The organism is Methylobacterium sp. Leaf117 (assembly GCF_001422985.1).
GTDB lineage: Bacteria > Pseudomonadota > Alphaproteobacteria > Rhizobiales > Beijerinckiaceae > Methylobacterium.
Window position 1 is genome coordinate 7,501 of the sequence record NZ_LMNL01000036.1, and the last position, 54,007, is coordinate 61,507.

At 69.3% G+C, this 54,007-nt stretch carries 57 protein-coding genes and 4 tRNA genes (2 of these 61 running past the window's edge); 28 read left to right on the top strand and 33 right to left on the bottom strand.

The genetic code is table 11. From position 1 onward, the window contains the following. From ASF57_RS19090 to ASF57_RS19115, 6 genes are all read right to left on the bottom strand, one after another. Positions 1-392 carry the 5' portion of an NUDIX domain-containing protein gene (locus ASF57_RS19090; RefSeq protein WP_056486253.1) on the bottom strand. Its footprint begins 364 nt before the window's first position, so 392 of the gene's 756 nt are visible here — the first part of the coding sequence; its start codon is at positions 390-392; its stop codon lies beyond the left edge, outside the window. Then, positions 337-828, bottom strand: a complete 492-nt coding sequence (locus ASF57_RS19095) for a DUF983 domain-containing protein (protein WP_056486256.1) — start codon at positions 826-828, stop codon at positions 337-339. The genes ASF57_RS19090 and ASF57_RS19095 overlap by 56 nt, the downstream gene beginning before the upstream one ends. Positions 829-868: 40 nt before the next feature. Continuing rightward, the gene (gene rnr / locus ASF57_RS19100) at positions 869-3,178 is read right to left on the bottom strand and encodes a ribonuclease R (protein ID WP_056486679.1); all 2,310 of its coding nucleotides are present in this window, start codon (positions 3,176-3,178) and stop codon (positions 869-871) included. Positions 3,179-3,333: 155 nt separating this feature from the next. After that, positions 3,334-3,729: a hypothetical protein gene (locus ASF57_RS19105; protein WP_348528139.1), complete on the bottom strand. Its 396-nt coding sequence runs from the start codon at positions 3,727-3,729 to the stop codon at positions 3,334-3,336. Between the two features lie 122 nt (positions 3,730-3,851). Continuing rightward, the gene (locus ASF57_RS19110; RefSeq protein ID WP_056486259.1) at positions 3,852-4,430 is read right to left on the bottom strand and encodes an NAD(P)H-dependent oxidoreductase; all 579 of its coding nucleotides are present in this window, start codon (positions 4,428-4,430) and stop codon (positions 3,852-3,854) included. A gap of 130 nt (positions 4,431-4,560) precedes the next feature. Then, a complete protein-coding gene (locus tag ASF57_RS19115) occupies positions 4,561-5,463 on the bottom strand; it encodes a LysR family transcriptional regulator (protein WP_056486262.1) in 903 nt (300 codons plus the stop codon). A gap of 120 nt (positions 5,464-5,583) precedes the next feature. Between ASF57_RS19115 and ASF57_RS19120 the strand changes: the two genes are divergently transcribed. Next, positions 5,584-6,354, top strand: a complete 771-nt coding sequence (locus ASF57_RS19120; protein WP_056486265.1) for an SDR family oxidoreductase — start codon at positions 5,584-5,586, stop codon at positions 6,352-6,354. A gap of 59 nt (positions 6,355-6,413) precedes the next feature. Here the strand turns inward: ASF57_RS19120 and ASF57_RS19125 are convergent, their stop codons facing one another. The 12 genes from ASF57_RS19125 to ASF57_RS19180 form a co-directional block, all read right to left on the bottom strand. Beyond that, positions 6,414-7,133, bottom strand: a complete 720-nt coding sequence (locus tag ASF57_RS19125; protein ID WP_056486268.1) for a cytochrome c biogenesis protein CcdA — start codon at positions 7,131-7,133, stop codon at positions 6,414-6,416. Positions 7,134-7,142: 9 nt separating this feature from the next. Then, positions 7,143-7,550 carry a thioredoxin family protein gene (locus ASF57_RS19130; protein ID WP_056486271.1) on the bottom strand — a complete coding sequence of 136 codons (408 nt, stop codon included), beginning with the start codon at positions 7,548-7,550 and terminating at the stop codon, positions 7,143-7,145. Positions 7,551-7,586: 36 nt separating this feature from the next. Then, the gene (locus ASF57_RS19135) at positions 7,587-8,192 is read right to left on the bottom strand and encodes a rhodanese-like domain-containing protein (RefSeq protein ID WP_082504176.1); all 606 of its coding nucleotides are present in this window, start codon (positions 8,190-8,192) and stop codon (positions 7,587-7,589) included. Further along, positions 8,170-9,006 (bottom strand): quinoprotein dehydrogenase-associated SoxYZ-like carrier, encoded by an 837-nt coding sequence (locus tag ASF57_RS19140; protein ID WP_056486273.1) that lies wholly within the window; start codon positions 9,004-9,006, stop codon positions 8,170-8,172. The genes ASF57_RS19135 and ASF57_RS19140 overlap by 23 nt, the downstream gene beginning before the upstream one ends. Positions 9,007-9,171: 165 nt before the next feature. Then, positions 9,172-10,071 carry an MBL fold metallo-hydrolase gene (locus ASF57_RS19145; protein ID WP_056486277.1) on the bottom strand — a complete coding sequence of 300 codons (900 nt, stop codon included), beginning with the start codon at positions 10,069-10,071 and terminating at the stop codon, positions 9,172-9,174. Between the two features lie 71 nt (positions 10,072-10,142). Continuing rightward, on the bottom strand, positions 10,143-11,090 hold the full coding sequence (gene egtD / locus ASF57_RS19150) for an L-histidine N(alpha)-methyltransferase (RefSeq protein ID WP_056486279.1): 948 nt from the start codon (positions 11,088-11,090) through the stop codon (positions 10,143-10,145). Between the two features lie 2 nt (positions 11,091-11,092). After that, a complete protein-coding gene (locus ASF57_RS19155; protein ID WP_056486281.1) occupies positions 11,093-12,058 on the bottom strand; it encodes a class I SAM-dependent methyltransferase in 966 nt (321 codons plus the stop codon). Positions 12,059-12,061: 3 nt separating this feature from the next. Continuing rightward, positions 12,062-12,817 (bottom strand): guanitoxin biosynthesis heme-dependent pre-guanitoxin N-hydroxylase GntA, encoded by a 756-nt coding sequence (gene gntA / locus ASF57_RS19160; RefSeq protein WP_056486283.1) that lies wholly within the window; start codon positions 12,815-12,817, stop codon positions 12,062-12,064. Positions 12,818-13,056: 239 nt separating this feature from the next. Further along, on the bottom strand, positions 13,057-13,755 hold the full coding sequence (locus ASF57_RS19165) for a hypothetical protein (protein WP_056486286.1): 699 nt from the start codon (positions 13,753-13,755) through the stop codon (positions 13,057-13,059). 236 nt (positions 13,756-13,991) lie between these two features. Then, complete coding sequence (gene glnA, locus ASF57_RS19170) at positions 13,992-15,404, bottom strand: type I glutamate--ammonia ligase (protein WP_056188895.1); 1,413 nt, start codon at positions 15,402-15,404, stop codon at positions 13,992-13,994. A 247-nt stretch (positions 15,405-15,651) separates the two neighbouring features. Beyond that, positions 15,652-16,113: a GNAT family N-acetyltransferase gene (locus ASF57_RS19175; RefSeq protein WP_056486288.1), complete on the bottom strand. Its 462-nt coding sequence runs from the start codon at positions 16,111-16,113 to the stop codon at positions 15,652-15,654. A 19-nt stretch (positions 16,114-16,132) separates the two neighbouring features. Beyond that, positions 16,133-16,471, bottom strand: coding sequence for a P-II family nitrogen regulator (locus tag ASF57_RS19180; RefSeq protein WP_056486292.1), 339 nt, complete (start codon positions 16,469-16,471; stop codon positions 16,133-16,135). 194 nt (positions 16,472-16,665) lie between these two features. Here ASF57_RS19180 and ASF57_RS19185 point away from each other — a divergent pair, with 194 nt between their 5' ends. Beyond that, positions 16,666-18,171 carry a bifunctional ADP-dependent NAD(P)H-hydrate dehydratase/NAD(P)H-hydrate epimerase gene (locus ASF57_RS19185; RefSeq protein WP_056486295.1) on the top strand — a complete coding sequence of 502 codons (1,506 nt, stop codon included), beginning with the start codon at positions 16,666-16,668 and terminating at the stop codon, positions 18,169-18,171. Here the strand turns inward: ASF57_RS19185 and ASF57_RS19190 are convergent. Next, the gene (locus ASF57_RS19190; protein WP_056486299.1) at positions 18,168-19,655 is read right to left on the bottom strand and encodes a multicopper oxidase family protein; all 1,488 of its coding nucleotides are present in this window, start codon (positions 19,653-19,655) and stop codon (positions 18,168-18,170) included. The two genes, ASF57_RS19185 and ASF57_RS19190, sit on opposite strands and share 4 nt — an antisense overlap. A gap of 248 nt (positions 19,656-19,903) precedes the next feature. Here ASF57_RS19190 and ASF57_RS19195 point away from each other — a divergent pair. The 7 genes from ASF57_RS19195 (at position 19,904) to ASF57_RS19225 (ending at position 27,174) form a co-directional block, all read left to right on the top strand. Continuing rightward, positions 19,904-19,988, top strand: a tRNA-Leu gene (locus ASF57_RS19195). A 174-nt stretch (positions 19,989-20,162) separates the two neighbouring features. Beyond that, positions 20,163-21,599 (top strand): trigger factor, encoded by a 1,437-nt coding sequence (gene tig, locus ASF57_RS19200; RefSeq protein WP_056188885.1) that lies wholly within the window; start codon positions 20,163-20,165, stop codon positions 21,597-21,599. A gap of 132 nt (positions 21,600-21,731) precedes the next feature. Next, positions 21,732-22,358: an ATP-dependent Clp protease proteolytic subunit gene (locus ASF57_RS19205; RefSeq protein ID WP_026176059.1), complete on the top strand. Its 627-nt coding sequence runs from the start codon at positions 21,732-21,734 to the stop codon at positions 22,356-22,358. A gap of 235 nt (positions 22,359-22,593) precedes the next feature. After that, positions 22,594-23,865 carry an ATP-dependent Clp protease ATP-binding subunit ClpX gene (clpX, locus tag ASF57_RS19210; protein ID WP_055955375.1) on the top strand — a complete coding sequence of 424 codons (1,272 nt, stop codon included), beginning with the start codon at positions 22,594-22,596 and terminating at the stop codon, positions 23,863-23,865. 275 nt (positions 23,866-24,140) lie between these two features. After that, positions 24,141-26,567 (top strand): endopeptidase La, encoded by a 2,427-nt coding sequence (gene lon / locus ASF57_RS19215; RefSeq protein WP_056188882.1) that lies wholly within the window; start codon positions 24,141-24,143, stop codon positions 26,565-26,567. 152 nt (positions 26,568-26,719) lie between these two features. Next, positions 26,720-26,795 (top strand) — tRNA-Val (locus ASF57_RS19220). A gap of 97 nt (positions 26,796-26,892) precedes the next feature. After that, positions 26,893-27,174 carry a hypothetical protein gene (locus ASF57_RS19225; protein WP_244477029.1) on the top strand — a complete coding sequence of 94 codons (282 nt, stop codon included), beginning with the start codon at positions 26,893-26,895 and terminating at the stop codon, positions 27,172-27,174. On the opposite strand, the gene ASF57_RS19230 is transcribed toward ASF57_RS19225, so the two are convergent. The 4 genes from ASF57_RS19230 to ASF57_RS19245 all read right to left on the bottom strand — a co-directional run bounded on the left by ASF57_RS19230 (position 27,175) and on the right by ASF57_RS19245 (position 28,357). Next, complete coding sequence (locus tag ASF57_RS19230) at positions 27,175-27,747, bottom strand: CAP domain-containing protein (protein ID WP_082504178.1); 573 nt, start codon at positions 27,745-27,747, stop codon at positions 27,175-27,177. It abuts the gene before it with no gap. Positions 27,748-27,881: 134 nt separating this feature from the next. Then, complete coding sequence (locus ASF57_RS19235; RefSeq protein ID WP_056188881.1) at positions 27,882-28,097, bottom strand: hypothetical protein; 216 nt, start codon at positions 28,095-28,097, stop codon at positions 27,882-27,884. An 80-nt stretch (positions 28,098-28,177) separates the two neighbouring features. Then, positions 28,178-28,254 (bottom strand) — tRNA-Asp (locus tag ASF57_RS19240). Between the two features lie 26 nt (positions 28,255-28,280). Beyond that, a tRNA-Asp gene (locus ASF57_RS19245) sits at positions 28,281-28,357 on the bottom strand. A gap of 365 nt (positions 28,358-28,722) precedes the next feature. Between ASF57_RS19245 and rpmI the strand changes: the two genes are divergently transcribed. The 8 genes from rpmI (at position 28,723) to ASF57_RS19285 (ending at position 35,800) form a co-directional block, all read left to right on the top strand. Then, a complete protein-coding gene (gene rpmI, locus ASF57_RS19250) occupies positions 28,723-28,926 on the top strand; it encodes a 50S ribosomal protein L35 (RefSeq protein ID WP_018044555.1) in 204 nt (67 codons plus the stop codon). Positions 28,927-28,974: 48 nt separating this feature from the next. Continuing rightward, on the top strand, positions 28,975-29,346 hold the full coding sequence (rplT, locus tag ASF57_RS19255) for a 50S ribosomal protein L20 (protein WP_056188878.1): 372 nt from the start codon (positions 28,975-28,977) through the stop codon (positions 29,344-29,346). Between the two features lie 214 nt (positions 29,347-29,560). After that, the gene (gene pheS, locus ASF57_RS19260; RefSeq protein ID WP_056486301.1) at positions 29,561-30,643 is read left to right on the top strand and encodes a phenylalanine--tRNA ligase subunit alpha; all 1,083 of its coding nucleotides are present in this window, start codon (positions 29,561-29,563) and stop codon (positions 30,641-30,643) included. A gap of 21 nt (positions 30,644-30,664) precedes the next feature. Then, entirely contained in the window at positions 30,665-30,961 is a 297-nt protein-coding gene (locus ASF57_RS19265; protein ID WP_056188872.1) for a hypothetical protein, read from the top strand. After that, positions 30,958-31,443, top strand: coding sequence for a hypothetical protein (locus tag ASF57_RS25975; RefSeq protein WP_156376245.1), 486 nt, complete (start codon positions 30,958-30,960; stop codon positions 31,441-31,443). The genes ASF57_RS19265 and ASF57_RS25975 overlap by 4 nt, the downstream gene beginning before the upstream one ends. A 17-nt stretch (positions 31,444-31,460) precedes the next feature. Continuing rightward, on the top strand, positions 31,461-33,884 hold the full coding sequence (gene pheT, locus ASF57_RS19275) for a phenylalanine--tRNA ligase subunit beta (protein ID WP_056486307.1): 2,424 nt from the start codon (positions 31,461-31,463) through the stop codon (positions 33,882-33,884). A gap of 15 nt (positions 33,885-33,899) precedes the next feature. Then, positions 33,900-34,742: a DUF1186 domain-containing protein gene (locus ASF57_RS19280; protein ID WP_056188863.1), complete on the top strand. Its 843-nt coding sequence runs from the start codon at positions 33,900-33,902 to the stop codon at positions 34,740-34,742. Positions 34,743-35,032: 290 nt separating this feature from the next. Continuing rightward, positions 35,033-35,800, top strand: a complete 768-nt coding sequence (locus ASF57_RS19285; RefSeq protein WP_056486310.1) for a Bax inhibitor-1/YccA family protein — start codon at positions 35,033-35,035, stop codon at positions 35,798-35,800. Between the two features lie 132 nt (positions 35,801-35,932). On the opposite strand, the gene ASF57_RS19290 is transcribed toward ASF57_RS19285, so the two are convergent. Beyond that, positions 35,933-36,307, bottom strand: a complete 375-nt coding sequence (locus ASF57_RS19290; protein ID WP_056188858.1) for a DUF2794 domain-containing protein — start codon at positions 36,305-36,307, stop codon at positions 35,933-35,935. A 399-nt stretch (positions 36,308-36,706) separates the two neighbouring features. Here ASF57_RS19290 and bluB point away from each other — a divergent pair, with 399 nt between their 5' ends. The 7 genes from bluB (at position 36,707) to ASF57_RS19325 (ending at position 43,870) form a co-directional block, all read left to right on the top strand. Then, on the top strand, positions 36,707-37,339 hold the full coding sequence (bluB, locus tag ASF57_RS19295; protein ID WP_244477030.1) for a 5,6-dimethylbenzimidazole synthase: 633 nt from the start codon (positions 36,707-36,709) through the stop codon (positions 37,337-37,339). Positions 37,340-37,536: 197 nt separating this feature from the next. Then, a complete protein-coding gene (locus ASF57_RS19300) occupies positions 37,537-38,067 on the top strand; it encodes a L,D-transpeptidase (RefSeq protein ID WP_056188852.1) in 531 nt (176 codons plus the stop codon). A 575-nt stretch (positions 38,068-38,642) separates the two neighbouring features. Then, positions 38,643-39,671, top strand: coding sequence for a 2-keto-3-deoxygluconate permease (locus tag ASF57_RS19305; RefSeq protein WP_056486313.1), 1,029 nt, complete (start codon positions 38,643-38,645; stop codon positions 39,669-39,671). A gap of 2 nt (positions 39,672-39,673) precedes the next feature. Beyond that, positions 39,674-40,939 (top strand): four-carbon acid sugar kinase family protein, encoded by a 1,266-nt coding sequence (locus ASF57_RS19310; protein WP_056486317.1) that lies wholly within the window; start codon positions 39,674-39,676, stop codon positions 40,937-40,939. Further along, positions 40,936-41,937: a 4-hydroxythreonine-4-phosphate dehydrogenase PdxA gene (pdxA, locus tag ASF57_RS19315; RefSeq protein ID WP_056188845.1), complete on the top strand. Its 1,002-nt coding sequence runs from the start codon at positions 40,936-40,938 to the stop codon at positions 41,935-41,937. Before ASF57_RS19310 ends, pdxA begins: the two co-directional genes overlap by 4 nt. 94 nt (positions 41,938-42,031) lie before the next feature. Beyond that, the gene (locus ASF57_RS19320) at positions 42,032-42,805 is read left to right on the top strand and encodes a DeoR/GlpR family DNA-binding transcription regulator (RefSeq protein ID WP_082504180.1); all 774 of its coding nucleotides are present in this window, start codon (positions 42,032-42,034) and stop codon (positions 42,803-42,805) included. Positions 42,806-42,886: 81 nt separating this feature from the next. Next, positions 42,887-43,870 carry a Gfo/Idh/MocA family oxidoreductase gene (locus ASF57_RS19325; RefSeq protein ID WP_056486320.1) on the top strand — a complete coding sequence of 328 codons (984 nt, stop codon included), beginning with the start codon at positions 42,887-42,889 and terminating at the stop codon, positions 43,868-43,870. A 68-nt stretch (positions 43,871-43,938) separates the two neighbouring features. On the opposite strand, the gene ASF57_RS19330 is transcribed toward ASF57_RS19325, so the two are convergent. The 5 genes from ASF57_RS19330 to ASF57_RS19350 form a co-directional block, all read right to left on the bottom strand. Then, on the bottom strand, positions 43,939-45,096 hold the full coding sequence (locus tag ASF57_RS19330) for an FAD-dependent monooxygenase (RefSeq protein WP_056486324.1): 1,158 nt from the start codon (positions 45,094-45,096) through the stop codon (positions 43,939-43,941). Between the two features lie 76 nt (positions 45,097-45,172). After that, positions 45,173-45,721, bottom strand: a complete 549-nt coding sequence (locus ASF57_RS19335) for a cytochrome b/b6 domain-containing protein (protein ID WP_056486327.1) — start codon at positions 45,719-45,721, stop codon at positions 45,173-45,175. Then, on the bottom strand, positions 45,718-46,830 hold the full coding sequence (locus ASF57_RS19340) for a catalase family peroxidase (RefSeq protein WP_056486330.1): 1,113 nt from the start codon (positions 46,828-46,830) through the stop codon (positions 45,718-45,720). The genes ASF57_RS19335 and ASF57_RS19340 overlap by 4 nt, the downstream gene beginning before the upstream one ends. Before the next feature lie 9 nt (positions 46,831-46,839). Continuing rightward, complete coding sequence (locus ASF57_RS19345; RefSeq protein WP_244477031.1) at positions 46,840-47,613, bottom strand: anti-sigma factor; 774 nt, start codon at positions 47,611-47,613, stop codon at positions 46,840-46,842. Further along, positions 47,610-48,140 carry a sigma-70 family RNA polymerase sigma factor gene (locus ASF57_RS19350; protein WP_056486336.1) on the bottom strand — a complete coding sequence of 177 codons (531 nt, stop codon included), beginning with the start codon at positions 48,138-48,140 and terminating at the stop codon, positions 47,610-47,612. Before ASF57_RS19350 ends, ASF57_RS19345 begins: the two co-directional genes overlap by 4 nt. A gap of 281 nt (positions 48,141-48,421) precedes the next feature. On the opposite strand from ASF57_RS19350, the gene ASF57_RS19355 reads away from it, so the two are divergent. Continuing rightward, the gene (locus ASF57_RS19355) at positions 48,422-48,685 is read left to right on the top strand and encodes a hypothetical protein (protein WP_082504215.1); all 264 of its coding nucleotides are present in this window, start codon (positions 48,422-48,424) and stop codon (positions 48,683-48,685) included. Between the two features lie 65 nt (positions 48,686-48,750). Beyond that, complete coding sequence (locus tag ASF57_RS19360) at positions 48,751-49,881, top strand: FAD-binding domain-containing protein (protein ID WP_056486342.1); 1,131 nt, start codon at positions 48,751-48,753, stop codon at positions 49,879-49,881. 60 nt (positions 49,882-49,941) lie between these two features. Here ASF57_RS19360 and ASF57_RS19365 read toward each other — a convergent pair whose 3' ends face one another. The 4 genes from ASF57_RS19365 to ASF57_RS19380 form a co-directional block, all read right to left on the bottom strand. Next, positions 49,942-50,838 carry a 3'-5' exonuclease gene (locus ASF57_RS19365; RefSeq protein WP_056486345.1) on the bottom strand — a complete coding sequence of 299 codons (897 nt, stop codon included), beginning with the start codon at positions 50,836-50,838 and terminating at the stop codon, positions 49,942-49,944. 184 nt (positions 50,839-51,022) lie between these two features. Further along, complete coding sequence (locus ASF57_RS19370; RefSeq protein WP_056188817.1) at positions 51,023-51,289, bottom strand: hypothetical protein; 267 nt, start codon at positions 51,287-51,289, stop codon at positions 51,023-51,025. 200 nt (positions 51,290-51,489) lie between these two features. Further along, positions 51,490-51,798 carry a cupin domain-containing protein gene (locus ASF57_RS19375; RefSeq protein WP_056188814.1) on the bottom strand — a complete coding sequence of 103 codons (309 nt, stop codon included), beginning with the start codon at positions 51,796-51,798 and terminating at the stop codon, positions 51,490-51,492. Between the two features lie 76 nt (positions 51,799-51,874). Further along, complete coding sequence (locus ASF57_RS19380; protein WP_056188810.1) at positions 51,875-52,105, bottom strand: DUF1674 domain-containing protein; 231 nt, start codon at positions 52,103-52,105, stop codon at positions 51,875-51,877. 84 nt (positions 52,106-52,189) lie between these two features. On the opposite strand from ASF57_RS19380, the gene ASF57_RS19385 reads away from it, so the two are divergent. Further along, positions 52,190-53,560, top strand: a complete 1,371-nt coding sequence (locus tag ASF57_RS19385; protein ID WP_056486347.1) for an RsmB/NOP family class I SAM-dependent RNA methyltransferase — start codon at positions 52,190-52,192, stop codon at positions 53,558-53,560. Between the two features lie 2 nt (positions 53,561-53,562). After that, positions 53,563-54,007, top strand: partial view of a hypothetical protein gene (locus tag ASF57_RS19390; RefSeq protein ID WP_056486350.1) — the beginning only. It continues 728 nt past the right edge of the window; the window shows 445 of its 1,173 coding nt (coding positions 1-445); its start codon is at positions 53,563-53,565; its stop codon lies off the right edge, out of view.

The following is a 54,007-nucleotide window of genomic DNA, read 5'->3' on the forward strand; positions in this document are numbered from 1 at the left end:
TCCGGCGGTCCGTATTCCCGAGTTCCGAGCAGCAGGCCGGTCTCCTCGTAGGTCTCGCGGATGGCCGCCAGGGCGAGGGCGCGCCCCAACCCGTTGCCCCCGCGCGGGACGCGGACCGCCAGCGCGTCGGACGCCCGCGCCGAGAGGGCACCGGCCACCGTCATGTGGCGATCGCACGGCTCGATCCGGCCGCCCGGGAACACGAACTTGCCCGGCATGAAGGCAAGCCCGGGATGGCGCCGGCCCATCAGAATTCTGGGAATGCGCCGGGTACGGTCGAGGATGATCAGAGTCGCGGCATTGCGGGGCCGGAGCGCTGGCTTGCGGGCGGGCGCCTCAGGCGGGGCCGAAGCCGGCAGCTCGGTCGGCACTGCGCCCGTCACCTGATCCATGCCGTGTCTCCTCGCCCTGCGGTTCGGTGCCCGCGCGCGGCACCGGTAGCTTGGCGAAGCCGTGCATGCCAAGCGCATATTGCAGGCCGACCACGGCGCCCTTCACAGGCTGCAGCAGCGCCAACGACCCAAACAGCGTCACCAGGGGCCAGAAGCTGAGCTGAAACCACAGGGGAACGTCGTAATTCATCTCGGTTTCGAGCAGGAAATACCCGACGATGTGACCGACGATGAAGATGACGATGTAGGGCGGCAGGTCGTCGGCCCGGTGATGCGCAAGTTCGAGATCGCAGACGTCGCAATGCGGCCGGACCTTGAGGAAGCGGCCGAAAATCCGGCCCTCGCCGCAATGGGGGCAGCGGCCGATGAAGCCGCGCGCCATCGCCCGCACCAGCGGGGTGCGTTCGTGGTGGCCCGGTTCGATTCCGTCCGTCATCTCGGCTCCTCGCATGACCCCGCAGACTAGCCCCTTCCGCTCAGCGGCGCGAGCCGCGGTGACGCGACCCGGTGCTGCGGATGCCGGGCGGGCGCCCGGGCGCGCCGGGCTTGCGGATGGCGCGGTTCGGCCCGGGGCGTGCGGCACGCTCCGGCCGGGCCTGCCCCTCGGACAGCAATTCGAAGCGCAGGGCCCCGGCCACGGCAGCGGCTTCCACCAATCGGACCTCGACCCGGTCGCCGAGGCGGTGGGTCTCGCCCGAGCGCTCGCCCACCAGGGCGTGCTTGGCCTCGTCGTGCCGGTAATAGTCAGCCCCGATGGTTGAGATCGGCACGAAGCCGTCGGCCCCGGTCTCGTCGAGCTTGATGAACAGGCCGGAGCGGGTCACGCCGGAGATCTGGCCGGTGAAGGTGGCGCCGACCCGGTCGGCGAGATGGTGGGCGATGAGGCGGTCGATGGTCTCGCGCTCGGCCGCCATGGCCCGGCGCTCGGCGGCCGAGATCTGCTCCCCGATCTGGTCGAGGGCCGCCACCGTGACCTCCGACGACAGGCCGTCCGGGCCGAGACGGCAGGCCGCGATCAGGGCCCGGTGGACGATCAGGTCGGCGTAGCGCCGGATCGGCGAGGTGAAGTGGGCGTAGCGACGGAGGTTCAGGCCGAAATGGCCGAGGTTCTGCGCCGCGTAGACGGCCTGGGCCTGCGAGCGCAGGACCACCTCGTTGATGAAGATCGCGTGCTCGGTCTCGGCCACCGTCCCGAGGATGCGGTTGAACAGGGCCGGACGCAGGATGCCTTCCTTGGGCAGCTTGATCCCGATGGAGGCCAGCACCTCGCCGAGCGCCCGCATCTTCTCCAGGGCCGGCTCGTCGTGGACGCGGTAGATCAGTGGCTGCTTGGCCTGCTCCAGGGTTTCGGCCGCGGCGACGTTGGCCTGGATCATGAACTCCTCGATGAGCCGATGGGCATCGAGACGGGCCGGCACCACGACGCGGTCGACCGCGCCGTCGGCCGTCAGCAGCACCTTGCGCTCCGGCAGGTCGAGGGCGAGCGGACCGCGGGCCTCGCGAGCCTCGCGCAGAGCCGCGTAGGCGGCCCAGAGCGGGCGCAGCACGGGCTCGAGCAGGGGAGCGGTGATGTCGTCGGCGAAACCGTCGATGGCGGCCTGGGCCTGGGCGTAGCTGAGCTTGGCCCGCGAGCGCATCATCACCCGGTGGACGCTGTGCCGGCGCTTCGCCCCATCGGCCGCGATGACCATGCGGACAGCCAGGGCCGGCCGGTCCTCGCCCTCACGCAGGGAGCAGAGATCGTTGGAGATGCGCTCGGGCAGCATCGGCACGACGCGATCCGGGAAATAGACCGAGTTGCCGCGCACCAGGGCTTCGCGGTCGAGGGCCGAGCCCGGGCGCACATAGGCGGCGACATCGGCGATCGCGACGGTGACGATGAAGCCGCCGGCATTGGCCGGGTCGGGATCGGGCGTCGCCATCACGGCGTCGTCGTGGTCCTTGGCGTCCGGCGGATCGATGGTCAGCAGCGGTTCGGCGCGCCAATCCTCGCGGCCCGCCAGGCCCACCGGCACCACTGCATCGGCCTCCGCCAGGGTGGCCGCCGCAAACACGTGCGGGATGTGGTGAAGGTGAAGCGCGATCAGGCTGACGGCCTTCTCCGACCCCAGCGACCCGAGGCGCTCGCGGACCCGACCCTGGGGCAGCCCGAAGCGGCTCTCGCGCTGGAGGCTGACGCTGACGAGGTCGCCATCGCGGGCCTCCCCCTCCTCGCCGGCCGGAATCGCGATCTCGCGCCCCTGTGCCCGCTTTTCGACGGGGATGATGCGTCCGCCGTCGGGACCGGCCCGGAAGATGCCGATGATCTCAGCCTTGTTCTTTCCCAGAACCTTGATGACGCGGCCGGTGTAGCGGCCCGGCTCACCGGCGCTCGCTTCGACGCGCAAGAGCACCCGGTCGCCGATACCGGGCGCCGGCTGGCCCGGACGCTTGCCGCCGCGCGGCGAGGCGACCGTGATCTTCGGGGCGGGGCCGTTGCCGACGTCCCACTCGGCCGGGCTCGCCAGGAACTCGCCGTCGCGATCCCGTGCGGTGATGTCGGCCAGAACCACCGGCGGCAGACGGCCGGACGGCGCCAGCCCGCCGCGCCCGCGCGCGATGGCGCCGTCCTCCTCGATCTCTTTCAGGATGCGCTTGAGACCGATGCGGTCGGCGCCCTTGATGTTGAAGGCCGCCGCGATCTCGCGCTTGCCGACCGTCTCGGTCGAGGCGGCGATGAAGGCGAGGATCTGCTCGCGGGAGGGGAGGCCGGCAGCGCCGGGATTCGGATTGATGCGTTTTGCCAAGGGATCCGGCTCGCTGCGCGGGCGCGAGGCCATACGCGGTAGAACGTGTCTCGCCGGGAGCGGAAGCGCCGCCCGGCTGCTCTTGCTAACATGGGCGCTGGACGCCGCCCCGGCAACGGCATCCGCGAGGGCATCGGATCCGCCGTCGACAGGATTCAGCCGGTGGCTGCCGACTTGCGCAGGTGCTCGACGGCCGCATCGACGTCGAAGCCGGGCGCCGTAATCTCGTCGAGGGTGAACGGAGACAGAGCCGGGAAGCCGAACTGCACCTGGTTCTCGGCCTCGCGATACTCCGGCGCCTCGGCATCGCGGACCGCCAGGGTCCAGAATCCCTCGATGTTGAGGCTCGCCACCCGCGTCGGTTCGGCGGCGAGCGTCGCCTGCACGTCCCGGGCGGCCGCCCGCCAAGCCGTGCTCGCGTGATCGTCCGACATTAGGGCGGCCCGCACCAGGGCGGCGAGCAGGGTGCGGATCTCCGCGCCGGGAGATTTGTGTGTCGTGGACGGATCGGGCGTGGCGGCGATGGTGGACATGGTGGACATGGTGGACATGGGGGCCTCGGCTCGGGTGGTTCGGGTCGGGCGTCACACGGGCAAGCCCTGCGCCAGGGCCTCGTGATTCCGGTCCCTGCGACAGCGGGTCATTCCCACGCTTGGGCCAAACCGGGTCCGTCTCAATAGGGCGTGCCCTTGGCGCGCTGCGCCCGAAGCGCCTCGGCGTACCAGACCAGCTCGTCGAGGAAGCGTTGGGCCCCCCTGGGCAGCCACTCATCCTGTGCGACGCCGGCCTCGTCGAGGGCCTTGCCGACGCGGGGGATGGGCAGCAGCGAGGGAATGCTCGATGCGCCGAGCTCGGCCAGCATGGCGCGCAACGGCATCGCCGCCCGCACGCCGCCATATTGCCCGGCCGAGTAGCAGACGATGCCGGAGGGTCGCCACGCATACTCCTCGAGGAAGTGGTCGAGGGTGTTCGCGAGGGCCGGCGGGATCGCATGGTTGTATTCGGCCGAGACGACCAGGAACGCATCGGCGCGGCGATACAGGGTCGCGAGGTCTTCGAGCACGGCCGGCGCGGTCCCCGCCGGGTATTCCTTGTACATCCGGTCGAGGAGCGGGAGGTTCAGCACGGCCGGGTCGACCAGCGGCGCCTCGATGCCGCGGCTTTCCAGGGCGGCGATCACGAAGCGGGCGGCGCGCAGGCCCTGACGGTCGGCGCGCACGGAACCGAGAATGACGGGGACGACGAGGGGCATCGGGATCTCCCTGACGGTTGCGGCCCATCGGTCCGCCGGATCGACGGCCGCGAGCGCTCTCGCTGATGGACCAAGATCGACCCGGTTGTGCAAGCCGAGCCGCGGGGCCGGCGATGCGCCGCCGCCGCCTTCAGGCTGACGCCTGTCGATGCCGCAGGGCTTCGACCACCACGGCGAAGGCGGGGGCGTGCTGGCGCTGGCTCGGATAGTAGAGGTGGTAGCCGGGAAACGGCTCGCACCACGGGTCGAGAACCCGCACGAGCCGTCCGTCCGCCACATCCGCCAGGACCTGGTCCTCCGGCAGGTAGGCCAGCCCGAAGCCGGACAGGGCCGCCCGCCGGATCAGGCGCAGGCTGGTGAACACCAGCTGGCCCTCGACCCGGACGTTGATTTCGCGGCCCGCCTTCTCGAACTCCCAGGGGTAGAACCCGCCCCGGGTCGGACGGCGCAGGTTGATGCAGCGATGGGCCGTCAGATCTTCCGGATGGGTCGGCCTGGATCGTCCGGTGAAGTAGGCGGGGGTGCCGACCACGGCCATGCGAAGATCGGGACCGATCCGCACCGCCACCATATCCCGCTCGATGTGCTCGCCGAAGCGCACGCCCGCGTCGAAGCGCTCGGTGACGATGTTGGTCAGGCTGCCTTCCGTGACCACCTCCACGGCGATGTCGGGGTAGTCCGGCAGCAATTTCGCAAGAGCCGGCCACAGCACGGTCTCGGCTGCGTGATCGGGTGCGGTGATCCGCACGAGTCCGGCCGGTTTGTCCCGCAGGGCGGTCAGTGCGGAGAGGCCGGCCTCGATCCCGTCGAGATGCGGCCCGATGCTGTGGATCAGGCGCTCGCCGGCCTCGGTCGGGGCGACGCTGCGGGTGGTGCGGCTGAGCAGGCGGATGCCCAGCCGCGCCTCCAGGTCGCGGATGGTCTGGCTGAGAGCCGGCTGCGACACGCCGAGCTGCGCCGCCGCGCGGGTGAAGCTGCGCTCGCGGGCGACTGCCAGGAAGGCGACCAGATCGTTCACGCTGCCGCGCGCCATTGATAACCCAGACTTATGAACCCATGCGGGTTTCAGCAGCTAATCGCTGATCCGCCGAGGCGCTAGGTCTCTTGCAGCATCCTCGGTCCCCGATCGAGGCGGAATCAGGAGACCCGCAGTATGACGATGAATCGAACCGGCGCTGACAACCGGAAGGTCGCGTTCGTGACCGGGGCGACGAGCGGCATCGGCCGCGCCACGGCGCTGGCCTTTGCCCAGGCCGGCATCAGCGTGGCGGTCGCCGACGTCGCCGAGGAGGCCTGCCGCGAGACGGCGCGGCTGATCGAGGCGACGGGTGCCCGGGCGATCGCCGTCCGGTGCGACGTGACGCGGGCGGACGACGTGCGGGCGGCCCTCGATCGGACCGTCGACACCTTCGGGCGGCTCGACTTCGCCTTCAACAATGCCGGGATCGAGCAGCCGGTGACTGCCATGGTCGATCTCAGCGAGGAGACCTTCGACCGGATCGCCGGGGTCAACCTGCGTGGCGTGTTCCTGTGCATGAAGTACCAGATCCCCCTGATGCTCGCGAGCGGGGGCGGCTCGATCGTCAACACCGCCTCGGGCGCCGGGGTGAAGGGCATCGCCGGTCAGGCGGCGTATTGCGCCGCCAAGTTCGGCGTCATCGGCCTGACCAAGGCGACGGCTCTGGATTATGCCGCGCAGAACATCCGGGTGAACGCCATCTGCCCGGGCATGATCGACACGCCGATGATGCAGCGCTTCACCGGAGGCACGCCCGAGGGCATCGCCCGGGTGATCGCGCAGGAGCCGATCGGCCGTATGGGCCGGCCCGAGGAGATCGCCTCCGCCGTACTCTGGCTGTGCTCGGACCCGGCCGCCTTCGTCATCGGGCATGCCCTCGTGATGGATGGGGGCCAGACGGTCTAGGGACCGCGCTGGAGCCGCCCGAACCAATCGATTCCCGAGCGGCGCACCGGGGCGCGGCGTCAGTACCGCGTCGTCAGCCGCGTCAGCCATTCGGGCGAGGCTTCGACGAGGCGGGTTTCCAGCGCCTTGTCGTAGCCGAGCACGATGGCGAGGCCAGTCACCACCAGGACAAGGCCGAGGGCGGCCTTGAGGCCCTTGCCGAGGCCCATCATCCGGTTGCGCCAGCGCACCAGCGTCGCACGCGACAGGGTGCCTAGCAGGACCAGCGGCAGGGCGGCGCCGAGGCCGAACAGCACCATGGTGAGGGCGACGGACCCGAGATCGCGGCCCTGCGCGGCGAGGAGCGAGGCCGCCCCGAGGGTCGGCCCGACGCAGGGGCTCCAGACCGCGCCGAGGAGGAGCCCGACGCCGAACTGCCCGGACAGGCCCGCGGTGGAGAGGCCCCCGAAGCGGGCCTCGGTCCAGTCGCTCACCGGCCCGGCCGCGACCGCGAGCCGCGTCTGCGCCGCCGGCAGCATCAGCACGCATCCGAGCAGGATCATCAGAATCGCTGCGCCGGTGCGGAACAGGCCGGTGTCGAGGCCGAGGCCGAAGCCGATGGTGGCCACGAACAGCCCGATCGCCACGAAAGAGAGAGCGAGTCCGGTGGCCAGGGCCAGGGGGCCGTAGCGGTGCTCGGACGCGGCCGCGCCGAGGACCAGCGGCAGGAGCGGCAGCACGCAGGGCGACAGCACCGAAAGCAGGCCGGCGAGGAAGGCGAGTCCGAGGCCGTTGCCCATGGGGGTGCCCTAGAGGGTCTTCTCGACGAGGCCCTCGATCCATTCTGGCTGGGTCTCGCCGACCGAGCGGCCGGTCTCGGTCTCGCCCTTGAAGGCGATCAGCGTGCTCTGCATGCGGGCGTCGAACCGGCGCAGCACATCCTTGCGGGTGTCGAAATCGACCTCGAAGATCACCAGGTCCTTGAAGCGGGCCTGCTCGCCGAGCTTGGCCAGGATCGGCTTCTGAGTCTTGCAGATCGGGCACCAGGGGGCGCTCACCTCGATGAGGATCGGCTTGCCCGCTTTCTGCGCCGCCTCGAAAGCCTCCGGCGTGTAGGGCAACGCGTCGGCCGCGTGAGCCGGGACGGCGAGGCCCAGCGGAGAGAGGGACACGGGGGCGAGAGCCAGGAGCGCGAGGATCGAGCGGCGGTTCGGCATGGGTGGCGTAACCTTCGGCAGGGAGAGGGTGTGATTCTAGGGCCCGCCGCCCGTCTTCAGGGCGCGCGTCCAGGCGGCGTCGGGCCGGATCGCCCCCGTGTCATGCTTCTCCTGCCAGCCCTCGATCCCCGCCGGGAACCAGTGGACCGACCGGTAGCCCAGGGTGACGAGGCGCTTCCCCAGGTTCCAGCTGCCCCAGCAATCCGGGTGGCAGTAGGTGACCACGGGGCGGGTCCGGTCCCCTTGCGTCAGGGTCTCGATCCGCTCGGCCAGGGCGGCGGCGTCTTGGGCCGAGAGAGTTCCGGACCCGGCGCCCGGCAGCCAGATGCTGTCCGGGATCGCCCGGTGGATCGGCCGCCACAGGCGCCCCGGCGCGAGATCGCGCGGCGTCGGATCGGATTCCGAGACGTCGATCAGGAGGGTGTTGCCAGCGCCGATCAGGGCCTCGAGGGCCTCGGCGTCGATCACCGTGGCACCCGCCAGCGTCTTCGGCGTGTAGCCCTGCAGCGCGCCGTCCCAGTAGCCGGCGGGCTCGGGCACAGCGACGGGCGAATCCGCCGGCGCGGCGGCGCCCAGGAGGGTGGCGACCAGGACGAGGCCCGCGCGGCGTCGCAGGGCGTCAGTGACTGGCGGCCGGCACATCGAAGCTGCGCTCCCAGCGCCCACCCTGGTTGTCCTGCGTCACCACCGTGACCGGTCCCTTGCCGGCGGGTCGCAGGGCGAAATTGATCACCGGATTGGCCGAGATCGAGATGTCGCCCTCCATCACGAAGACGTTCTGCGTGCCGTAGGTGACGCTGATCCGGTTGATGTAGCGGGCTGGCGTGTACTCGCGGCTGACCTGGTTCATCTGGAGCCCGGTGAAGTTGGGATGGCGGATCATCAGCGTCGCGGCGATCGGCTTGCCGGAATCGGTTGCGCCGGAAGCCGGGGCGGCGAATTTCAGACGCATGTCGCCCATGCCCTTCATCGCCTCGTCGTCGGTCATTCCCATCGGGGCCGAGCACCCGCCCGATGCCTTCACGAACTGGGTGGTCTGGATCAGGGCGCCGTCCTGGGTCTCGGCCACCGCGTGGATGTTGCTGTAGGTGTTCACCCGGATGCGCAGCTTCAGTTCCTCCGGGTCGGCGGCGGGACCGAAGGTGAAATGCGCGGCCAGGGGCGCCGGGTTGTCGTCGATGACCAGGTAGAGGCCCTTGATCCGGTCCTTGTCGGTCATGGTCATCGTCAGCGGCACGAGCGCGGCGTCGTTGGCGCGGTCCGGCAGGTCCATGCGGACCAGGGGCTTTGCGGTTTCGACCGCGCGATCCCCGAAGAGCGATTGCCGCAGATCCTTCCAGCGCGCCTCGCGCTCGGCGACGTCGTCGCCGGCCGCGGCCCGGGCGGCGCCCGATGCCGCCAGCCCGGTGAGCAGCAGGCCGGCCAGGGCGGCGAAGGCGCGGTGGGACATCCGCATGGCGTGTTCTTCCTCGCACGATGGTGCAGGCTTTTTCGCCGGATGCGGCGGCCCTTCGGCGAATCTTACGCCAGGGGCGCGCGAATGTCCGCAGATCGGGGGATCGGTGTGGCGATATCCTGCGCAAGTTTGCGTGACGACGGGTGACGCGCCTGCCTTACCCTCTCAGGGCTCGCGGTAGGCCCCGCCATTCTCCGCCGTCGCCGGAGCGTCGACGTAGCGGCCCTGGCTCGGAACCGCGATGCGGTCGAAATCCTGCGCCAGCGCGTCGAGGGCCCGACGCATGTCGGGACCCACCAGCGGGCGTCCGTGCCCGGTGATCACCCGCTCGGGCTTGAGCGCCGCCAGGGTCTCGACGGAGCGCCGGGCGGCCGGCCAATCGGTGGTGAGGTACATCGGCGGGCCGTGCAGCTCGGGTTCCTGCATCATGACCGCGTAGGCGGATTCCTGGGCCGTGGTCACGAAGGCGTCGCCGACGATAAGCGACCGATCGGCTTCCCGCCACAAGGAGATGTGGCCGGGCGAATGCCCCGGGGTGTGGAGCCAGCGCCAGCCCGGCATCGACGGCACGCTGCCATCCTGCGGCAGGGCGTGCAGGCGTTTGCGGACGTCGACGGGGCGCGTCGGGTAGAGCGGCGCGATCCGTGCCATCACGCCGCCGCCCACGCTCGGGTCGGGCGCCGGATAGGCGGCGGACCCGTCGAGATAGGGGTGCTCCGCCGCATGGGCGTAGACCGGTGCGTCCCAGGCCTCGGCGAGATCTTCCAGCACCCCGACATGGTCGAAATGCCCGTGGGTGAGAACGATTGCCGCTGGCCGCGCGCCATTGCCAAAGCGCGCAGCGGCGGCCTTTTCGATCCGTCCCCGGGAGCCCGGGAGGCCGGCATCGATCAGCACCCAGCCACGGTCGCCGGCGTTGGGTGAGCCGAACAGCACCACGTTGACGATGGCGAGGCGCCGATAGGCGAGATCGTCCGTCACCGCATGGGCCTCGCCGGCCTCGTCCCCGTCGAGCCCCAGATCCTGAATGACGGCCTCCCGCGAGACCGGAACCTGCTGTGCCATGTTTGCTCTCCCGGGTTGATGCGAAGGGGACTCAGCGGAGTAGGGATCCGGCGAAGAGGCGATCCGGCCGATCAGCTCCGCAGCAGGTGAAGGCTGAAGCCGCCGCCCGTGCCGAGCCAGTGCGTCTCCGGATTCCAGCCACTTCCGGCCGCCAGGAGCGCGAAGGCCTCGGGCGTGTACTTGTGCGAGGTGTCGGTGCGGATGCTGTCGCCGGCGGCGAAGTCGATCCGGGTCGGGCCGAGTCGGACGCTGGTCGGTGCGGTCGCGGTCAGATGGGCCTCGACCCGGAACGGATGTTCACACAGGCGCACCTCGTGCCGAAAGGCGTCCAGGTCGAAGTCAGCGCCAAGTTCCCGGTTCATCCGAGCCAGGATATTGCGGTGGAAGGCGGCCATGAGCCCGTCGGCCCCGCCATAGGCCGCCTGCAGCGCACCCCGCTCAATGGTCGGGTCGGCCCCGATCAGGAACAGGCAGGAGCCGAGGGCCTCCCGGGCGCGGGCCAGGAAGGCTCCGGCCTCGTCGGGCGTGAAATTGCCGATGCTGGTTCCGGGGAAGAAAGCCAGCACGGGCCCGCCCGACCTCGGCAGGGGGAGGCGGAACGGCTTGCTGTAATCGGCGCAGACCGCCTGCATGGCGATCTGCGGGTAATCCGAAGCGAGTCTCCGGATCGCCTCGGCGAGGTAATCGCCCGAAATGTCGACCGCGATATAGGCGGCCGGACGGTCGAGAGCGTCGAGCAGGGTGCGGATCTTGCGGCTGGCGCCGCTGCCGAACTCCACAACAGTGGCGCCCGGTCCGATCCGGGCCGCCACCTCCGCCGCCACGCCCGGCAGCAGCGCGATCTCGCGCCCGGTCGGGTAGTAATCGGCGGTGTGGCAGATGCGGTCGAACAGCTCGGACCCGGCTTCGTCCCACAGATACTTGCCCGGTAGGGTCCGGGGCCGTGTCTGCAGGCCCGCCAGGGCATCGCGCAGGAACTCGGCGCGGTCGGTGTCGGCGATCTGCGGGGCCGCCGCCATGCTCAGCTCCGCGTCGCCGTCAGGACGACGAGCGCGATGCGCTCGACATCGCCATAGGCCGGGTCCGCGAGTTCCTCGCCGTACTCGTCGGGATCGAACTCGCGATAGGTCCAGCTCAGGCCGGCCTCGGCGCAGAGGGCGGTTGCCGCTTCGCGGAAGGGGTCGCGCCCTTCGACGATGGCGGACCCGGTGAACAGCACGAGACTGCCGCCGGGAGCCAGACGTGCGCGGGCCGCCTCCACCACCGCCAGGGACAGGCCGGCCCCGAGAGGGCCGCCACCGTGGCGGTAGGCGCGGGCGCCGCGATCGATCATGAAGGGCGGGTTCGACACGATGAGGTCGAACCCGCCTTCGACGGCGGTGAGTATGTCGCTCCGGTGCAGGCGCACGTTGCCGACGCCCGCCGAGCGCGCATTGACCGCCGCCGCCCGCAGGGCCGCCGGGTTGATGTCGACGAGGGCGACCTCCGCGTCCGGCGCCCGTTTGGCGATGCAGATCCCGGCGGCTCCGGAGCCGCAGCCGATATCGACCGCCCGCCGGATGGGAGCTTCGCGTTGCGCGAGATGGGCGATGACAGCCGCCGCAAAGCGCAGGGTGTCGGGGCCGAAGAACACCGCGTCGGCTGCGCTCGGCGGATAGGCCGAATGCAGGAAGAGTTCGCCGTCGAGGCTGGAGAGGCGGACGTTCGGGGTCCAAACGTCGCCCTGCGCCGAGACCGCTCCGGCACGCTCCAGGGCGGTCAGCACGGCCTCCGGCAGAATCTCGGGCGAGAAGGGGCGGCTCCAGCCGAGCACGTCCCGCAGGTTTCGGGCGCGGGCGTTCTGGGGCCGCGCATTGACATGCGCGTGGGTGGCGGGCGTGACCGTCGTGAAGCTGTAGCCGGTCTCGCGCACGGCCTGCACCAGGGCGGCGAGGCTGTCGGGATCGGTGTCCGGGAACGGGATGGCCTGGGCGGTGACGGCGTCCATGCCTTAACCCTCCACGCCGTCGGCGACGAAGGCGCCCTTGCGCAGGGCGGCCAGAACCTCCGCGCCGTCCCAGCTGGCGGGCTTGGAACGGCGACGGAACGGGCAGGTCCAATCCTCGGGGACGGCCCGGCCGCTGAACTGGCGCGCGGCCGAGCGCTCGCCATGCCCGGCCAGCATCGGGTTGGGCGATCCCGCGAACGCGACATCGCGCTCGACGATGCTGTCGCGCAGACGCTCGTAGCGGCCCTCGGCCCGCAGACGCTGGAACTGGTCGTGCAGATTGAACACCAAGGCGGGGGCCGCGAAGCGCCGGGCCGGGCGGCTCGCGGCCGGATGCAGCCCGACGATGAAGAAGCCCTCGCCGCCGAGGCTCACCGAGAAGTGCGGATCTTCGGGATCGGCGGCGACGCGGTCGTCATGCGGCTGGCCGAGATGCCCGTCCCGGTCGGACAGGGCCTGGACCCGCGCCCATAGGTCGGTCTCGAACCCCTCCTCGGAGGTGGGTGCGGCGCCCTCGAACAGGACGACGAAGCTGCGGAACATCTCCGGCGACTGGCGATAGCGCGAGATGAAGGCCAGGAGCGCGGCGTAGATCCAGGCATCGTCGGATGCCTGGCCGATGCCGCGCGCCACCACCACCGTCATGCCCCCGCGCGACAGGGCCGATTTGGCGCCGACACAGGGGAAGGGCCGATGCCGGATGAAGTCGCGGAACCGTTCCGCCAGGGGGTGATCCGTATCGACGGGAGGAAACAGCATGGCCACTCAAGATCAGGAACAACAACGCGATGCTGCTGGACGCGCCTCACCGGTTCCAACGGCAAGCAACGCATGTGTTTTTCAAGACCAGGCTGGTACGGATGGAGCGGGGATACGCCTGCAGCCTCAAGTGAAGGTGCCACGATAGCCTCGTGTTCCCTGAAAAACCGTCGCAGGCATGCACCATGAGAGGACATGTCGCGGCTCGACGACGGCTCGCGCCACCTGGCGGGGTCGGATCACCAGAGCGAGAATTCGGTGGCGAAGTCGGTTGTCTTCAGGCGCGCGCAGATTTCGGGTTCGGTCCGGCAATCGGCGCGCGGGCGCAGCGCCAGGGTGCCGTTCGGCTCCGTGACGAAGCGAAGCTGCACGGCCGGATCGTCGCCCCGCGTGTAGGCAAGGCCGACCTCGAAGCGCACGAAGTCGAAGCGGTCGCGATCGGCATAGACGATCAGGTCGCGCGAGACGGATTCGCCGGGATTGAGGTCGGAGGGTTCGCCGCCTGCCTCGGTGGCGCCGGCGAACAGGCGGCTCTCGCGCAGGATCGCCTCGCCGGGGCCGTCGAAGGTGTAGGCGCGCGCCGTGGTGGTGCGGTCGGGCGCCGTGGCGCCGTCCAGCGTCTGCGCCTCGAAGCGCACGCGCACGCCGGTCACATTGTAGACGAGACCGAGCACGCGGACGCCGGTCTGGCCGACATTTCTGCGCGTCACGGTGGAGCGGATGGCCACGTGCTGGCCGCGCTCGCCCGCCCGCACGAGGTTCGTGGTGACCGAGACGGCGGGCGGCTCAAGCGCCGGCTTGATCCGGGCCTCGTAGATGAAGGTGTAGACGGCCCAGGCCCCGGCCGCGAGGATCGCCAGGGTTTGCACCAGGGCATTGGCGCGCTCGAGGCAGTCGCCGCGCCGGAATCCGGTGTCTCCGGCGTCGTCCTTCGGCATTTCCTGTCCTGGTTCCCTCTCCGGCCGCTTCCCAGGCCTCCTGTCGGGGCGGCAAGCCGAGTGGATCGGTCATGGTTCCCCAGGACGCATCCATCTCCGGCCAGTGGCAACCTGAGACAGCACGGAGCCGAATCAGAACCGGGCGCCCGAAACGCGAGACGCCGGAGCCCCTCGCGGAGCCCCGGCGTCTCGGATCGTTCCGGGCGAGACGGGCACGAAGCCCGGCCCGCGCGCTCTCAAAGCGAGTAGTACATCGTGAATTCGACCGGGTGCGGGGTCATCTCGTAGCGCATGACCTCGGTCATCTTCAGCTCGATGAACGAGTCGATCTGGTCGTCGGTGAACACGTTGCCGGCCTTGAGGAAGGCGCGGTCGCGGTCGAGGTTCTGCAGCGCCTCACGGAGCGAGCCGCAGACGGTCGGGATCTTCTTCAGCTCGCGCGGGGGCAGGTCGTAGAGATCCTTGTCCATGGCGGCGCCCGGATCGATCTTGTTGATGATGCCGTCGAGGCCGGCCATCAGCAGGGCCGAGAAGGCGAGGTAGGGATTGGCCATCGGGTCGGGGAAGCGAACCTCGACGCGCTTGGCCTTCGGGTTCGTGGTCCACGGGATACGGCAGGAGGCCGAGCGGTTGCGCGCCGAGTAGGCGAGCAGCACGGGAGCCTCGTAGCCCGGCACCAGGCGCTTGTAGGAGTTGGTCGACGGGTTGGTGAAGGCGTTGAGCGCCTTGGCGTGCTTGATGATGCCGCCGATGTACCAGAGGCATTCCTGGCTGAGATCGGCGTACTTGTCGCCGGCGAAGAGCGGCTTGCCGTCCTTCCAGATCGACTGGTGCACGTGCATGCCCGAGCCGTTGTCGCCGAAGACGGGCTTCGGCATGAACGTCGCGGTCTTGCCGTAGCTCTGGGCGACCTGATGGATGCAGTACTTGTAGATCTGCATGTGGTCGGCGAGCAGGGTCAGGGTGTCGAACTTCATGCCGAGCTCGTGCTGGGCGGACGCCACCTCGTGGTGGTGCTTCTCGACCTTCACGCCCATCGACTGCATGGCGGCCAGCATCTCGCCGCGCATGTCCTGCGCCGAATCCTGCGGCGGCACCGGGAAATAGCCGCCCTTGGTGGCGACGCGATGGCCGAGGTTGCCGCCCTCGTAATCGGTGAAGCCATTGGTCGGCAGCTCGGTCGAATCGAGCTGGAAGCCGGTGTGATACGGGTCGGAGCCGAACTTCACGTCGTCGAACACGAAGAACTCGGCCTCGGGACCGACATAGATGGTGTCGCCGATACCGGTGGACTTGAGGAAGGCTTCGGCCAGCTTGGCGGTGCCGCGCGGGTCGCGGCTGTAGGGCGCGCCGGTGGAGGGCTCGAGCACGTCGCAGACGATCGACATGGTCGAGGCCGAGAAGAACGGGTCCATGCAGGCCGTGGCCGGGTCCGGCATCAGCAGCATGTCGGATTCGTTGATGGCCTTCCAGCCGGCGATCGACGACCCGTCGAACATCGTGCCTTCGGAGAACATCTCGTCGTCGATGAGGGAGACGTCGAACGTGACGTGCTGCCACTTACCGCGCGGGTCGGTGAACCGAAGGTCGACGTACTTGACGTCGTTGTCCCTGATTTCCTTCAGGACGTCGGCTGCTGTCTTGGCCATCCTCGGAGGTCTCCTTCATGTCTCGGCCCGTTGCGGCCGTGGTTTTGCCGCAGCGGGTATCGGCACGCCGCAGAGCGGAAGGGTATTGGGCGCCGAGCGTTTAGCGCAGCTACGGCGCCTCGGCCAGCGCAATTTCTGCGCGCCCGTGACTTGGCGGCTGTCAGAAGAGACGCAAAAACAGAAACTTAGATCTGTCTCTGGTGTTTCCGGGGTCGCCCACGGGCCCTGTCTCCGGTCCTGGCTGCCGTCAGCGCGGCAGGAGCTTGCGCATCTGGACGCAATCGGCGGCATCGCCAACCAGCTCGGCGGCGTCCCACCCGAAGCGTTCCCAGTCCATCGCCTCGTAGAAGCCCACCGCGCCCTGTGCCGCGTTCACGAACAGCGTGTGGATGCCGAGTCCCCGCGCCTTGGCTTCGACCTCCGCGCCCAAGCTGCGGCCGAGGCCTCGACCCCGGCGGTCCGGCGCGATGGCCACCAGCCGGACGATGCCGGTTCCATCGCGGCGATCGTCGAGGCGTACGACCCCCACTGATTCGTTCCCGGAAGTCAGGAGGAGCGGATGGTGGTTGGCACGGAGGTCGTCGGGGTGGTTCTCGTCGTAGCCCGTCCGCCCGCGCGCCGTCCAAAGGTTGTCGCGCCGGAGGGTATGGTATCGGCGCCAGTCCGAGGGGCTGGTCACCGGATCGAGCCGGCAGGACGTCTCGGTCACGGGACCTGGCGCTCGCCGCTCAGATCGCGTCGGTGCCGGTCTCGCCGGTGCGGATGCGGATCGCTTCCTCGATGGTCGAGACGAAGATCTTGCCGTCGCCGATGCGGCCGGTCTGGGCCGATTTGCGGATCGCCTCGACGGCGCTCTCCACCAGCGCGTCCGACAGCACGATCTCGAGCTTCACCTTGGGCAGGAAGTCGACGACGTATTCGGCCCCGCGATAGAGTTCGGTGTGGCCCTTCTGGCGTCCGAAGCCCTTTGCCTCGATCACGGTGATGCCCTGGAGGCCAACCTCCTGCAGGGCTTCCTTCACCTCGTCGAGTTTGAAAGGCTTGATGATCGCTTCGATCTTCTTCATGCCGGGTGGGCCTGACCTCGATGCTGCTTGATCCATCGTTGGTATCATCGCCGTTCGGCCTTCGCCACGCCGATTTCTTCGGTGACGCCGGAAAACTGCACAAGGAATATGCACGCACCGCAAATCGTTTAGGCGATGAGCGAACCTGAGGCTGTCGCGTGAAGCCCAGAGGTGCATTCGAGAAGGGATTCCCCATGACCACCCTGCGACTGCTCAAGGTCGAGGCGATGCGCCGGGTCGATGCGGCCGCGATCGCGGGCGGAACATCCGGATTCGCCCTGATGGAGCGGGCCGGAGCCGCCGTGGCGGAGCGCGCTCGCGCCCTGGCCGGGGAGGGACTGCGCATCCTCGTCCTGTGCGGACCGGGCAACAACGGCGGCGACGGCTACGTGGCGGCGCGCCTGCTCGCCGAGGCCGGCCACCTGGTCGACCTCGCCGGGCTGGTGCCCCCCGGGGGCCTGTCCGGCGATGCGGCGCAGGCGGCCCAGGGCTGGAGCGGCCCGGTCCTGGACCTCTCGGCGATCGTCGATCTGGCGCATTACGGCCTCGTCGTCGATGCGCTTTTCGGCGCCGGTCTGACCCGCGACCTCGAGGGCGAGGTGGCCGCCTTGGTGGGCCGCCTCGGGCAGGCGTTCTGCCCGATCCTCTCCATCGACGTTCCGAGCGGAATCGATGGCGATTCCGGGGCCGTGCGCGGCGTCGCGGTGCGGGCGACCGAAACCGTCACCTTCGTGGCCCTGAAGCCGGGACACCTGCTGCAGCCCGGCCGCGCGCATGGCGGCCACCTGCATGTCGCGGATATCGGCACCGGCCCGGCAGCGCTGGAGGCGGGCTTCGCAGGGGGAGCGCCGCTCTGGCGCAATGGACCCGGCCTGTGGGAGGCGGCGTTTCCGCGCCTGACCGCGGCGAGCCACAAGTACACGCGCGGGCACGCGGTCGTCCTGTCCGGGCCGGCCACCCGCACGGGGGCCGCCCGGATGGCGGCGCGCGCAGCGTTGCGGGTCGGGGCCGGCCTCGTCACCCTGGTCTCGCCGACCGGGGCGCTGGCCGAGAACGCCGCGCATTGCACCGCCATCATGCTGCGGGCCTGCGACAGCGCCGACGACCTCGACGATCTCCTGGTCGATGAACGCCTCAACGTGGTGCTGGCCGGTCCCGGGCTCGGGATCGGCGCGGCCACCCGCGATCTGGTGGCGGTCGCCGCCGCCGCCGGGCGCGTCATCGTCCTCGACGCCGATGCGCTGACGAGCTTCAAGGGCCAGCCCCACCTGCTCGGCGCCCATCTCGCCGATGGCGACGCCACCGCTGTCCTGACACCGCACGAGGGCGAGTTCGCGCGCCTCTTCGAGGGCACGGAAGCAGTCGACCCGGAGGCCGACAAGGTCGAGCGCGCGAGCCGGGCCGCCGCCCTGGTCGGGGCCGTCATCGTCCTGAAGGGTGCCGATACGGTGATCGCCGCCCCCGACGGACGCGTGGCGATCAACGATCACGGCACGCCCTATCTCGGCACCGCCGGAGCGGGCGACGTGCTCGCGGGGCTCATCGCCGGGCTGCTGGCCCAGGGGATGGCGCCGTTCGAGGCGGCGGCGGCCGGGGTCTGGGTCCACGGCGATGCCGGCCTGCGCCACGGCCCCGGCCTGATCGCCGAGGACCTGCCGGACATGATGCCGGCGGTGCTGCGCGCCCTCGTTCCGGTTTAAGTCACCTCGAACAGCGTCCACAGGCCGGTATCGAAGCGCTCCAGCACCGTCGCGCTGATCAGCCAGCGCCCGGGATTGTCGGCCTTGAAGGCGATGCGCGCGGTACGGCCTTCGAGAAGCTGGAAGGTGTCGAGCCAGTAGGGCTCCCAGCCGTCGTCGAGGGGGTGGAGCAGCCGGAACGCGTGGCCGTGCAGGTGCAGGGATTGCGGGAACGCGGTCTCGTTGCGGATGGCCAGCACCACCACCTGCCCGCGCTTCACCGAGAACAGCGGCGCCATTCCGGCCGTGCCGGGGGCGCCGTTGACCGCCCAGATCCGGGTGGGATCGCCGGTGTAGCTCGGCTCGGCGGCCGGCTTGTCCTTGTCGATCCGGGCGCCGCCCGTCAGGGTGATGTCGCGCCGGACGGCATTCTGCAGCTTGACCTCGGCCGGCAGCAACGGGTTGTCGCCGATCTTCGTGATCGGCGGCCGCGGCGGCGCGGCGGCCTCCGCGGTGAGGCCCAGGGTGGCGAGCGCGATGCCGTTGCCGATCAGCGCCGTGATCGCACCCGTGGTCCCGGCCTCGGTCGGCATGTCCAGCATCAGGTCGTAGCGGGTGCCGGGCGGGAACGGCAGGGTGGCGCGAAGGGGCTCGAAGGTGTCGGTCGGCTGGCCGTCGACCGCCAGCACGTAGACCTTCACGCCGTCGAAGCGGATGCGGGTCGCCCGCGCATTGCAGACGTTGCCGAGGCGCAGGCGCAGACGGCTGCCGGGCCGGGCCGTGATCGGGGCCGGGACCGGCACGCCGTTGAGGGTGACGAGGCTGCCGAGGCGGCCGGAACTCGCCGCGAAGGCCGGTTGGCCGAAGGGCAGCAGAGCGTCGGCGTCGTCGAGGCGCCAGTCCTGCATCAGCAGGGTCAGGTCCTGGTCGACGGCGGGCGGGGTCGTCTCCTCGACGACGAGGGCGCCGGCGAGGCCGCGCCCCGAGGGCTCGCTGGAGCCGCCCACCACCAGGGGTCGAATCAGGAACGTGCCGGCATCGGGCGGTACGAATGCGTAGGTGAATTCGGTGCCCGGGGCGATCGGCGCCTGGGTCACGCCGCCGACCCCATCCATGGGGTTCTGGTTGCGCACCCCGTGCCAGTGCAGGCTGAGGGGTTTGTCGGTCCGGTTCTCGACCTTGAGCCGAGCCGTCTCGCCGCGCCGGACCCGCACAACCGGCGGCGGCGCCTTGCCGTCGAACGACCAGACCGGCGTCGGGACGGCGGGTTCCGGCTTCAGCCGCAGCGTGTTCGGCGCGGCCGACAGGGTGCGAGCCGGGCCGTCGGTGGCCGGTGCGGGCGCGGACGGAGGTGCGGAAGGGGGAGGCGTCTTCGTCCCTTGCGCCCGTGCGCCGCTCGGCAGCAGCGCCAGGGCCGCCACACCACCGAGCCAAGTTCGCCGCGAGGCCGAGACCGGATCGTTCGGGCCGAGCGATCGAGGGGTCGGCAGGGGATCTCGCAGCATAGAACCTCGCAGCATGGCATGGTGCAGCATGGAATGACGCAGCATGGGACTTCGGCGGAAGACCGGGGGCGGAAGACCGGGACGTCTGGGCAGCGCTTGTAGAATGCGGATTCGGCGGATGCCAATTCGGGGTCGCCCGGCCCGTCGCGGCGATCCGAACGGCCGCCTGATTTTTTTGCTGCGGCCCGTGGCGCGCGTGCTATAGGACCCCGCTCTGGCGGCGGAATGCGCGCTGGGCGTTGGCGCTTGCGGGCGTGGCGGAACTGGTAGACGCGCTGGATTTAGGTTCCAGTGTCGCAAGACGTGGGGGTTCGAGCCCCTCCGCCCGCACCAGTCCATCGCCGTCGGGAACGGATTGGCTCACAGCGATGGCCGGTCGGCCCGCCGCAGGGAGCTGGCCTTCAGCGGCGCGCAGTCCTGGCGCCGACCTCGTCGTGTCCGCCCGGGCGGGCCACGAGGGACCGACCGAATTTGCGCGATCACACGGACGACAGCGGAAAGACGACCATGCAGGTGACCGAGACACTCTCCCAGGGACTGAAGCGCGAGTTTCAGGTCCTGCTCGCCGCGAACGAGCTCGAGGAGCGCCTGACCAGCGAGCTGTCGACCCTCAAGGACAAGGCCCAGATCAAGGGCTTCCGTCCGGGCAAGGTGCCGGTCGCGCACCTGCGCAAGCTGTATGGCCGCTCCGTGATGGCCGACGTGCTGCAGAACGCCGTCAACGAGGCGAACCAGAAGATCGTCACGGACAACAACCTCAAGCTCGCTCTCGAGCCGAAGATCGAGTTCCCCGGCGAGCAGTCGATCGTCGAGCGCGCCCTCGATTCGAAAGCCGACGTTTCGTTCAACGTCGCCCTCGAGGTTCTGCCGACCTTCGAGCTGGTCGACCTGTCCGACGTCAATCTGACCAAGCAGGTGGCCAAGCCCTCCGATGAGGAGGTCGACGAGGCCATCACCCGCATGGCGTCGTCCAACCGTGCATTCGCGCCCCGCGAGGAGGGTGCCGCCGCCGAGACCGGCGACCGCGTCACCATCGACTTTGTCGGCCGCATCGACGGCACCGAGTTCGACGGCGGCAAGGGCGAGGGCATCGACCTGGAGCTCGGCTCCGGCTCGTTCATCCCGGGCTTCGAAGAGCAGCTCGTCGGCGCCAAGGTAGGTGACCAGCGGGTCGTCAAGTCGACCTTCCCGGAGGCCTACGGTGCCGCGCATCTCGCCGGCAAGGATGCCGAGTTCGACGTCACCGTGACGGCGATCCAGGCTCCGGGCGAGACCAAGATCGACGACGAGCTCGCGAAGAACTTCGGCATGGAGTCCCTCGACAAGCTGAAGGAGGCGGTCTCCACCGCCATCGGCAGCGACTTCGAGGCGCAGTCCCGGCGCAAGCTCAAGAAGGACCTCCTCGACGCTCTCGACACCAAATACGCCTTCGAGCTGCCTCCGAGCCTGGTCCATCAGGAGTTCGCCGCCGTGTGGGCCCAGGTCGAGCAGGACCTGAAGACCCGCGAGAAGACCTTCGAGGACGAGGGCACCACCGAGGAGAAGGCGACCGCCGAGTATCGCAAAATCGCCGAGCGCCGCGTCCGCCTCGGCTTGGTGCTTGCGCAGGTCGGTGAGACCGCCGATATCAAGGTGACGGACGACGAGGTGAACCAGGCGCTGATCGCCCGGGTGCGGCAATATCCCGGCCAGGAGCAGCAGGTCTGGGATTTCTACCGCAAGAACGCCCAGGCGCTCGCCGAGCTTCGTGCGCCGATCTTCGAGGAGAAGGTCGTCGATCACGTGCTCGCGCAGGTGACGCTCACCGAGGAGCCGGTCTCGAAGGAGGCGCTGTTCGCCGACGAGGACGACGCTTCGGCTGAGGGCGAGGCCAAGGCCGAGACGACCGAGTCGGCTTCGACCGGAACCGACGAGGGCCTGCCCGCCGTCGCCAAGGCCGACTGAGCCCGGCTGCTCCCACGAGGGCGGCGGGCTTGAGAGTAAGGCGATGTTCACCATCGCCGTAGTTCGCTGAAACGTCCGGTGCGCGCCCGATTCGCGGCGCGGCCGGACCCCTTGTAGCTGGGGCACGTGATGATGAGAGATCCGGTCGACTATTATAACAGCGCGCTCGTGCCCATGGTGGTCGAGCAGTCGAGCCGCGGTGAGCGTGCCTTCGACATCTACTCGCGCCTGCTGCGCGAGCGCATCATCTTCCTCACCGGTCCGGTGGAGGATTACGGCGCGTCGCTGATCGTGGCGCAGCTGCTCTTCCTCGAAGCCGAAAACCCGAAGAAGGAAATTTCCTTCTACATCAACTCGCCCGGCGGCGTGGTCACCTCGGGCCTGTCGATCTACGACACGATGCAGTTCATCCGCTGCCCCGTGACGACGCTCTGCGTCGGCCAGGCGGCGTCGATGGGGTCGCTGCTGCTGACCGCCGGCGAGCCCGGCCACCGCTTCGCCCTGCCGAACGCCCGGATCATGGTCCACCAGCCCTCCGGCGGCTTCCAGGGCCAGGCCACCGACATCCTGATCCATGCCCGCGAGATCGAGGCGCTCAAGAAGCGTCTCAACGAGATCTACGTGAAGCACACCGGTCGCGACTACGACACCATCGTGCAGGCGCTGGAGCGCGACAACTTCATGACGGCCGACGCCGCCAAGGAGTTCGGGCTCATCGACGAGGTGATCCAGAAGCGGCCCGAGCCCGCCGCCGCCTGATCACGGGCGCCACATCTCGCAACGACCGCCGGACTCGTCCGGTCCGGCGCGTCGTTACGAGGCGGCTGCATTTCGCCGCCCCGCCTTGATCCCGTCGCGGTCGCGTGCTTGCATCGCCAGTCTGATCGAAGCCGGCAGATGCGCGCAGGTGACTGTTTCTTTAGGCGGACGCCATTAAATTCGAAGGATGCGTGTGCGCCCCGGACCGGCGCCATGCCCGCGAACGGAGACCGATATGAGCAAGACTGGCGGCAACGACTCGAAGAGCACGCTGTACTGCTCGTTTTGCGGCAAGAGCCAGCACGAGGTCCGCAAGCTGATCGCGGGCCCGACGGTGTTCATCTGCGACGAGTGTGTCGAACTGTGCATGGACATCATCCGCGAGGAATCGAAGTCCTCCCTGGTGAAGTCGCGCGATGGGGTGCCGACCCCGAAGGAAATCCGCCGCGTGCTCGATGACTACGTCATCGGCCAGGATTTCGCGAAGAAGGTCCTCTCGGTCGCGGTCCACAACCACTACAAGCGCCTCGCCCACGCCTCGAAGCACAACGACGTCGAGCTGGCGAAGTCGAACATCATGCTGATCGGGCCGACCGGCTCGGGCAAGACGCTGCTGGCCCAGACCCTGGCCCGCATCCTCGACGTGCCGTTCACCATGGCGGACGCCACCACCCTGACCGAGGCCGGCTACGTCGGCGAAGACGTCGAGAACATCATCCTGAAGCTGCTCCAGGCCTCCGACTACAACGTCGAGCGGGCGCAGCGCGGCATCGTCTACATCGACGAGATCGACAAGATCTCGCGCAAGTCCGACAACCCGTCGATCACACGCGACGTCTCGGGCGAGGGCGTGCAGCAGGCCCTCCTGAAGATCATGGAAGGCACCGTCGCCAGCGTTCCGCCGCAGGGGGGGCGGAAGCACCCGCAGCAGGAGTTCCTGCAGGTCGACACCACCAACATCCTCTTCATCTGCGGCGGCGCCTTCGCGGGCCTGGAGCGGATCATCTCGGCGCGCGGCAAGGGCACCTCGATCGGCTTCGGCGCGACCGTGCAGGCTCCGGACGACCGCCGCACCGGCGAGATCTTCCGCAACGTCGAGCCCGAGGACCTGCTGAAGTTCGGCCTCATCCCCGAGTTCGTCGGCCGCCTGCCCGTGCTGGCGACCCTCGAGGACCTCGACGAGACCGCGCTGAAGCGCATCCTGCAGGAGCCGAAGAACGCCCTGGTCAAGCAGTACCAGCGCCTGTTCGAGATGGAGAACGTCGACCTCACCTTCCAGGAGGAGGCGCTGTCCATGGTCGCCCGCAAGGCGATCGAGCGGAAGACCGGTGCCCGCGGCCTGCGCTCCATCCTGGAGACCATCCTGCTGGAGACGATGTACGACCTGCCGGGCCTCGAATCCGTCGAGCAGGTGGTGATCGGCCCCGAGGTGGTCGAGGGCAAGGCCCGGCCGCTCTACATCCACGGTGACCGCAACAAGGAAGCCCCGGCCAGCGTCAGCGCCTGAGGCGCCGCGCGGGTCTCGTCAGGTCTGGGTCGAGCCTCGGGGCGGATGCTTGAAAACATCCGCCCCGATTTCCATCTCAGGCTCAGCGCGATGGCCGCACGCTCACCCGCCGAGGTGCGGTGTCCCGCCACCAGCCGCATCCCTGAACACGGTCCTCCGAGGGACCGTTTCTTCCCAACACGCTTCCGACCCCCTCGCGGCCCGGTCGGCCCCTGGCAGGATGCTTGCTCCCTGGGAGGAGCGACTGCCCGGCGTCCATCATGAGGAAGTCCGATATGACTCAATCGAAATCGCGCCAGCCGGTCGTTCCGGGCTCGACGGGCTCTTATGCCGTCCTTCCCCTGCGCGACATCGTCGTTTTCCCGCACATCATCGTGCCGCTGTTCGTCGGTCGCGAGAAGTCGATCCGCGCCCTCGAGGAGGCGGTCCGCACTGACCGTCACATCCTCCTGGCGACGCAGATCAATGCCAGCGAGGACGACCCCTCGCCGGACGCGATCTACAAGATCGGCACCCTGGCCAGCGTGCTGCAGCTGCTGAAGCTGCCCGACGGCACCGTGAAGGTGCTGGTCGAGGGCGCCGGCCGCGCCAAGATCTCGCGCTTCACCAAGTCCGACACCTATTACGAGGCCGAGGCCGAGACCCTCACCGACGAACTCGGTGACAGTGTCGAGGCGGAAGCCCTCGCACGCTCGGTCATCGCCGAGTTCGAGAACTACGTGAAGCTCAACAAGAAGATCTCGCCCGAGGTCGTCTCCGCCGTCACCCAGATCGACGAGCCCTCGAAGCTCGCCGATACCGTCGGCTCGCACCTCGCGGTCAAGATCGCGGACAAGCAGGCGATCCTGGAGATCCCCACGGTGGCGCAGCGCCTCGAGCGCGTGCTGTCGCTGATGGAGAGCGAGATCTCCGTGCTCCAGGTGGAAAAGCGCATCCGGACCCGCGTCAAGCGGCAGATGGAGAAGACCCAGCGCGAATACTATCTCAACGAGCAGATGAAGGCGATCCAGAAGGAACTGGGCGACTCCGAGGACGGCAAGGACGAGCTGGCCGAGCTCGAGGAGAAGATCGAGAAGACCAAGTTCACCAAGGAGGCCCGCGACAAGGCGGTGGCGGAGCTGAAGAAGCTGCGCCAAATGTCGCCGATGTCGGCGGAAGCGACCGTGGTGCGCAACTACCTCGACTGGATGCTCGGCATCCCGTGGGGCAAGCGCTCGAAGATCAAGAAAGATCTGCTCGGCGCCCAGGTCATGCTCGACGAGGACCATTTCGGCCTCGACAAGGTGAAGGAGCGGATCGTCGAGTACCTTGCCGTGCAGCAGCGGGCGAACAAGCTCACCGGCCCGATCCTGTGCCTCGTCGGACCTCCGGGCGTCGGCAAGACGTCGCTCGGCAAATCCATCGCCAAGGCGACGGGTCGCGAGTTCGTGCGCATGTCGCTCGGCGGCGTGCGTGACGAAGCCGAGATCCGCGGCCACCGCCGGACCTATATCGGCTCGATGCCGGGCAAGATCGTCCAGTCGATGCGCAAGGCGAAGACCTCGAACCCGCTCATTCTGCTCGATGAAATCGACAAGATGGGCATGGACTTCCGGGGTGATCCGTCGGCCGCCCTGCTGGAGGTTCTCGACCCGGAGCAGAACGCCACGTTCAACGACCATTACCTGGAGGTGGATTACGACCTGTCGAACGTGATGTTCGTCACCACCGCCAACACCCTGAACATCCCTGCGCCCCTGATGGACCGTATGGAGGTGATCCGCATCGCCGGCTACACCGAGGAAGAGAAGCTCGAGATCGCGCGCAAGCATCTGATCCCGGGCGCCGTGAAGAAGCACGGTCTCGACGCCAAGGAGTGGCAGATCGACGATGCCGGCCTGCTGATGCTCATCCGCCGCTACACGCGGGAGGCGGGCGTCCGCAACCTGGAGCGTGAAATCTCCAATCTGATCCGCAAGGCGGTGAAGGAGATCCTTATCACCAAGGTGAAGGCCGTCGCCGTCACCGAGGAGACCCTGCCGGTCTTCCTCGGCCCGCCGAAGTTCCGCTACGGCGAGATCGACGAGGAGGATCAGGTCGGCGTGGTGACGGGCTTGGCCTGGACCGAAGTCGGCGGCGAGTTGCTGACGATCGAAGGCGTCATGATGCCCGGTAAGGGCAAGATGACGGTCACGGGCAACCTGCGCGACGTGATGAAGGAATCGATCTCCGCTGCGGCGAGCTACGTCCGCTCGCGGGCCGTCGATTTCGGCATCGAGCCGCCCCTCTTCGAGCGTCGGGATATCCACGTCCACGTTCCGGAGGGGGCGACCCCGAAGGACGGTCCGTCCGCCGGCATCGGCATGGCGACCGCGATCATCTCGACGCTGACGGGCATTCCGGTGCGCCGCGACGTGGCGATGACGGGTGAGGTGACCCTGCGCGGTCGGGTGCTCCCGATCGGTGGCCTGAAGGAAAAGCTGCTCGCGGCTCTGCGCGGCGGCATCAAGACCGTCCTCATCCCCGAGGAGAACGCCAAGGACATCGCCGAGGTGCCCGACAGCGTGAAGAACGGGATGGAGATCATCCCCGTCTCGCGGATGGACCAGGTGCTGCAGCACGCCCTGGTCCGCGTCCCCGAGGCGATCGAATGGGAGGAGCCTGCCCCGAAGGTCCGTCCCGTGATCGCCGACGAGGAATCCGCGACGGTGATCGCCCACTAGGGCGCTCATGCTCACCCCTCCGGGGCTGAGCGGACCCTGATGCGACACGAGGCCTCGGCGGATACGCCGGGGCCTTTTCTCTGCGGTGAGGGCTGCGATGCAGGCAAGAGGGTTGCGCCCGATCCTCCGCTTCCGCTACGAAGCGGCGCATCGGGCGGTTAGCTCAGTTGGTAGAGCGTCTCCTTTACACGGAGAGGGTCGGCGGTTCGAGCCCGTCACCGCCCACCAGACACCTGTCGTCAGGTCTGCTGTCCCATGAGGCGTGCAGGCGCGCGCCATCGCGTAGGACTCCCGGGCGAGCGACGATTTCTGCAGGGGGGCATCCGTGAGCGATGAAGCCGGAACGGATCTGCAGCCCGCGCGGGGATTCCCGCCGCCCTGGATCGTGGTCGAGCGGGCCGAGAGCTTCTGCGTCGAGGACGGCGAAGGGCTTGCGGTTGCCTGGACGTACTTCTCCGACGATGCCGATCGGCGGGCCGCGACCGGGGTGATGACCCGGGACGAGGCGCAGCGCATCGCCAAGGCCATCGCGATGGTGCCCGAGATGCGGACGATCATACGGTCCCTGCAGGATGGGCTGGCCGAGGCGGATACCGACGGCGCCTAGTCAGCCGCCGGTCATGACCAGGGCCCAGAAGCGCTTGTAGCGGGTGCCGGGTGCGTCCACCCGGGCGATGCCGACGCGCTTGAGCTGCGGCATCAGCATGTTCCGGTTGTGCTCGGGTGAATTCTTCCAGCGGGCCAGCACCTCGTCGAAGGTGGCCGAGCCGGCGCTGAGATTCTCGGAGGCGTAGGCGCGGCCGAACCCGGCTTCCGCCATCCGGGCATTAAAGGTGCCGCCGATTTCGTGGCTCAGGCGCCCGGCCTTCGCGTTGGAGGCAGCCTGATAGGATGCAGCCCGGATCAGGCTCGAATCGATCACCACCGGGCCGAGGCCGTGCTGGGCCCGGTAGCGTGAGATCGCGGCGGCAGCCGCTTGTTCGTCGAGGATCACCACGCTGGTCGGCTGATCGGGTGCGAGCAGGCTCGCCGGCGAACCGCAACCGGCCAGCACCAGGAGAAGGGATAGGGCGGCGATCCGCGCGCCGGCCTCGGACCCGGAGAATCTCGACCGAGGACAGGGGCGGGGGGTGGCGTGAACGGATGTCGCGATTTCGGGGGCTAGAGTTTCGGACGGCATGGTTTGGGACGGGACTCGCGGGAGGCTTCGGGTGTGAAGGCCTTCCCGGTCCGATGCGGCGAAAACGCGGCGTGCTCCGAGTTGGGACGCGCCGTCTCACGCCTGTGGTGCGTCGGCCACGGTCGGTGGGGCGGTCAGATCCGCGTGCCGTGATCGCGGGGCGGCGCGCCGCAGCGCCAGGCCATGATGCGAAACTCGGGATGCGTGCCGATCCACTGGGCCAATTGCGGCTGGGCCACGTGCAGGCAGGCCGGGGCGTCCTCGACATCGAGGGCAAGCTTGCGCGACTCGCAGGTGTCCGGTGCGCGCGCGAGGCAGACAGTGAAATAGAGGAAGAAGACGCCCGACATCCGTCGCTCTCCGGTCCGATGACAAGAGAAGGGTAGGGCGGAGGGAAGCAAAAGCGAGATGAAACGTGTCGCGAGCACGATGGCGCGGGCGACGGGACTCGAACCCGCGACCTCCGGCGTGACAGGCCGGCACTCTAACCGACTGAGCTACGCCCGCATCCTAGATTCGGAACAGAAGTGACGTGGCGCGGGCGACGGGACTCGAACCCGCGACCTCCGGCGTGACAGGCCGGCACTCTAACCAACTGAGCTACGCCCGCTTGACGTCCCGCCCCGTTTCCGGCGGTGTCGGGGGTTTAGGTTCCGGGCCGGGGGCTGTCAAGCAACCGCGCGCCGCAATTCCGAGGGAATTTCCAGCTGCCGACTTTGCGCGGGATCCCGCCCCGGGTCTGGCGCAGGACATTGCCGAAACTTGGCCCCGGGTATGGCCCAGGGCAGGGCCCGGAAGCTCGGCGCCAAACCCGGCATTGAACCCGCGTCGCTTTTCTGTCATAGCCCCCTCGCGTTGAACCGCCCGGCCGATAGGGCTGCCGTGGCGGTTCGTGCTGCTCCATCAGAAGCATCAACCGAGCGCATCTCTTCGATCCGAACCGGATCGGAGCCGCTGCGCGTTCAGGAGAGCCAAATGCCCAAGCTGAAAACCAAGTCGGGCGCGAAGAAGCGCTTCAAGATCACCGGCACCGGCAAGGTCATGTATGCCCAGGCCGGCAAGCGCCACGGGATGATCAAGCGGACGACGAAGCAGATCCGCAACCTGCGCGGCACCACCACCCTGTTCGAGGGCGATGCTGCCAACGTGAAGAAGTACTTCCTGCCGAACAGCCGGTAAGCCTTCACGACGCCGACACTGCTTTTTTCGTAATCCAGGAGAACACCCATGGCCCGCGTCAAGCGCGGCGTGACCAGTCACGCGAAGCACAAGAAAGTCCTCAAGGCCGCCCGTGGTTATTACGGCCGCCGCAAGAATACGATCCGGATCGCCAAGCAGGCGGTCGAGAAGGGCATGCAGTATGCCTACCGCGATCGGAAGAACAAGAAGCGCACGTTCCGCGCGCTCTGGATCCAGCGCCTCAACGCCGCGGTCCGTGAGCATGGCCTGACCTACTCGCGCTTCATCAACGGCCTGTCGATCTCCGGCATCGAGGTGGACCGCAAGGCCCTGTCCGAGCTCGCCATCCACGAGCCCGCCTCCTTCGCGGCAGTGGTCGAGTTGGCCAAGGCCGCCCTTCCGGCCGCCAAGGCCGCCTGAGGCGAGCCCGGCTCGCCCGCGAGCCGAGCGCTGTTCTTCACGAAAGGCGCGGCGCCCGCGGGGAGCCGCGCCTTTCGTCTTTTCGTACCGCACGGGTGTTTTCCGGCTCCCCGCCGCTTGCATTGCGGGCGCCGCCCGGGAAAACCCTCGCCCTAGGCCGATCGAGCCCGCCCGGCCCTCTCGGGGTCGGCGCCGCAGCCGGTGAGTTGAATCGATGACCGATCTCGATACCCTCGAAGGCGACCTGCTCCGTCAGGTCGCGGACGCGTCCGACGAGGCCGCCCTCGATACCGTGCGCGTCGCGGCCCTCGGCAAGAAGGGGTCGGTCTCCGAACTCCTGAAGACCCTGGGGTCGATGACGCCCGACGAGCGTAAGACCCGCGGTCCCCTGATCAACGGTTTGCGCGACCGGGTGCAGGGCGCCCTCGCCGCGCGCCGCGATGCGCTGGCCGAGGCGGCGCTGTCCGCCCGTCTCGCGGCCGAGCGCATCGACGTGACTCTGCCGGTGCGCGAGGCGCCGGAGGTGCGCGGCCGCGTCCACCCGATCAGCCAGGTCATGGACGAGATCACGGCGATCTTCGCCGATATGGGCTTCTCGGTGGCCGAAGGTCCCGACATCGAGACCGACGACTACAACTTCACCGCCCTCAACTTCCCGCCCGGCCACCCGGCCCGCGAGATGCACGATACCTTCTTCCTGGCTCCAGACCGCAACGGCCAGCGCAAGGTGCTGCGGACCCACACCTCGCCGGTGCAGATCCGGACCATGCGGGCCCAGCAGCCGCCGATCCGGGTGATCTGCCCGGGCCGGACCTACCGGCACGATTCGGACCAGACGCATACGCCGATGTTCCATCAGGTCGAGGGACTGGTGATCGACAAGGCGGCCAACATCGCCAATCTGAAATGGGTGCTGGAGGAGTTCTGCCGCACCTTCTTCGAGGTCGAGTCGGTGAAAATGCGGTTTCGGCCGTCCTTCTTCCCCTTCACCGAACCGTCGGCCGAGGTCGACATCCAGTGCTCGCGCAAGGGCGGCGAGATCCGCTTCGGCGAGGGCACCGACTGGCTCGAAATCCTCGGCTGCGGCATGGTTCACCCCAACGTGCTGCGCAATTGCGGCCTCGATCCCGACAGCGTCCAGGGCTTCGCCTTCGGCGTCGGCATCGACCGGATCGCGATGCTGAAATACGGCATGCCCGACCTGCGCCCGTTCTTCGAGGCGGATGTGCGCTGGCTCGACCATTACGGGTTCCGGCCGCTCGACATTCCGAGCCTGGTGGCCGGTCTGACGGGCTAGGTCATCAGAGAGGTCCAGGCCATGACCGCGACGGATATCGAAACGATCGTTCATCGGACCTTGAGCGAAACGCTTGGCCCGTTCGGCTTCGATCGCGCGGAGGTGCGCCCTTACGTCGATCACGCCGGAGACGAGGCGCTGGCGATCGTTGCTCACTTCAAGCCCTCGGCCGTACCGGCCGCCCAGCGCCCCTCGGTCAGGGCCATAGGGCTGTTGCGGAGCGAGCTTCTGGCGAATGGGGAGGAGCGCTTTCCCTATCTCGATTTCTCCGTGTCCAACGAGGACCTGCCACCCGACGATACGGCCGAGACCGAATGATGCCGAAGCTGGGTAACCCGCTGGTCTATAATCTCCTCGAAGTTGCGGACGGCTTGGCGCTGTCGCCCGGTACGCCGAACGTCAGGAAAGCGGCCATGCGCCGAGCTGTCAGTACGGCCTATTACGCGGTGTTCCACGCGCTCTGTTACCTGTGCGCGGATGAACTGGTCGGCTGGAGCAGAACGGGGACACACGATCCAATCTATCGATCTGTGGATCATGGGTCTGCAAAAACGCGCCTCGCAGGCAAGGCCGCGGAACGGATCGGCTCGACGGTTCTCGCCATCGGTGCCGCATTCACCAAGCTTCAGGACGATCGACATGCGGCCGATTACGCGTCGCCGGTCCTTCCTGTCAGTCTGGAGCGGACCCAGACGATCATCGCTTCGGCTCGGCAGACCATTGCGCTGATCGAAGAAGTGCAGAAGCCGCAACGTCTCGAACTCGCGATCCTCCTGGTCGCCAAACCCCGACCAATCTGAGTCGAAGAGCCGAACCCATGAAATTCACCCTCTCCTGGCTCAAGGACCACCTCGATGCCGAGGCCTCCCTGGAAACCATCGCCGAGACGCTGACGCGGATCGGCCTGGAGGTCGAAGGCATCGAGGACAAGGCCGCCAGCCTGAAGCCCTTCGTGGTGGCGCATGTCCTCACGGCCGAGCAGCACCCCAATGCCGATCGCCTGCGCGTGTGCACGGTCGACGCCGGCAATGGCCAGCCGCTCCAGGTGGTGTGCGGTGCCCCCAATGCCCGCGCCGGCATGAAAACGGTGTTCGCGCCCCCCGGCACCTACGTTCCGGGCCTCGACAAGACCTTGGCGATCGGCACCATCCGCGGCGTCGAGAGCCACGGCATGCTGTGCTCGGGCGCGGAACTCGGCCTCGGCGAGGAATCGAGCGGCATCCTCGACCTGTCCGAGGACGCACCCACGGGCCGGCCCTACGCCCTCTATGCCAAGCTCGACGACCCGGTGGTCGAGATCAACCTGACCCCGAACCGGCCGGATTGCACCTCGATCCACGGCATCGCCCGCGATCTCGCGGCGACCGGCCTCGGCGATCTCAAGCGGCCGCCCCAGCCGCCGGTCCGCGGGGAGGGCGCCTGTCCGGTGCCCGTCACCCTCGATTTCGCGGCACCCGATGCGGGCCTCTGCCCTTACTTCACCCTGCGCCTCGTGCGCGGCGTCACGAACGGCCCGTCGCCCGACTGGATGCAGGCGCGCCTGCGGGCGCTCGGCCTGCGCCCGATCAACGCGCTCGTGGACATCACCAATTACCTGACCTTCGATCGCGGCCGGCCGCTCCACGTCTTCGATGCCGCCAAGGTGGCGGGCGGCCTCGTGGTGCGTCGTGGCCGGGACGGAGAGACGCTGAAAGCTCTCGACGGCAAGACCTACGCGCTGAGCGAGGATACCGTCGTCATCGCCGACGACAACGGCGTCGAGTCGATCGCCGGCATCATCGGCGGCGAGGCCTCGGGCTGCGACGCGTCGACGACCGATGTCCTCATCGAATCGGCCCTGTGGGACCCGGTGAACATCGCCCAGTCCGGCCGCCGGCTCGGAATCATCACCGATGCCCGCTACCGCTTCGAGCGTGGCGTCGATCCGGCCTTCACCCTGCCGGGCCTCGACCTCGCCACCCGCCTCGTGCTGGAGATCTGCGGCGGCAGCCCGAGCCAGCCCGTGATCGTCGGCGAGCCGCCGCAGACGGAGCGCGTCATCGACTTCCCCTGGACCGAGACCCGGCGGCTGGCCGGCATCGAGCTGTCCCGGGCCGAGATGAAGGTGTCCCTGGAGGCCCTGGGCTTCCACGTCGCCGGCTCGGGCGACCGGGTGAAGGTGCTCACTCCGTCCTGGCGCCCGGACGTGGAGGGCAAGGCCGACCTCGTCGAGGAGATCATCCGCATCGCCGGGCTCGACCGCATCGAGCCGAAGCCCCTGCCGCGTATCGAAGCGGCAGTGGGCAAGCCGGCGCTGACCGTGCTGCAGAAGCGCACGCGCCTCGCCAAACGGGCGCTGGCGAGCCGAGGCCTCGTCGAGGCCGTGACCTGGTCGTTCATCCCGCACGACGACGCGCTCCTGTTCGGCGGCGGCGGGGCGGACTTGGCCCTGGCCAATCCGATCGCCGCCGATCTCTCGGACATGCGCCCGAGTCTGGTGCCCGGCCTGCTCCGCGCCGCCCAGCGCAACGCCGACCGCGGCAGCGCCGACGTCGCCCTGTTCGAGGTCGGCCAGTGCTTCGCCGACGACCAGCCGGAGGGCCAGACCATCCGGGCCGCCGCCATCCGGCGCGGGACCGCGACCCATGCGGGTGCGGGACGCCACTGGGATGCGCGGACTGACGCCGTCGACGCCTTCGACGCCAAGGCCGACGCCCTGGCGCTGCTGGCCGCCTTCGGCATTCCCACCGGCGGCCTGCAGGTCGTGGCGGGCGGGCCCGGCTGGTTGCATCCGGGCCGGTCCGGCACGCTCCAGTTCGGCCCCAAGAACCCGGTCGGCTTCTTCGGCGAGGTGCATCCGCGCGTGATGAAGGCCCTCGACCTCAAAGGACAGCTCGTCGCCTTCGAGATCACCCTCGACGCCGTACCGCTTCCGAAATACCGTCCCACCAAGGTGAAGCCCGCCCTCGGGCTGTCGGACTTCCAGCCGATCTCGCGGGACTTCGCCTTCGTGGTCGGACGCGATGTCGCTGCCGGCGAGGTGGTGAAGGCGGCGCAAGGAGCGGAGCGCAAGCTCATCACCGGCATCGACGTCTTCGACATCTACGAGGGTGTCGGCATCCCCGAAGGCTCGAAGTCGGTGGCGATCGCGGTCCGGCTCCAGCCGGTCGATCGGACCCTCACCGATGCGGAGATCGAGGCGGTGACCGCCCGCATCGTCGCCGAGGTCGGACGCAAGACCGGGGCGACTCTCCGCTCCTGACAGGACACCGCACGCATGCTCGATCCGGCTCTCGTCTCCGCGCTCTCGGCGGCCAAGCACCTCCCGGTCCGCGAGATGCGCGAGGCCCTGGCGGAGCCGGACCGGATCGCCGAAGCGGTGCTCGACGTCCTCGATCGGGCGGCCGGGCCGCCGGACCTCGCGGAGGCCGAGGCCGACCTGCTGTTCTGGGGCCTGCATGTCCTGGCAGCCGCGCGCGACACGCGGGTGTTCAAGCCGCTGGTGCGGCTACTGCACGCCGACGGGGAGGCCCTCGACATCCTGATCGGCGACGCCGTGACGACGACGCTGGCCAAGATCCTGGTCAGCGTCTTCGACGGCGGGGTCGATCCGCTCTCCGCCCTGCTGGTCGACAGCACCACGGACGGCATGGTCCGGCACGAGGGCTTCGCCGCCCTGGCCTATCTGACGCAGACAGGCCGGATTCCGCTGCCGGTGGCGCGCGACCTGCTGGTCCGCTTCGACGACAAGCGGACCGCTGTGGAGGGGGATGTCAGCTGGGCCGGCTGGGAAGAGGCCATCGCCCTGCTGGGCCTGCGCGAACTGGAGCCCCGCGTCCGTGCCGCGCGCCGCGACGGGCGGCTGACCGACGAGTTCAGCGATCCACCCTGGTTCGCCAAGACCCTGCGCCACGCGGAGGCGCGCCCCGACGACCTCTCGCGCTTCGACCCGGAGCGGTTCGGACTGATCGAAGACCCGGTCGCGGCTCTGGCCTGGACGGCCGAGGATGTCGGCCAGCCCGTCCGCAACCCGTTGAAGAGCGTCGGCCGCAACGACCCGTGCCCCTGCGGCAGCGGCAAGAAGTTCAAGAAGTGCTGCCTCGACAAGGCGGCGGCCTGATCCGCCGCACAGGCGCGCTTGGTTCCGAAGACCAGACCGGGGCACTGTGCCTTGGTTAACCGGACCTCGTTCAATCCTCACCTGTCGACCGACGGATTTAATCCCCGACGAAAGTAGGAAAATAGCAGCACAGGCGGGTGCGATTCAGCCCTTTCAGCCTTGGCTGGCCCCTTGTGCAGGGCAGCGTGACCGAACATATTTCGTCCTGAGGCGCCGCAGGGTGCCAGAGGTCCTGTGCGTGAGCCTCCTTCCGAAATCACACGCTGAGAGAGCTTCCAAGGGAAACTCCCATGGCATTCGATAATAGCCCCTTCCGGTACGGCGCTCAGCCGACCGGGTACGCCGGCAGCCAGGTCGAGATCGACCAGGGCCTGCGCAGCTTCATGCTTGGCGTCTACAACAACATGGTCGTTGGCCTCGGGATCTCGGGACTCGTGGCGCTGGGCCTCAACATGGCCGCCGTCGCGCAGACGGCGACCGGCCGCGTTGCCCTGACGCCGTTCGGCCAGTTGCTCTACACCAGCCCGCTGAAGTGGGTCGTGATGCTGGCGCCGCTCGCCTTCATCTTCATCTTCTCGATGCGGATGGACCGGATGTCCGCCTCCTCGGCGCGCCTGACCTTCTTCGCCTTCGCGGCGGTGATGGGCGCCTCGATGTCCTCGCTTCTGCTCGTGTTCACGGGCGCCAGCGTGGTGCGGGTGTTCTTCATCACGGCGGCGACGTTTGGCGGTCTCAGCCTCTACGGCTACACCACCAAGCGCAGCCTGTCGGGCATGGGCTCGTTCCTGGTGATGGGCCTGATCGGCCTCATCATCGCCTCGCTGGTGAACATCTTCCTCGCCTCTTCGGCGCTTCAGTTCGCGATCTCGGTGATCGGCGTCCTGATCTTCGCAGGCCTCACCGCCTACGACACGCAGAAGCTCAAGGAGATGTTCCTCTATAGCGGCGCCGATGCCGAGGGTGCGGCCAAGCTTTCGGTCAACGGTGCCCTGACGCTGTACCTGGACTTCATCAACATGTTCCAGATGCTGCTCTCGCTCCTCGGCGACCGCCGCTAAGCGAACCGAATCTCCAACGAAGAAAAGGCCCCGGCGGGACACCGCCGGGGCCTTTTTCATGTCGAACGGGTTGGTCCGGCTGACAACGTCTGGGGAGCGGCGCCCCTTGCCCTCGGTGTATCGTCCCCCGCGTCACACCGCGCGCAGGGGCGGCTCCAGCACGGCCAACACCCGGGCGAGATCGGTGCCACGCTTCATCACCAGCCCGGAGGCTGCCACCACCGCGTAGGCGCCCTGACGCCGGGCTAGCTTCGGGTCCTTCTCGACCCGGTACAGTGGCATCTCCGAGCTGCGCCGATAGATCGAGAACACCGCCTTGTCGCGGCGGAAATCGAGGGCGTAGTCGCGCCATTCCCCCTGCGACACCATCCGGCCGTAGAGATTGAAGATCACGCGCAGCTCGGCACGGTCGAAGGCGATCTGAGGGGTGACCGGCACGTTCGGGAAGGGGATGACCCGGGCGGCAGGCTCGGGCAATCGCGGATCGGCACCGGTTGTTTCGCTCATCGTCGCTCCTGTCCGGGGATTGATCCCTCATCATGGTGCCGTGCCTTCCCACCCGCAAGGGCGGCGATTCGGCCGGGCGCCGGCAAGACTCATCATCACGATTTTGCCGCCGTCAGGCCCAGGGTCGGCCTTGATGAGCGCCGATACCTGTGGCCGAAACTTCGTCGATCCCGTGCCGGTGCGGCGTCCGATCTTCACGGCTCCCCAGCTCCTCGGCCGGCGCCCGGGTCCACGGGGCCGACATTCCAGAGGTTTCGAGACCCAAGGACTTCAGGCCGCCTCTTCGGAGCGCGGCCCTTTTTTTGAAGTTTGCCTGCGAAGCCCGCGCCGCGACGAAAATCTTCTACCGCGGCGGCAAAGTCCGGCTAAGAAGACTGAAATGTACCGCGGGGACGGATCGTGGCCAGCTTCGATGCCGATTTTCGTGAGACGCTCACGACCTTGTTCGCCTGGCGCCGCGACGTGCGCCGCTTTCGGACCGACCCGGTGGACGAGACGCTGCTGCAGCGCTGCCTCGACCTGGCGGCCTTCAGCCCCTCGGTCGGCAACAGCCAGCCCTGGCGCTTCGTCCGCGTCAGCGATGCGGACCGCCGCGCCGCGGTGATCGCAAGTTTCGAGCGGTGCAACGCGGCCGCGGCCGAAGCCTATCAGGCGGAGCAGCGCGAGGCCTATGTGCGGCTGAAGCTCGCGGGCCTGCGAGAAGCGCCGGTGCACCTCGCGGTGTTCTGCGACGAGGCCACGGTGACCGGCCACGGCCTCGGGCGGGCGACCATGCCGGAGATGCTGCGCTACTCCGTCGTCACCGCCGTCCAGACCTTCTGGCTCGCAGCACGCGCCCATGGACTGGGAGTCGGCTGGGTCTCGATCCTCGAGCCTGGAGCCGTCTGCAAAACGCTGGACGTTCCCTGTGCCTGGAGCCTCGTGGCCTATCTCTGCGTCGGGTTTCCGGTCGAGGAGCACGAAGACCCGGAGCTTGTCCGTCACGGCTGGCAGCAGCGGCTCGCATCCGGCATGACCCTGATCGAGCGCTAAGGACCGTTCGGATCAACAGAGTCAACGAAGTCTAAAGATGAACACTCGGATTTAGCTTGATTGTGGTCGCGGGACTTTACCGCGCTTGCTGATTTCCGGGTCATACGGCACGCTCAGCACTTCGCTTTACCGGAACGAGACCTTGGATGCGCGATTGATGATCGGGCAAACGGTCACGCTTTCGGAAGGCACGGGTCATGGTTCGGCAGGGCAGATGGGTTTTGGCGCTCGCAGGGGCGGTCCTCGGGGTGAACGGCGGGGAAGCAAACTTCCTGGTGGCTTCGGCCCAGGCGCGCGAGGTCGTCGCCTTTCATGAAGGCGTGATGCCCGGCTCGATCATCGTCCGCACCTCGGAGCGCCGCCTCTATCTCGTCAACGGCGACGGCACCGCGATTCGCTATCCAGTGGCCGTCGGCAAGCCCGGCAAACAGTGGAGCGGCGCCACCCAGATCGACGGCAAGTATGTCGAGCCGGCCTGGTCGCCGCCGCGCGAGGTCAAGCGCGACAACCCGCGTCTGCCCTCGGTGATCGCCGGTGGATCGCCGTCCAATCCCATGGGCGTCGCCGCCATGACCCTCGCGGGCGGCGAGTACGCCATCCACGGCACCAACCGGCCGAATTCCATCGGCACTTACGCCTCCTACGGCTGTATCCGCATGTACAACCAGGACATCACCGACTTGTATGAGCGCGTCTCGGTGGGCACGCAGGTCTACGTGACGCGCTGACTCCGTCGCGCGCCGAGCGCGCGGCGCGTCGAAACAGGCGCGCGGCGCGTCGAAACAGGCGCGCGGCTCTGGCTGGACAAGCGTGCCGGCGCCGCCAGGGTACGCCGTTCCAGCCTTGCGAACGCCGCCCCTCTCTCAGATCCGACGAAGAGCGCCGTCCCGCCCTGCCGGATCGGCTCCGACGCGACCATCCGATCGACGGGGCGGTTCTCGATCGGCATCCGCGAATCCGACAGTCCCGAGACGCGCAGCGCGGCCGTTGGCCGGGCGAAGGTCCCCTGTGCGAAGCCATCGCTCCGCCATCTCGCGTAGGCGGTTCGAGGCCGCCCCTGGCGCGACGCCACCGGACGCGCGCTGGCGTCCGCCGCATCGCTGGACCCGTCACTCGCGCCCGCCGTGCCTGTCCCGACCCCGCCATTTGTGCGCGACTTGCGCAATTTCATTGACGAACTGCGCAAAATGCGCAGATGATTGTCGTCGTTCCGGGAGGAAACGTGTTCGTTGCCGATTGTTCGGCAGATCCGGGATGAAATCAGAATCAAAATTGCGCAAAATGCGCAGGGAGATCGTCCGACATGCAGATCCCGATCAAACGGACCATCGAATCCGTGCCTGGCGGCATGATGGTCGTGCCGTTGCTGGCCGGCGCCCTGATCGCCACGTTCTTCCCCGGCACGCCAAAGCTGTTCGGATCGTTCACCGGAGCGCTGTTTTCCGGCGCTCTGACGATCCTGGCGGTCTTCTACGTCTGCATGGGCGCCAGCATCGATTTCCGCGCGACGCCCTATATCATGAAGAAGGGCGGCACCCTGCTGATCGTCAAGGTCGGCATCGCCATGATCCTCGGCCTGATCTTCGGGCAGGTGCTCGGCGAAGCGCCGGTGGCGGCCGGCTTGTTCGCGGGGCTGTCGACCCTCGCCATCGTCGCCGCAATGAACGACACCAATGGCGGACTCTATATGGCGTTGATGGGCCAGTACGGGCGCCCGCGGGACGTCGGCGCCTACACCGTGATGTCGCTGGAGAGCGGGCCGTTCCTGACCATGGTGACTCTCGGGGTGGCGGGGCTCTCGGCCTTCCCCTGGCAGACACTCGTCGGCGCGATCCTGCCGCTGCTCGTCGGCATGATCATCGGCAACCTCGACCGTGAGATGCGAGCCTTCCTCAGCCGGGCGATTCCCGTGATGATCCCGTTCTTCGCCTTCGCGCTCGGGGCGGGCCTCGACCTGTCGAAGGTCTGGCAGGCCGGCCTGCTCGGCCTCGCCATGGGGGTCGCCGTGGTGGTCTTCACCGGCATCCCGCTGTTCTTCGCCGATCGCCTGACCGGGGGGACCGGCGTCGCGGGCGTCGCCGCGGCCTCGACGGCGGGCAACGCGGCGGCGGTGCCGGCGATCGTCGCCTCCGCCAACCCGGCCTATGCCGATGCGGCCGGGCCGGCGACCATCCTGGTGGCCGCCTGCGTCGTCGTCACGGCGATCCTGGTTCCGATCCTCACCGCCTGGGTGTCGCGGCGCTTCGGCGATCCCGAAGTGGTTGGCGCCGAAGTGGCTGGCGCCGAGGAGGCTACAGATTTCGCCGCCGCGCCGACCGTTGCCGGCCGCTGACGATGTCCGGCCGCTGGCTCATTCTCGCCGATGACCTGACCGGCGCCGCGGATTGCGCCATCGCGTTCGGGCGCCGCGGCCTCGCGGCCGCGGTGACCTGGGACGTCACCACCTCGGGCGATGTCTCCCCGGATGACTCCAGGCCCCTGCCGGTGCTCGCCTACGACGCGGACAGCCGCGGCCTGTCCGCGTCCGACGCCGCCGAGCGCCATCGCGGCCTCCTCGAACGCTGGCTCGAACCGGACAGGGTTCTGTTCAAGAAGATCGATTCGACGCTTCGGGGACAACCCGCCGCCGAGACCGCCGCCACGATGGCCCACCTGATGGAACGGACCGGCGCGGCCTTCGGGATCTGCGCCCCCGCCTTCCCGGCGACCGGCCGAACCACGCTGGCGGGCCACGTCCATGTCTCCGGACGTCCCTTGGAGGATGCCGAGGTCTGGCGCCGGGACCACACCTACGCCAGTGCCAATTTAGGCTTCGTGCTGGGCACGGCCGAGATCGAGACGACGCTGGTTCCGCTCTCCGTCATCCGCAGCCCCGATCTCGCGTCCCGTCTCGCCCGCATCGCCGAGGGCGGACCGGGCGTGGCGATCTGCGATGCCGAGACGGACGGGGATCTGGCGCGGATCGCGGCGGCGAGCCTTGCCGTGGCGCCGGTTCCCTTCTTCATCGGCAGCGCCGGGCTGGCCCACGCCCTCGCGGACACCCTTGCGCCCGCCCCGACGGGGGCGGTCCACATCCCCCCGAGCCGATCCGGCAGCCTGATCGTCGTCGGGTCGCTCGCGGCGGCCTCGCGCGCGGCCATGCGAAGGCTTGCGGCGCAAGACCACGTCGTCCATCTGCCGGTCTCGCCCGATACGCTGCTGGGCGATCCGGCCGGCCGGGCCGATCTGGCCGCCCGCGTCGCCGCCGTGATCGCGGCGGGGGACGACGCCCTGGTGGAGATCGCCATCGGCGACGCCCTCGACATGAGCCTCGGACCGCGCCTTGCGCGGGCGCTCGCCGAGGCCCTCGATCCGATCGCGGCGCGGATCGGCGCCGTCGCGGCGACCGGCGGCGAGACCGCCGCCGCCCTCCTCGCCCGCTTCGGCATCGACGGGATTCGCCTCGTCGACGAGATCGAACCCGGCGTTTCCCTCGGCCTGACCCTGGGCCGTCTCTCGATTCCCGTCGCCACGAAGGCCGGCGCCTTCGGCGACGCCGAGAGCCTCATCCGTATCAGCGAGCGCCTGCGCGCCGTCCGAACCCAAGGAAGCTTCTCATGACCCGTCCGACCATCGCGATCACCATGGGCGATCCCGCCGGCATCGGCCCGGAGATCATCATGAAGGCGCTGGCGCACGCGGATGTCCGGGCCCTGTGCCAGCCCCTGGTGATCGGCGATGCCGAACGTCTCCGGCAGGCCGGCCGGCTCGTCGGCACCGACATGTCCGTCGAGTCCCTGTCCGATGCCGGCGCGGCGGACTTCCAGAAGACGGCGGTTCAGTGCCTGGACCTCCAGGTCGTCCCCGCCGACCTGCCGTTCGGCCAGGTCTCCCCGGTCGCGGGCGAGGCGGCCTACCGCTACATCGAGAAGGCCGTCGAGGTGGTCCAGGCCGGGCAGGCCCAGGGCATCTGCACCGCGCCGCTCTCCAAGGAGGCCCTCCACGCCGCCGGTCACAAGTTTCCGGGCCATACCGAGCTGCTCGCGCATCTCACGGGTACGCCCGAAGTCTCGATGATGCTGGTCTCGCCCAAGCTCCGGGTCATCCACGTCACGACCCATATCGGGCTCATCGACGCCATCGCGAAGATCGAGCCCGGCCTGGTCGAGCGCGTGATCGCACGCGGCCACGGCGTCCTGGTCAAGGCCGGGATCGCCAACCCCAAGATCGGCGTCTGCGCGATCAATCCGCACGCCGGCGAGAACGGCCTGTTCGGCCGGGGCGAGGAAGCGGCCAAGATCACGCCTGCGATCGAGGCCTGCCGCGCCAAGGGCTGGGACGTGCGCGGCCCGCTGCCGGCCGACACCCTGTTCTTCCTGGCCGGACGTGGCGATTACGACATGGTGGTGGCGATGTATCACGATCAGGGTCACGGCCCGATCAAGGTGCTGGGCCTCGAGGCCGGCGTGAACATCACCGTGGGGCTGCCGGTGATCCGTACCTCCGTCGACCACGGCACCGCCTTCGACATCGCCGGGACCGGCATCGCCGACGAGCGCAGCCTGATCGAGGCCCTGCGTCAGGCCGTCGACCTCGCTCCGAAGGCGCAAGCCGCCTGAGACACGAGGCTTTCCGGCGGGGATGGCTGAAACCTCCTGGCCAGCGCCGCCGGGCTCAGCCATGACGCGGGACCGAAGGCCGGAGGACCGCCCCATGTCGATGCGCAGCCAGGAGCGCCGGAACCTGCTGCTGGAGGCCCTGAGCGTCGGCGAGATCGACGTCGACGAGGTCGCCCTGCGCCTGAACGTCTCCGCCTCGACGGTGCGGCGCGACCTTCAGCACCTCTCGGCGATCCGCGCCGTGCGCCGGACCTATGGCGGCGCGATCCTGGCGAGCCGCCCGCCGGAAACCACGCTGGCCGAGCGGCTCGCGGTGAACGGCGCCGAGAAGCGGGCGATCGCGCGGGCCGCCCTCGACCTGGTGGCGGATGGCGACACGCTGATCCTCGATGCCGGCTCGACCGTGGCCGCCTTCGGCCAGCTTCTCGCCAAGCGGCGGCTTCGGATCATCACCAACAACCTGGCGCTCCTGCCCTTCCTCACCGAGGCACCGGGGCTCGACCTCGTGGTGCTGGGGGGGGCGCTGCGGGCCACCAGCATGAGCACCATCGGACCGCTCGCGGTCGAAGCGCTGCGCTTGATGACGGCCGATCGCGCGATCCTGAGCGCGGACGGCGTCGTGGCGGGACGCGGCCTGTGCGAGGCCAGCCTGGATCAGGTCACGCTCAAATCGCTCATGATGCGGCAGGCCCGCGAGGTGATCGTGCTGGCCGATGCGAGCAAGCTCGGTCGGGCGGAGCAGACCGCCTGGGCGCCGCTCCCCCGGAACTGGACCCTGGTGACGGATTCGCACGAGCCGGCGGAGGAATTGCAGAGCCTCTCCGAAGCCGGCGCCGTATTGCGCATCGCCACCGCCTCCGAGACGTGAATTGGAAGCCTCCCGGGCGCTGGCGCCTGCGGCCCGAAGAACCTCGTCTCCGCAACCCTCATCCCTGAAAGCCTTTCGCCTATGACGCACGACACCCTTGCTCTCGGAATCATCGGCGCCGGCATCATGGGCGAGCGCATGCTCGGTGTTTTGTCCGGTCCGGATGCCGGGCGGGATGCCGGGTCCGTGCGGGTCGCCGGGATCTGGGACCCGTCCGAAGCGGCGCTCGCGCGCATCGCCGCCCGATATCCGGCGGTTCCGAGGCTGGCGGATGCGGATGCGCTCATCGCGGCCAGCGCCTGCGTCTACGTGGCCTCGCCGCCCGCCTCGCATCTTGGCTATGCGCGCCGGGCCGCGGCGGCCGGCCGGAGCCTCTTCCTGGAGAAGCCGCTGGCCGTCGATGTGGCGGAGGCGCGCCGCTTCGTGGATGAGGTCGACATCCGGGGCGCGGTCAATTTCCCGTTCGCCGCCGCGCCGGCCGTCGCCACGCTCGTGCGCTGGATCGCCGAGGGGGTCGTCGGGACGCCGCGCCGCCTCACCATCGCGGTCGCCTTCGCGCACTGGCCCCGGCCCTGGCAGGCGGATGCGGTGAACTGGCTCGATGCACGCGCCGAGGGCGGTTTCACGCGCGAGGTCGTCTCGCACTTCCTGTTCCTGGCCCGGCGTCTCCTCGGCCCTTTGGCATCGCTGGAGGGTCATGCCGACTTCCCGCAGGCCGGTCGGGCGGAGCGGGCGATCGAGGCGACGCTGTCGGCGGGCGGCGTCCCGGTCCACCTTCGAGGCCGAGTCGGCGGAACGGACCTCGCCGACCACAACACCTGGACCCTGGAAGGCGACGCCGGCACCATTCGCCTGCGCGACTGGTCCATCGCCGAGCGGATGGGACCGGACGGGCATTTCGTAGCTGCGGAGGACGCGTTACCCAACGATCGCGCCCGGCTGATCGCCCTTCGGGGTCAACTGGACGGCGTCGTCCGGATGGCGCACGGCGAGCCGCATCCCCTCGCCACCTTCGCCGAAGCGCTGAACGTTCAGGAGATCGTCGAGAGCCTGATCGCCGCGTGAGCCCGTCCCCGGGAGACATCGACGGCCGGGATCGACGGGTCCGAACCGCCAGCGTTCGCGCGCGGTCTTCAGGCCGGGACCGGGATGCGCAGGGGTTGGTAGGTGGCCCGGTAGCTGCGCGGCCCGATGACCGGGAGCATCAGGTTCCGGGCCCATCCGGGCAGCCGGGCGGTGCGTGACAGCCGGTCGGTCATGGCCTGGACATGGGCCACGCGGGGCCGGCGCAGGGCCTCGTAGGCCGCGCCCACCGTGCTCCAATCCGTCCGCTCGGCCAGCAGCGCGGCGAGCACCAGCGCATCTTCGAGGCCGAGGGCGGCGCCCTGGGCCCAGACCGGGGCGGTCGCGTGCGCGGCGTCGCCCACCAGCACCACGCGGTCCCGGGTCCAATTCGGTATCCGAACCTCCTCCAAAGGCGAGTGATAGAGCGCGCCCGGCCGGGCCAGGACCGCCTCGAGGGTGTCGCGCACGAGGCGTGGGAACGACGCGAAGCGAGCACGGGAGGCGGCTAGGTTCGGCCCCGCATTCGTGCTCGGCGCTTGGCCGGACGCGGAAGTCCCCGAAATCGAGACCCAGCCGTAGACCTCATCCCGATCGACCGGGATCAGCAGGAACAACCCGCCCGATCCGGCCCACAGCGTCCAGGCGTCGAGGCCCGGATTGGGGGCCATGAAGCGCCAGCTCGCCGGAGCCAGCATCGCCGCGCCGAGCGCCGCATCGCCGAACACGTCGCGGCGAACCCGGGAATGCACGCCGTCGGCGCCCACCAGGAGCCCTCCGGTCTCGACCTTGCCGTCCCGACCGTCGACCGTGACGCCCTGCGGCTCCGGCCGCACCGCGCCGATGTCGAATCCCAGCCGGAGATCGGCCGGGGGAAGGTCGCGCGCCAGCAGGCGCAGAAGGTCGGCGCGGCGCAGGCAATGCGGACGCATCTCGTCTCCCCAGAACGCCGCCTCGTCGACGGCGAAGAGGAGGCGTCCGCTCTCGGTGCGGTACTCGCGTCGCCGCACCGGCGAACCCACCGTGCGCAGGGCATCGCCCAGGCCGAGCTGCGCGAGGGCCTGGACCGCATTCCCCGGCAGGTTGATGGCGAGGCCCGCATCGGCCGGCTCGTCGCGCCGTTCCAGGGTCAGCGTCGGAATGCCGTGCCTGTGCAGCGCCCGCCGGGTGGCCAGACCCGCGATGCCGCCCCCGGCGATGAGCACCCGACCCGTTGCGGTGTGGTCCATCGGGTCTCGCCTCGTATCCTGTGTCGTGTTCATCGCGGTCGTGCTGGTCGGGGGTCGTGCTGATCGGGGGTCGTGCTTATCGCGACCGGGATGGCGTCAGGCGCAGGGCCATGCTGGCGAAGACACCGTCCCGGCGGATCAGCCCGTGCATCAAAGCCGCCCCGAGATGGGCCAGGATGAGGCCGAAAAGGGCGTAGGCCAGGACCGTATGCAGCGGGCGGAGCCAGGCATAGAGACCGGGATCGCGCGGCAGAATCGGCGGAAGCACCAGCGCGCCGGCGAGTCCGATCGGATACCCGGCCGCCGACAGCATCGCCCAGCCGATCAGCGGCAGTCCGAGCATCAGCCCATAGAGCAGGATGTGGGAGGCACGCGCCGCCTGCCGCTGCCAGCCCGGAAGGTCGGCCGGCAGGTCCGGCGGCGGATGGCGCCAGCGGTTGGCGAGGCGCAGCACCGCCAGGACCAGGATGCCGATCCCGAGGGGGCGGTGCAAAGCCACGAGGGCCTGATAATGCGCCAGCGAGGTCACCATCGCCACGCCGATGAACAGCATGGCGAGGATCAGGCCCGCCATGGTCCAGTGCAGCAGCCGGGCCGGCCGATTGAAATGTGCGGTGGGGCTCACAATCCGGCTCCTGACGCGGGGGTGTCGTGGACGGCGCTGGGCGTCTTCGGCTCGCCGGCGCGGCGGGCGAAGGATTGGGAATAAGCCGCCGAGCGGGCACTGAGCAGCGGATCGTCCGAGCCCACGATGCCGGCGGGCAGGACCAGGGGGTCGAAATTGACGTCGCGGCAATTGCCGTCGGCCTCCGCCTCCGTCGCGGTGACGACGACGCTCCCGAGATCGACGGTCGCGCGGTCGGTCGGCCAGGCCAGTGTCGCGTCCGCCGTGGGATCGCCCCTTTCGCCGAGCGTGGCGACGAGGTGCCAGCGCACCGGCGCTCGACGGACCGCGGACGCAAAGGCGTCGAACAGGAAATTCTTGTCCGCCCGTGCGCTCTGGGCTGCGCTCTCGGCCGTGGCGGCCTGATCCGGCACGAACGCCCAGCGCACGGGCGTCTCCGTGCCGTCCCGGGCGACGAACCGGAAGGCGTTGAGGCTGCGGAAGGTGTCGTCGGCGAACCCGGCGGTGATCGTCCGCGCCTTGATCAGGGCGGCCGCCTTCGCGCTCTCGGGATGCCCCGCGAAGAACGCCTTCAGCGCGTCTGGGTTCGGCTTCCCCGTGCCCGGGTCCGGTTTGGCGGCGAGGAGCTGTTCGTAGAACGCCTCCGGGGTGCGGACCGGGAAGACCGGGATGTCGTTGTTGCCGGTGCGCCATTCCTCGCCGTCGGGCAGGTGGAATCGCAGCGCGAGGCTGCGCACCGTGGTGGCCGCATCCGCCGCATAAGGCTGGCCGCCCGCCAGCGCGATGCGCCCGGTGACCGGCGTGACCTGCCCGGCGCCGAACAGCGACGCCTTCGACAGGCGCGCCCCCCGGCCGCTGCTCTCGAAGCGGCCGGCGAGGCAGAGCCCCTTGGCATGGTTGCGCCGGAATCCCGGATGCGGGCCGTTGACCCGCTCGAAGCGGTCGACGATCTGCGCCTGGTCCAGCGCGCCCGGCGAGAGCCAGCCGCCGACGGCGGCGAAGGCCCCGGCGGTGCCGGCGACGAGGCCCCCGATGGCGCCGAGCCGGAGGAGGACGGCGCGTGGGGTCAAGCCCGGATCGGCGCCCGTGAGGTCGTTCAGGATGGACATGGCGGACCTTCAGATGGCCTTCGCGGTGGCGCGCCGGATCGTATCGGCGAGGGGGTGCAGGATTGCGGGATCGGCGGCTCCGACGAGGCTGTAGCCGAGCCCGTCCTGGGCCCAGGCGTAGCCGTTCGCGGACGCCGTCGCGTAGGGCCGCATCGGCGCGTCGCCGGGCACCGACATGGGCCGCATCAGCATCACGAAGCGCGCGCCGTGGCCGTCATCGTACATCAGGAGCCCGGCCGGCCCCTGCGGCGTGGCAACGAGGCGCCCGCCCATGAGGCGGTAGCCGGCGCCGCTCAGGTCCGGCACGCCGACCGGCCGCTTGAGCCGGGCCGAGAACCAGCCCGCGATCTCGTCCCGGTTGGTGGCTACCAGCTCGACCGGACGGGTGTGGTCGGGGGCATAGACCGCGTAGTTCATGCTCGCCGACTGAGCCAGGGCCTCGATGCCGGTCGGCACCGGCGAGACCGCCTCGCGCAGGCCCCAGCCTCCGGCCCCTCCGACCAGGAGCAGAAGCCCGGCCGCCATCGCGTGCCACGCCGGACGAGGTGGCTGGCGGCGCGCCTCGACGATCCGCGCCAGGTTCAGCCGGGCCGGCACCGGCTCGGCCGCGACAGGCGCGAAGGCGGCGCGCATCTCGGCGCGCAGGGCGACCAGACGCTCGACCCGTGCCCGCGCCTCGGGATGGTCGTCGAGAAAGGCCTCGACCTCGCGCTGCCGGGCAGCCTCGAGCCGCTCGTCCACGAGGCCCTGGAGATCGTCTTCGCCGATCGGACGCATGGTCATTTCACCCTCCGCAGGAGCGGGCGCTTGGCCGGAACGGTCCCGTCGGCGCCGTCCATCAGTTGGATCATCCGGTCCCGCGCCCGGGACAGGCGGGACATCACGGTCCCGGTCGGGATGGCGAGGATGTCGGCGGTCTCGGCGTAGGACAGGCCCTCGACCGTCACCAGCAGGAGGACGCTGCGCTGCTCTTCCGGCAGGGCGTCGAGCGCGCTCATCAGGTCCCGGTGGCGCAGGCCGCTCTCCTGCGTCGGCGCCACCGCGAGGTTGGCCTCCGCGGTGTCCTCGATCGGCAGGTGGGCGCCGCGGCGGGCGCGTCGGCGCATCTGCGTCACCGCGAGATTGTGGACGATCGCGAAGAGCCAGGTCCGGGCGTCGCCATCGGCCCGGCGCTGGTGCCAGCGGCCGACGGCGTGCTCCAGGCAATCCTGCACGAGATCGTCGGCATCGGCCGGGTTGCGCAGCAGAGCCCTTGCGTAGCGGCGCAGGGCCGGAATCAGCGGCTCGATGAGGCGCATCATGTCCGTCATGTCCGGTCTCCTGGCATGGGCGGGGCTCCTCTTCGTTTCGGGCCGGACGCGCTTCGGAACCGGCTACGGGGGCATGGACGCGGCCGAGTCCCGATTATTCCACGCGCGCATCGAAATCTTTCTCGCATGCCTCGCGTCTTGCCCCTCGATGGTCTGATCTCGGATACGAAGTCCGAATTCTTTATCGGCCGGTGGAATAAGCAACCGAACACATCGTCTGTCCGGCATCCCTGCTTGACGCTGTTGGATCAGGCAGGATCCACAGGAGGCCCGACATGACGATGTTCAAGACTGTTTCCGCCGTCGTTCTCGCATCTGCCGCCAGCATCGCGGCCCTGACCGGCGCCTCCCAGGCCCGGACTTTCCCGCACCCGACCGAGAGCCCGGCGATCACCGGCTCGATCCTGACGCCGCCGCGTTCGGCGGACTGGCTCGGCGGCCCGGACAGCGACAGCGGCAATGCCCGCAACCCCGCTTTGCCGGGCTACGCTCAGGCCCGCGGCCAGGAAACCGGCGGCCCCGCCCGTGAGCTGATCCCGAACTAGAACGCCCCGGTCCGGGGGCGATTGGGTCGCATCGGCCACGGACCGGGCGGCTCTAGCTCAGGGCCATGTCCCACATTCGCCCCCTCACCCGCGCCGCCGGCCTTGCCCGCCTCTCCGAATTTCTCGGGGGCGCGGGCGTGGCCTATGCGGCCGACCGCAACACCGATCGGGGGCCGAGGGCTGCGCCGACCACGTCGGCGCTGTCGCCCTACCTGCGCCGGCGTCTCATCACCGAGGCGGAGGTTGTGGCGGCGGCCGACGCTGCGTTCGGCGACGGGGGCGCAGAGAAGTTCGTGTCCGAGGTGTTGTGGCGGACCTATTTCAAAGGCCACCTCGAAACCCATCCCTCCGCCTGGACCGACTATCGCGCACTGGTCGCGGACGGGCATGCGCGGCTGGCCGCCGACCCTGGTCTGCGGCGAACCTACGAGGCGGCGATCGAAGGACGGACCGGCATCGACGGCTTCGACGACTGGGCTGGCGAACTCGTGGCGACGAACTGGCTGCACAACCATGCCCGGATGTGGTTCGCCTCGATCTGGATCTTCACCCTGCGGCTGCCATGGGCGCTCGGGGCGGATTTCTTCCTGCGTCACCTGCTCGACGGCGATCCGGCCAGCAACACGCTGTCCTGGCGCTGGGTGGCGGGCCTGCACACCCGAGGGAAGCCTTATGTCGCCCGCGCGGAGAACATCCGCCGCTACACGGACGGGCGCTTCGATCCGGTCGGGCTCGACGAATACCCGGATGCGCTCGACGAGCCGATGCCGCCGCGCGAGGTTCCGCTGCCGCCGGCCGACACGGCGCCGGAGGGCGAGGTCGCCCTGTTGCTGCATCTCGACGATCTCCACCCGGAGAGCCTGCCGCTGGGGCCCGCGCGAGTCGTGCGCATCGGCGGCCTGATCGTTCATGCCGATGCCGCCGCCGATCGGGTGAAGGCGGCGGACGACGCCGCGATGGCGGACGCCCTGTCCCGGGCGGAGGCCCATTTCGGGTGCGCGGCCGGTCCGGCCGGGGCCGATTGGGCCGGCGACCTCCCGGTGGTCACGGCCTGGGCGCCGGTCGGACCCTCGGCGGCGGCCCTGCCGGATGCCTGCCGCCGCGTCCGGCGCCCGTGGGACGAAGCCGCGTGGGCGCGGTCGACGCGGGGCTATTCCCGCCTGCGGTCCGTCATTCCCGCCCTGCTGGGGCGCTGAGTTCTCGCGCGCAGGCCGCGGAGGGGACGTGTCGGCAGTAGGGCACGTCCGACGCCGCCCTCAGGCTTCCGGATTGGTCCGGACCGAGAACCGGTCCCGCGCCGTGATCCGATCCGCCACGAGGTCGTGGACCTCGCGCTGGTAGATCTCCCGGCACAGGAAGGCGCGCTCGACGTCGAGGCGGTCCTCCGCGATGTCGATGTACCAGCAACGGCGTCGGCCGCTCCAGCGATAGCTGCGGCCTTTCAGAACGTCCTTCTGGGCGATCGGCGAGCCGGCGGCCCAAACCCGCACCGTCGGCTTGCGGGCGGTCTCCAGCAGGCACGACAGGGCCAGGCGTTTAGAGGTCTTCAGCGGGGCGGCCAACAGGGCAAGCAGCGCCCGGCAATCGTCGATGGCGCGATGCCCTTTGTGGAAGACGCCGTAATCCATCAGCAGGTAGCCGAGCTTCAGGCCCTCGTGTCCCTCGTCGCGCCAGGGCACCTGATGGCAGGAACAGGCCCAGTTCTTCTCCGCGAAGACCGGCCAGCGGGTCTCGCACATCTGCCGGTCGAAGCTGGCGTTGTGGGCGATCACCACGGCGGCGTCGGCCACCATGGCGTGCACCGCCGCATCGTCGATGGCCTGCCCGGCCACGTCGGCGTCGCTGATGCCGGTGAGGCGCGTGATCTCGGGCGGGATCGGGCGCCCCGGGTCCTGGAGCTGGTTCAGGGTCTCGAGCACCCGGTAGACCCGCCCGCTGGCACCATACGCGAACTTGATCATGCCGAGTTCGATCACGGCATCGCGGCTGTGATCCACTCCCGTCGTCTCGGTGTCGACGATCAGGCCGATGAAAATCGGCTCGTCCGGCGGCTCGGCGCTGTCCACGAACGGCCTGATCTGGCGCAGCACCCGGTATGCCCCCGTGGTCTCGAGGGCATCCGCGATCGCATCGAAGGCGTGTGTCGGTTCCACGGCGTCCAGGCTCGGATGGTCTCCGGCCGCTCAGGCCGATGGGGCCGAGCGGGTTCGGCGGAAACCTAGGTGCAGAGCCGATCCGTTCGATAGCGGTTACGCCGCGAAATCCCCAGCAAAGTGCGAGGGCGGATGACGATGATCGGTGGTCCGTCCAGCAGGGTCGATGTCTTCGCAGGGTGGATCAGCGCTCAGGCTTGTCGAGGCCCAGGTATCCGTGCGCCTCCGCCGGCGTCATCGTCCGGATCGCCGCATCCGAAAACCCCAAGCTGCGAAGCGCGGTCCTCTGGCGATTGGTGATCATCAGCGAAATGGCGGGCGATGCGACGGCAGGTTCGGCGCGGAACTCCGGATCGTTGTCCTGTGCCCGGCGGCGGCGTTCCCCGAACACCGCGTCCGCTGTCTCGCGGTCCAGGAATCGGAACAGATCGTCATCCGATTCACCCGCCATCCGGTCCGCCCTCCCAGTCAATCGTCCTGTACCCATACCGGAGGTCGCAGCAAACCGGACGTCGATTCAAGCACGCGGGAGGACCGAGAGGACATGACGCGACGCCCACTCGACCGTCCGGCGGCCGGCGCAGGTCCGGGCTCCGTTTTAGAGAACCCGACCCCGCGCGGCCACGGCGACCGCGCGGGACCTTCAGGCCCTCAGCGGGCCGGCGGCGACGTGGCCTCGACGGCCGTGAAGGCTTCGAGGATGCGGTAGGTGTGCTCGGCACCTTCCGGCACCAGCCAGGAATCGCCGGGCTCCAGCAGGACCTTCTCGCCGTCCACGATCAGCTCGGCGCGGCCGGCGATGACGTAGCCGACGGTCTCGTAGGGGCGCTTCGCCATCGGCTTGTCGGCGCTCGGCGCCTCGTCGCGCCACATGCGCATCGCCACGGTCTGTCCCCGGGCCAGGGCGACCTCGCCGTGCGGGCCTTCGCCTGCGTTGTTGCTCGAAACCTTGGTGGCCATCGGGTTGTCCTTCGGTGCTGACGCGGTGGCCGGAACAACGGAGGGGGATGCCGGACGTTCCGGCGGCAACGCGTCCTCAGAAATCGACCGCGATGCCCTTGATCTCCCAATCGTCGTAGCGCACCGGCTCCAGCCCGCCGCGGCCCTGGCGCTCGCGCTGGGCCGCGATCTCGGCGGCGTGGGCATCGATGGCGTCCCGGCGTTCAGCCGCCTCGGCCAGCGCCCGAGCCGCCTCCGGCGTCAGGCGCCTGTTCGCCTCCGGCTGGGGCTCATCCGCGCGGTTTTCCGTCGGTTCCGGGCTCGTCATGGCTTGCATCTCGGTGTGGTGGGTGGAAGGGCATCGCAGACAGGTCCGCCGCGAGCGGGCTCAAGAATTCAGGAAGTGGCATTCATGGCGACAGGTCGCAATACGGATGCGCCGACGGCGCCGATCGACCGCACCGTCGCGGGCCTCGCCGCCCGTCAGGTCGCTCACAGCGCGGTGGCCGACCTCATCGGCAAGACCCGTGGCTTCGCCCTCGAGGACGCCCTCGCGCAGGCCGGCCGGAACGCCGGTCTCGACGCCGCCGATGCCGGGCTGGCTCGCGCCATCGCCACCGCCACCTTCCGGCGCCTCGGCTTCCTGCGCCGGGTCCTGGCCGAGCGCATGGCCCAGGGGCTGCCCGAGGATCAGCCGCGCCTCGTGGCGCTCCTGGCCACCGGGGCCGTGCAGATCCTCGATCTCAACGTGCCGGATCACGCCGCCGTCGATCTCGGCGTACGCCTCGCCAAGGCCGATCCGCAGCTCCAGCACCTTACCGGACTCGTCAACGCGATCCTGCGCCGGATCGTGCGCGAGCGCGAGGCGATCGTCGCCAATCCGGGCGACCCGCTCTCCGACAACACGCCGGACTGGCTCGCCCGGCGCTGGCGCGCGGCCTATGGCGACGAGACCGCGCGGGCCATCGCGGCCGCCCATCTCCAGGGCGCCGCCCTCGACATCACCGTACGGGGATCGGCCGCCGAATGGGCCGAACGCCTCGGCGGCGTCGCCCTGCCGACCGGCAGCGTGCGCCTGCACGAGGTCCGCTCCGCCGTCGCCGACCTGCCGGGCTATGCCGAGGGGCAATGGTGGGTGCAGGACGCCGCTGCCGCCCTGCCGGCGCGGCTCCTCGCGGTCACGCCCGGAGAGCGGGTCGCCGATCTCTGCGCGGCGCCCGGGGGCAAGACTGCGCAGCTCGCCGCCGCCGGTGCCTCGGTGCTGGCGGTCGACCGGTCGAGCCCGCGCCTGGAGCGTCTGTCGCAGAACTTCGCCCGGCTCGGCCTGGAAGCGGAGATCCGGGTCGGCGATGCCCTCTCGATGCCCGAAGAGGGCGCTTTCGACGCCGTCCTCCTCGATGCGCCATGCTCGGCCACCGGCACTCTCCGGCGCCATCCCGATGTGGCCTGGACCAAGACCGAGAGTGACATCAGCCGCCTCATCGGCCTGCAGAAGCGCCTGTTCGACAAGGCCGCCGCCCTCGTGCGGCCCGGCGGCCGCCTCGTCTACTGCACCTGCTCTCTGGAGCGGGAGGAGGGGGAGTACCAGGTCGCGACCTTCCTCACCCGCAACCCGGACTTCGAGCGCGTGCCGGTGCAGGCCTCGGAACTCGGCGGTTTGTCGGAGCCGATCGACGCCGCCGGCGACCTGCGCACGCTGCCGGCGCATCTGACCGGTGAGGCCCCGGAACTGCGCGGCGGCCTCGACGGGTTCTTCGCCAGTCGTCTGCGCCGGAAGGGTTGAGGATGCGTCCCGGCCGGATCGGAGGCGCCATCCGGGCGGCTGTCCGGTCGGGCGTCCTGTCGTGCGCCCTGGCGGGCGTTCTGCTGTCCTCCGTCACGGCGGCCCGGGCGCAGGTCGATCCGCGCATCCTGCCGCTCCACCCGGCCTATGCGCGCAATCCCACCTGCGCGCCGGTCGCGGCCACGATCCCGTTCGACGTCCATGAGGGCACCCGCGACGTCGCGCTGTCGCCCTCGCCGCGCGAGATGCCGCTGAACCAGGGCGAGAGCGCGATCTGCTTCGCCTACGCCACGGCCGACATGATCTCGCACCGGCTCGGGCGTCAGATCTCGCCCCTCGACGTGGCGACCAAGACCTACTTCGCCGATCCGGAACGCCTGACCGCGATCCCGGCCCTGCGCGCCCATCTGAAGGCCCATCCGAACTGGCGGGCCGACATCGCCTGGA

What these genes read in the sequence shown, in the direction of transcription:
- ASF57_RS19095 (WP_056486256.1), bottom strand. Translation starts at nt 828, where the DNA reads ATGACGGACGGAATCGAACCGGGCCACCACGAACGCACCCCGCTGGTG.
- ASF57_RS19105 (WP_348528139.1), bottom strand. Translation starts at nt 3,729, where the DNA reads ATGTCCACCATGTCCACCATGTCCACCATCGCCGCCACGCCCGATCCG.
- ASF57_RS19110 (WP_056486259.1), bottom strand. Translation starts at nt 4,430, where the DNA reads ATGCCCCTCGTCGTCCCCGTCATTCTCGGTTCCGTGCGCGCCGACCGT.
- ASF57_RS19115 (WP_056486262.1), bottom strand. Translation starts at nt 5,463, where the DNA reads ATGGCGCGCGGCAGCGTGAACGATCTGGTCGCCTTCCTGGCAGTCGCC.
- ASF57_RS19120 (WP_056486265.1), top strand. Translation starts at nt 5,584, where the DNA reads ATGACGATGAATCGAACCGGCGCTGACAACCGGAAGGTCGCGTTCGTG.
- ASF57_RS19125 (WP_056486268.1), bottom strand. Translation starts at nt 7,133, where the DNA reads ATGGGCAACGGCCTCGGACTCGCCTTCCTCGCCGGCCTGCTTTCGGTG.
- ASF57_RS19130 (WP_056486271.1), bottom strand. Translation starts at nt 7,550, where the DNA reads ATGCCGAACCGCCGCTCGATCCTCGCGCTCCTGGCTCTCGCCCCCGTG.
- ASF57_RS19135 (WP_082504176.1), bottom strand. Translation starts at nt 8,192, where the DNA reads ATGTGCCGGCCGCCAGTCACTGACGCCCTGCGACGCCGCGCGGGCCTC.
- ASF57_RS19140 (WP_056486273.1), bottom strand. Translation starts at nt 9,006, where the DNA reads ATGCGGATGTCCCACCGCGCCTTCGCCGCCCTGGCCGGCCTGCTGCTC.
- ASF57_RS19145 (WP_056486277.1), bottom strand. Translation starts at nt 10,071, where the DNA reads ATGGCACAGCAGGTTCCGGTCTCGCGGGAGGCCGTCATTCAGGATCTG.
- egtD (WP_056486279.1), bottom strand. Translation starts at nt 11,090, where the DNA reads ATGGCGGCGGCCCCGCAGATCGCCGACACCGACCGCGCCGAGTTCCTG.
- ASF57_RS19155 (WP_056486281.1), bottom strand. Translation starts at nt 12,058, where the DNA reads ATGGACGCCGTCACCGCCCAGGCCATCCCGTTCCCGGACACCGATCCC.
- gntA (WP_056486283.1), bottom strand. Translation starts at nt 12,817, where the DNA reads ATGCTGTTTCCTCCCGTCGATACGGATCACCCCCTGGCGGAACGGTTC.
- ASF57_RS19165 (WP_056486286.1), bottom strand. Translation starts at nt 13,755, where the DNA reads ATGCCGAAGGACGACGCCGGAGACACCGGATTCCGGCGCGGCGACTGC.
- glnA (WP_056188895.1), bottom strand. Translation starts at nt 15,404, where the DNA reads ATGGCCAAGACAGCAGCCGACGTCCTGAAGGAAATCAGGGACAACGAC.
- ASF57_RS19180 (WP_056486292.1), bottom strand. Translation starts at nt 16,471, where the DNA reads ATGAAGAAGATCGAAGCGATCATCAAGCCTTTCAAACTCGACGAGGTG.
- ASF57_RS19185 (WP_056486295.1), top strand. Translation starts at nt 16,666, where the DNA reads ATGACCACCCTGCGACTGCTCAAGGTCGAGGCGATGCGCCGGGTCGAT.
- ASF57_RS19190 (WP_056486299.1), bottom strand. Translation starts at nt 19,655, where the DNA reads ATGCTGCGAGATCCCCTGCCGACCCCTCGATCGCTCGGCCCGAACGAT.
- tig (WP_056188885.1), top strand. Translation starts at nt 20,163, where the DNA reads ATGCAGGTGACCGAGACACTCTCCCAGGGACTGAAGCGCGAGTTTCAG.
- ASF57_RS19205 (WP_026176059.1), top strand. Translation starts at nt 21,732, where the DNA reads ATGAGAGATCCGGTCGACTATTATAACAGCGCGCTCGTGCCCATGGTG.
- clpX (WP_055955375.1), top strand. Translation starts at nt 22,594, where the DNA reads ATGAGCAAGACTGGCGGCAACGACTCGAAGAGCACGCTGTACTGCTCG.
- lon (WP_056188882.1), top strand. Translation starts at nt 24,141, where the DNA reads ATGACTCAATCGAAATCGCGCCAGCCGGTCGTTCCGGGCTCGACGGGC.
- ASF57_RS19230 (WP_082504178.1), bottom strand. Translation starts at nt 27,747, where the DNA reads ATGCCGTCCGAAACTCTAGCCCCCGAAATCGCGACATCCGTTCACGCC.
- ASF57_RS19235 (WP_056188881.1), bottom strand. Translation starts at nt 28,097, where the DNA reads ATGTCGGGCGTCTTCTTCCTCTATTTCACTGTCTGCCTCGCGCGCGCA.
- rpmI (WP_018044555.1), top strand. Translation starts at nt 28,723, where the DNA reads ATGCCCAAGCTGAAAACCAAGTCGGGCGCGAAGAAGCGCTTCAAGATC.
- rplT (WP_056188878.1), top strand. Translation starts at nt 28,975, where the DNA reads ATGGCCCGCGTCAAGCGCGGCGTGACCAGTCACGCGAAGCACAAGAAA.
- pheS (WP_056486301.1), top strand. Translation starts at nt 29,561, where the DNA reads ATGACCGATCTCGATACCCTCGAAGGCGACCTGCTCCGTCAGGTCGCG.
- ASF57_RS19265 (WP_056188872.1), top strand. Translation starts at nt 30,665, where the DNA reads ATGACCGCGACGGATATCGAAACGATCGTTCATCGGACCTTGAGCGAA.
- ASF57_RS25975 (WP_156376245.1), top strand. Translation starts at nt 30,958, where the DNA reads ATGATGCCGAAGCTGGGTAACCCGCTGGTCTATAATCTCCTCGAAGTT.
- pheT (WP_056486307.1), top strand. Translation starts at nt 31,461, where the DNA reads ATGAAATTCACCCTCTCCTGGCTCAAGGACCACCTCGATGCCGAGGCC.
- ASF57_RS19280 (WP_056188863.1), top strand. Translation starts at nt 33,900, where the DNA reads ATGCTCGATCCGGCTCTCGTCTCCGCGCTCTCGGCGGCCAAGCACCTC.
- ASF57_RS19285 (WP_056486310.1), top strand. Translation starts at nt 35,033, where the DNA reads ATGGCATTCGATAATAGCCCCTTCCGGTACGGCGCTCAGCCGACCGGG.
- ASF57_RS19290 (WP_056188858.1), bottom strand. Translation starts at nt 36,307, where the DNA reads ATGAGCGAAACAACCGGTGCCGATCCGCGATTGCCCGAGCCTGCCGCC.
- ASF57_RS19300 (WP_056188852.1), top strand. Translation starts at nt 37,537, where the DNA reads ATGGTTCGGCAGGGCAGATGGGTTTTGGCGCTCGCAGGGGCGGTCCTC.
- ASF57_RS19305 (WP_056486313.1), top strand. Translation starts at nt 38,643, where the DNA reads ATGCAGATCCCGATCAAACGGACCATCGAATCCGTGCCTGGCGGCATG.
- ASF57_RS19310 (WP_056486317.1), top strand. Translation starts at nt 39,674, where the DNA reads ATGTCCGGCCGCTGGCTCATTCTCGCCGATGACCTGACCGGCGCCGCG.
- pdxA (WP_056188845.1), top strand. Translation starts at nt 40,936, where the DNA reads ATGACCCGTCCGACCATCGCGATCACCATGGGCGATCCCGCCGGCATC.
- ASF57_RS19320 (WP_082504180.1), top strand. Translation starts at nt 42,032, where the DNA reads ATGTCGATGCGCAGCCAGGAGCGCCGGAACCTGCTGCTGGAGGCCCTG.
- ASF57_RS19325 (WP_056486320.1), top strand. Translation starts at nt 42,887, where the DNA reads ATGACGCACGACACCCTTGCTCTCGGAATCATCGGCGCCGGCATCATG.
- ASF57_RS19330 (WP_056486324.1), bottom strand. Translation starts at nt 45,096, where the DNA reads ATGGACCACACCGCAACGGGTCGGGTGCTCATCGCCGGGGGCGGCATC.
- ASF57_RS19340 (WP_056486330.1), bottom strand. Translation starts at nt 46,830, where the DNA reads ATGTCCATCCTGAACGACCTCACGGGCGCCGATCCGGGCTTGACCCCA.
- ASF57_RS19345 (WP_244477031.1), bottom strand. Translation starts at nt 47,613, where the DNA reads ATGACCATGCGTCCGATCGGCGAAGACGATCTCCAGGGCCTCGTGGAC.
- ASF57_RS19350 (WP_056486336.1), bottom strand. Translation starts at nt 48,140, where the DNA reads ATGACGGACATGATGCGCCTCATCGAGCCGCTGATTCCGGCCCTGCGC.
- ASF57_RS19355 (WP_082504215.1), top strand. Translation starts at nt 48,422, where the DNA reads ATGTTCAAGACTGTTTCCGCCGTCGTTCTCGCATCTGCCGCCAGCATC.
- ASF57_RS19360 (WP_056486342.1), top strand. Translation starts at nt 48,751, where the DNA reads ATGTCCCACATTCGCCCCCTCACCCGCGCCGCCGGCCTTGCCCGCCTC.
- ASF57_RS19370 (WP_056188817.1), bottom strand. Translation starts at nt 51,289, where the DNA reads ATGGCGGGTGAATCGGATGACGATCTGTTCCGATTCCTGGACCGCGAG.
- ASF57_RS19375 (WP_056188814.1), bottom strand. Translation starts at nt 51,798, where the DNA reads ATGGCCACCAAGGTTTCGAGCAACAACGCAGGCGAAGGCCCGCACGGC.
- ASF57_RS19380 (WP_056188810.1), bottom strand. Translation starts at nt 52,105, where the DNA reads ATGACGAGCCCGGAACCGACGGAAAACCGCGCGGATGAGCCCCAGCCG.
- ASF57_RS19385 (WP_056486347.1), top strand. Translation starts at nt 52,190, where the DNA reads ATGGCGACAGGTCGCAATACGGATGCGCCGACGGCGCCGATCGACCGC.